General features: G+C 43.0%; 56 protein-coding genes, 21 tRNA genes, 3 rRNA genes and 2 riboswitches (1 of these 82 running past the window's edge). Of the genes, 22 read left to right on the top strand and 58 right to left on the bottom strand.

What is annotated here, in order from left to right; translation table 11 throughout:
- The 4 genes from NSS92_RS00400 to NSS92_RS00385 all read right to left on the bottom strand — a co-directional run.
- On the bottom strand, positions 1-790 hold the 5' portion of the coding sequence (locus tag NSS92_RS00400) for an ATP-binding cassette domain-containing protein (RefSeq protein WP_267588076.1). The gene continues 89 nt to the left of window position 1, outside the view; 790 of the gene's 879 nt are visible here — the first part of the coding sequence; its start codon is at positions 788-790; its stop codon lies off the left edge, out of view.
- Entirely contained in the window at positions 783-1,175 is a 393-nt protein-coding gene (locus tag NSS92_RS00395; protein WP_019743690.1) for a GntR family transcriptional regulator, read from the bottom strand. The genes NSS92_RS00400 and NSS92_RS00395 overlap by 8 nt, the downstream gene beginning before the upstream one ends.
- A gap of 17 nt (positions 1,176-1,192) precedes the next feature.
- Positions 1,193-1,372 (bottom strand): hypothetical protein, encoded by a 180-nt coding sequence (locus NSS92_RS00390; RefSeq protein WP_039180825.1) that lies wholly within the window; start codon positions 1,370-1,372, stop codon positions 1,193-1,195.
- 143 nt (positions 1,373-1,515) lie between these two features.
- Positions 1,516-1,791: a YtzC family protein gene (locus NSS92_RS00385; RefSeq protein WP_340866721.1), complete on the bottom strand. Its 276-nt coding sequence runs from the start codon at positions 1,789-1,791 to the stop codon at positions 1,516-1,518.
- A 152-nt stretch (positions 1,792-1,943) separates the two neighbouring features.
- On the opposite strand from NSS92_RS00385, the gene NSS92_RS00380 reads away from it, so the two are divergent.
- Together NSS92_RS00380 and NSS92_RS00375 are read left to right on the top strand one after the other, a co-directional pair.
- Positions 1,944-2,909: a TIGR01212 family radical SAM protein gene (locus tag NSS92_RS00380; protein ID WP_007501900.1), complete on the top strand. Its 966-nt coding sequence runs from the start codon at positions 1,944-1,946 to the stop codon at positions 2,907-2,909.
- Positions 2,906-3,478, top strand: a complete 573-nt coding sequence (locus tag NSS92_RS00375; protein ID WP_340866720.1) for a tRNA (mnm(5)s(2)U34)-methyltransferase — start codon at positions 2,906-2,908, stop codon at positions 3,476-3,478. The genes NSS92_RS00380 and NSS92_RS00375 overlap by 4 nt, the downstream gene beginning before the upstream one ends.
- Before the next feature lie 180 nt (positions 3,479-3,658).
- Here NSS92_RS00375 and NSS92_RS00370 read toward each other — a convergent pair whose 3' ends face one another.
- Both NSS92_RS00370 and NSS92_RS00365 read right to left on the bottom strand, forming a co-directional pair.
- The gene (locus NSS92_RS00370; RefSeq protein ID WP_340866719.1) at positions 3,659-4,738 is read right to left on the bottom strand and encodes a tetraprenyl-beta-curcumene synthase family protein; all 1,080 of its coding nucleotides are present in this window, start codon (positions 4,736-4,738) and stop codon (positions 3,659-3,661) included.
- A 30-nt stretch (positions 4,739-4,768) separates the two neighbouring features.
- On the bottom strand, positions 4,769-5,548 hold the full coding sequence (locus tag NSS92_RS00365; protein WP_024424906.1) for an alpha/beta hydrolase: 780 nt from the start codon (positions 5,546-5,548) through the stop codon (positions 4,769-4,771).
- 45 nt (positions 5,549-5,593) lie between these two features.
- Between NSS92_RS00365 and NSS92_RS00360 the strand changes: the two genes are divergently transcribed.
- Positions 5,594-6,109, top strand: a complete 516-nt coding sequence (locus tag NSS92_RS00360; RefSeq protein ID WP_024426216.1) for a gamma carbonic anhydrase — start codon at positions 5,594-5,596, stop codon at positions 6,107-6,109.
- Between the two features lie 141 nt (positions 6,110-6,250).
- Here NSS92_RS00360 and asnB read toward each other — a convergent pair whose 3' ends face one another.
- Positions 6,251-8,149, bottom strand: coding sequence for an asparagine synthase (glutamine-hydrolyzing) (gene asnB, locus NSS92_RS00355; RefSeq protein WP_267588072.1), 1,899 nt, complete (start codon positions 8,147-8,149; stop codon positions 6,251-6,253).
- Between the two features lie 148 nt (positions 8,150-8,297).
- Entirely contained in the window at positions 8,298-9,500 is a 1,203-nt protein-coding gene (gene metK, locus NSS92_RS00350) for a methionine adenosyltransferase (protein WP_340866718.1), read from the bottom strand.
- 195 nt (positions 9,501-9,695) lie between these two features.
- A riboswitch (SAM riboswitch) is annotated at positions 9,696-9,830 on the bottom strand.
- 226 nt (positions 9,831-10,056) lie between these two features.
- Between metK and pckA the strand changes: the two genes are divergently transcribed.
- The gene (gene pckA, locus NSS92_RS00345; RefSeq protein WP_024424910.1) at positions 10,057-11,643 is read left to right on the top strand and encodes a phosphoenolpyruvate carboxykinase (ATP); all 1,587 of its coding nucleotides are present in this window, start codon (positions 10,057-10,059) and stop codon (positions 11,641-11,643) included.
- A 41-nt stretch (positions 11,644-11,684) separates the two neighbouring features.
- On the opposite strand, the gene NSS92_RS00340 is transcribed toward pckA, so the two are convergent.
- Genes NSS92_RS00340 through NSS92_RS00315 form a run of 6 tightly spaced genes read right to left on the bottom strand, consistent with a single transcriptional unit; the run spans position 11,685 to position 16,821 of the window.
- Positions 11,685-11,927, bottom strand: a complete 243-nt coding sequence (locus NSS92_RS00340) for a DUF2584 domain-containing protein (protein WP_025092385.1) — start codon at positions 11,925-11,927, stop codon at positions 11,685-11,687.
- A 39-nt stretch (positions 11,928-11,966) separates the two neighbouring features.
- Positions 11,967-12,761 (bottom strand): alpha/beta hydrolase family protein, encoded by a 795-nt coding sequence (locus NSS92_RS00335; RefSeq protein WP_267588071.1) that lies wholly within the window; start codon positions 12,759-12,761, stop codon positions 11,967-11,969.
- Between the two features lie 26 nt (positions 12,762-12,787).
- Positions 12,788-14,269, bottom strand: a complete 1,482-nt coding sequence (locus tag NSS92_RS00330) for a phytoene desaturase family protein (protein ID WP_340866717.1) — start codon at positions 14,267-14,269, stop codon at positions 12,788-12,790.
- On the bottom strand, positions 14,266-15,393 hold the full coding sequence (locus NSS92_RS00325; protein WP_340866716.1) for a glycosyltransferase: 1,128 nt from the start codon (positions 15,391-15,393) through the stop codon (positions 14,266-14,268). The genes NSS92_RS00330 and NSS92_RS00325 overlap by 4 nt, the downstream gene beginning before the upstream one ends.
- Entirely contained in the window at positions 15,378-16,124 is a 747-nt protein-coding gene (locus NSS92_RS00320; protein ID WP_267588068.1) for a lysophospholipid acyltransferase family protein, read from the bottom strand. The genes NSS92_RS00325 and NSS92_RS00320 overlap by 16 nt, the downstream gene beginning before the upstream one ends.
- Positions 16,093-16,821 (bottom strand): carotenoid biosynthesis protein, encoded by a 729-nt coding sequence (locus NSS92_RS00315; protein ID WP_340866715.1) that lies wholly within the window; start codon positions 16,819-16,821, stop codon positions 16,093-16,095. Before NSS92_RS00315 ends, NSS92_RS00320 begins: the two co-directional genes overlap by 32 nt.
- Before the next feature lie 174 nt (positions 16,822-16,995).
- Here NSS92_RS00315 and NSS92_RS00310 point away from each other — a divergent pair, with 174 nt between their 5' ends.
- The 3 genes from NSS92_RS00310 to NSS92_RS00300 are packed head-to-tail and all read left to right on the top strand — an operon-like array spanning position 16,996 to position 19,564.
- The gene (locus tag NSS92_RS00310) at positions 16,996-17,997 is read left to right on the top strand and encodes an ABC transporter substrate-binding protein (protein WP_267588066.1); all 1,002 of its coding nucleotides are present in this window, start codon (positions 16,996-16,998) and stop codon (positions 17,995-17,997) included.
- Positions 17,998-18,012: 15 nt separating this feature from the next.
- Positions 18,013-18,783 carry an ABC transporter ATP-binding protein gene (locus NSS92_RS00305; protein WP_034279407.1) on the top strand — a complete coding sequence of 257 codons (771 nt, stop codon included), beginning with the start codon at positions 18,013-18,015 and terminating at the stop codon, positions 18,781-18,783.
- A gap of 34 nt (positions 18,784-18,817) precedes the next feature.
- Positions 18,818-19,564 (top strand): ABC transporter permease, encoded by a 747-nt coding sequence (locus tag NSS92_RS00300; RefSeq protein ID WP_369810477.1) that lies wholly within the window; start codon positions 18,818-18,820, stop codon positions 19,562-19,564.
- Positions 19,565-19,594: 30 nt separating this feature from the next.
- Here the strand turns inward: NSS92_RS00300 and ytkD are convergent, their stop codons facing one another.
- Complete coding sequence (ytkD, locus tag NSS92_RS00295) at positions 19,595-20,071, bottom strand: RNA deprotection pyrophosphohydrolase (RefSeq protein ID WP_034665337.1); 477 nt, start codon at positions 20,069-20,071, stop codon at positions 19,595-19,597.
- A 248-nt stretch (positions 20,072-20,319) separates the two neighbouring features.
- Here ytkD and NSS92_RS00290 point away from each other — a divergent pair, with 248 nt between their 5' ends.
- Together NSS92_RS00290 and NSS92_RS00285 are read left to right on the top strand one after the other, a co-directional pair.
- Positions 20,320-20,931: a TerD family protein gene (locus NSS92_RS00290; protein ID WP_340866714.1), complete on the top strand. Its 612-nt coding sequence runs from the start codon at positions 20,320-20,322 to the stop codon at positions 20,929-20,931.
- 22 nt (positions 20,932-20,953) lie between these two features.
- The gene (locus NSS92_RS00285; RefSeq protein ID WP_251221280.1) at positions 20,954-21,739 is read left to right on the top strand and encodes an AIM24 family protein; all 786 of its coding nucleotides are present in this window, start codon (positions 20,954-20,956) and stop codon (positions 21,737-21,739) included.
- Positions 21,740-21,768: 29 nt separating this feature from the next.
- Here NSS92_RS00285 and NSS92_RS00280 read toward each other — a convergent pair whose 3' ends face one another.
- The 4 genes from NSS92_RS00280 to NSS92_RS00265 all read right to left on the bottom strand — a co-directional run bounded on the left by NSS92_RS00280 (position 21,769) and on the right by NSS92_RS00265 (position 23,437).
- Entirely contained in the window at positions 21,769-22,077 is a 309-nt protein-coding gene (locus tag NSS92_RS00280; protein ID WP_024425787.1) for a hypothetical protein, read from the bottom strand.
- A 43-nt stretch (positions 22,078-22,120) separates the two neighbouring features.
- On the bottom strand, positions 22,121-22,525 hold the full coding sequence (locus tag NSS92_RS00275; protein WP_340866713.1) for a phage holin family protein: 405 nt from the start codon (positions 22,523-22,525) through the stop codon (positions 22,121-22,123).
- Positions 22,526-22,680: 155 nt separating this feature from the next.
- A complete protein-coding gene (locus NSS92_RS00270; RefSeq protein ID WP_024424925.1) occupies positions 22,681-22,872 on the bottom strand; it encodes a hypothetical protein in 192 nt (63 codons plus the stop codon).
- Positions 22,873-22,999: 127 nt separating this feature from the next.
- Positions 23,000-23,437: a Dps family protein gene (locus NSS92_RS00265; RefSeq protein ID WP_267588063.1), complete on the bottom strand. Its 438-nt coding sequence runs from the start codon at positions 23,435-23,437 to the stop codon at positions 23,000-23,002.
- 131 nt (positions 23,438-23,568) lie between these two features.
- On the opposite strand from NSS92_RS00265, the gene ytzI reads away from it, so the two are divergent.
- Positions 23,569-23,715 carry a YtzI protein gene (gene ytzI / locus NSS92_RS00260; protein WP_003217544.1) on the top strand — a complete coding sequence of 49 codons (147 nt, stop codon included), beginning with the start codon at positions 23,569-23,571 and terminating at the stop codon, positions 23,713-23,715.
- An 8-nt stretch (positions 23,716-23,723) separates the two neighbouring features.
- Here the strand turns inward: ytzI and NSS92_RS00255 are convergent, their stop codons facing one another.
- A complete protein-coding gene (locus NSS92_RS00255; protein ID WP_326136130.1) occupies positions 23,724-24,158 on the bottom strand; it encodes a FixH family protein in 435 nt (144 codons plus the stop codon).
- A 118-nt stretch (positions 24,159-24,276) separates the two neighbouring features.
- Entirely contained in the window at positions 24,277-24,750 is a 474-nt protein-coding gene (locus NSS92_RS00250; RefSeq protein ID WP_003217624.1) for an S-ribosylhomocysteine lyase, read from the bottom strand.
- A gap of 126 nt (positions 24,751-24,876) precedes the next feature.
- Here NSS92_RS00250 and yidD point away from each other — a divergent pair, with 126 nt between their 5' ends.
- The gene (gene yidD / locus NSS92_RS00245) at positions 24,877-25,101 is read left to right on the top strand and encodes a membrane protein insertion efficiency factor YidD (protein WP_039180891.1); all 225 of its coding nucleotides are present in this window, start codon (positions 24,877-24,879) and stop codon (positions 25,099-25,101) included.
- A gap of 1 nt (position 25,102) precedes the next feature.
- On the opposite strand, the gene NSS92_RS00240 is transcribed toward yidD, so the two are convergent.
- Entirely contained in the window at positions 25,103-25,669 is a 567-nt protein-coding gene (locus NSS92_RS00240; RefSeq protein WP_024424929.1) for a beta-class carbonic anhydrase, read from the bottom strand.
- A gap of 214 nt (positions 25,670-25,883) precedes the next feature.
- Here NSS92_RS00240 and NSS92_RS00235 point away from each other — a divergent pair, with 214 nt between their 5' ends.
- The gene (locus NSS92_RS00235) at positions 25,884-26,867 is read left to right on the top strand and encodes a metal ABC transporter solute-binding protein, Zn/Mn family (RefSeq protein ID WP_340866712.1); all 984 of its coding nucleotides are present in this window, start codon (positions 25,884-25,886) and stop codon (positions 26,865-26,867) included.
- Between the two features lie 76 nt (positions 26,868-26,943).
- Here the strand turns inward: NSS92_RS00235 and NSS92_RS00230 are convergent, their stop codons facing one another.
- Entirely contained in the window at positions 26,944-27,186 is a 243-nt protein-coding gene (locus NSS92_RS00230) for a type B 50S ribosomal protein L31 (RefSeq protein WP_041086807.1), read from the bottom strand.
- A 176-nt stretch (positions 27,187-27,362) separates the two neighbouring features.
- On the opposite strand from NSS92_RS00230, the gene NSS92_RS00225 reads away from it, so the two are divergent.
- The 4 genes from NSS92_RS00225 (at position 27,363) to NSS92_RS00210 (ending at position 30,207) form a co-directional block, all read left to right on the top strand.
- The gene (locus NSS92_RS00225) at positions 27,363-28,694 is read left to right on the top strand and encodes a cytochrome ubiquinol oxidase subunit I (protein WP_048239172.1); all 1,332 of its coding nucleotides are present in this window, start codon (positions 27,363-27,365) and stop codon (positions 28,692-28,694) included.
- A gap of 22 nt (positions 28,695-28,716) precedes the next feature.
- Positions 28,717-29,763, top strand: coding sequence for a cytochrome d ubiquinol oxidase subunit II (locus NSS92_RS00220; RefSeq protein ID WP_169510868.1), 1,047 nt, complete (start codon positions 28,717-28,719; stop codon positions 29,761-29,763).
- Positions 29,764-29,831: 68 nt separating this feature from the next.
- Positions 29,832-29,990 carry a DUF1540 domain-containing protein gene (locus tag NSS92_RS00215; protein WP_008360682.1) on the top strand — a complete coding sequence of 53 codons (159 nt, stop codon included), beginning with the start codon at positions 29,832-29,834 and terminating at the stop codon, positions 29,988-29,990.
- Between the two features lie 25 nt (positions 29,991-30,015).
- Positions 30,016-30,207: a hypothetical protein gene (locus NSS92_RS00210; protein ID WP_267588060.1), complete on the top strand. Its 192-nt coding sequence runs from the start codon at positions 30,016-30,018 to the stop codon at positions 30,205-30,207.
- A gap of 107 nt (positions 30,208-30,314) precedes the next feature.
- On the opposite strand, the gene menC is transcribed toward NSS92_RS00210, so the two are convergent.
- From menC to NSS92_RS00180, 6 genes are all read right to left on the bottom strand, one after another.
- Positions 30,315-31,439 (bottom strand): o-succinylbenzoate synthase, encoded by a 1,125-nt coding sequence (gene menC, locus NSS92_RS00205; protein ID WP_267588059.1) that lies wholly within the window; start codon positions 31,437-31,439, stop codon positions 30,315-30,317.
- On the bottom strand, positions 31,426-32,886 hold the full coding sequence (locus tag NSS92_RS00200) for an o-succinylbenzoate--CoA ligase (RefSeq protein WP_267588058.1): 1,461 nt from the start codon (positions 32,884-32,886) through the stop codon (positions 31,426-31,428). Before NSS92_RS00200 ends, menC begins: the two co-directional genes overlap by 14 nt.
- 70 nt (positions 32,887-32,956) lie before the next feature.
- Entirely contained in the window at positions 32,957-33,775 is an 819-nt protein-coding gene (menB, locus tag NSS92_RS00195; RefSeq protein WP_041107389.1) for a 1,4-dihydroxy-2-naphthoyl-CoA synthase, read from the bottom strand.
- Positions 33,776-33,789: 14 nt separating this feature from the next.
- A complete protein-coding gene (gene menH, locus NSS92_RS00190) occupies positions 33,790-34,617 on the bottom strand; it encodes a 2-succinyl-6-hydroxy-2,4-cyclohexadiene-1-carboxylate synthase (RefSeq protein WP_340866710.1) in 828 nt (275 codons plus the stop codon).
- On the bottom strand, positions 34,599-36,344 hold the full coding sequence (gene menD, locus NSS92_RS00185) for a 2-succinyl-5-enolpyruvyl-6-hydroxy-3-cyclohexene-1-carboxylic-acid synthase (RefSeq protein WP_340866709.1): 1,746 nt from the start codon (positions 36,342-36,344) through the stop codon (positions 34,599-34,601). The genes menH and menD overlap by 19 nt, the downstream gene beginning before the upstream one ends.
- Positions 36,337-37,755 carry an isochorismate synthase gene (locus tag NSS92_RS00180; protein WP_340866708.1) on the bottom strand — a complete coding sequence of 473 codons (1,419 nt, stop codon included), beginning with the start codon at positions 37,753-37,755 and terminating at the stop codon, positions 36,337-36,339. The genes menD and NSS92_RS00180 overlap by 8 nt, the downstream gene beginning before the upstream one ends.
- A gap of 380 nt (positions 37,756-38,135) precedes the next feature.
- Between NSS92_RS00180 and NSS92_RS00175 the strand changes: the two genes are divergently transcribed.
- The 3 genes from NSS92_RS00175 (at position 38,136) to NSS92_RS00165 (ending at position 40,489) form a co-directional block, all read left to right on the top strand.
- Complete coding sequence (locus NSS92_RS00175) at positions 38,136-39,074, top strand: 1,4-dihydroxy-2-naphthoate polyprenyltransferase (protein WP_267588054.1); 939 nt, start codon at positions 38,136-38,138, stop codon at positions 39,072-39,074.
- Between the two features lie 117 nt (positions 39,075-39,191).
- Entirely contained in the window at positions 39,192-39,926 is a 735-nt protein-coding gene (locus NSS92_RS00170; RefSeq protein ID WP_340866707.1) for a TraR/DksA C4-type zinc finger protein, read from the top strand.
- Between the two features lie 86 nt (positions 39,927-40,012).
- A complete protein-coding gene (locus NSS92_RS00165) occupies positions 40,013-40,489 on the top strand; it encodes a TspO/MBR family protein (protein WP_340866706.1) in 477 nt (158 codons plus the stop codon).
- A gap of 78 nt (positions 40,490-40,567) precedes the next feature.
- Here the strand turns inward: NSS92_RS00165 and NSS92_RS00160 are convergent.
- The 24 genes from NSS92_RS00160 to NSS92_RS00045 all read right to left on the bottom strand — a co-directional run bounded on the left by NSS92_RS00160 (position 40,568) and on the right by NSS92_RS00045 (position 47,941).
- A tRNA-Glu gene (locus NSS92_RS00160) sits at positions 40,568-40,639 on the bottom strand.
- 7 nt (positions 40,640-40,646) lie between these two features.
- A tRNA-Ser gene (locus NSS92_RS00155) sits at positions 40,647-40,737 on the bottom strand.
- A 3-nt stretch (positions 40,738-40,740) separates the two neighbouring features.
- A tRNA-Asn gene (locus NSS92_RS00150) sits at positions 40,741-40,815 on the bottom strand.
- A 6-nt stretch (positions 40,816-40,821) separates the two neighbouring features.
- Positions 40,822-40,898: transfer RNA gene (locus NSS92_RS00145), tRNA-Ile, on the bottom strand.
- A gap of 17 nt (positions 40,899-40,915) precedes the next feature.
- Positions 40,916-40,989 (bottom strand) — tRNA-Gly (locus tag NSS92_RS00140).
- Between the two features lie 11 nt (positions 40,990-41,000).
- A tRNA-His gene (locus NSS92_RS00135) sits at positions 41,001-41,076 on the bottom strand.
- A 27-nt stretch (positions 41,077-41,103) separates the two neighbouring features.
- A tRNA-Phe gene (locus tag NSS92_RS00130) sits at positions 41,104-41,176 on the bottom strand.
- An 18-nt stretch (positions 41,177-41,194) separates the two neighbouring features.
- Positions 41,195-41,271, bottom strand: a tRNA-Asp gene (locus NSS92_RS00125).
- Positions 41,272-41,275: 4 nt separating this feature from the next.
- Positions 41,276-41,352: transfer RNA gene (locus NSS92_RS00120), tRNA-Met, on the bottom strand.
- Positions 41,353-41,374: 22 nt separating this feature from the next.
- Positions 41,375-41,467, bottom strand: a tRNA-Ser gene (locus tag NSS92_RS00115).
- A 7-nt stretch (positions 41,468-41,474) separates the two neighbouring features.
- A tRNA-Ile gene (locus NSS92_RS00110) sits at positions 41,475-41,551 on the bottom strand.
- A gap of 4 nt (positions 41,552-41,555) precedes the next feature.
- Positions 41,556-41,629 (bottom strand) — tRNA-Met (locus NSS92_RS00105).
- Between the two features lie 25 nt (positions 41,630-41,654).
- Positions 41,655-41,727, bottom strand: a tRNA-Ala gene (locus NSS92_RS00100).
- 8 nt (positions 41,728-41,735) lie between these two features.
- A tRNA-Pro gene (locus NSS92_RS00095) sits at positions 41,736-41,812 on the bottom strand.
- A 7-nt stretch (positions 41,813-41,819) separates the two neighbouring features.
- A tRNA-Arg gene (locus NSS92_RS00090) sits at positions 41,820-41,896 on the bottom strand.
- A 10-nt stretch (positions 41,897-41,906) separates the two neighbouring features.
- A tRNA-Leu gene (locus NSS92_RS00085) sits at positions 41,907-41,992 on the bottom strand.
- Positions 41,993-42,004: 12 nt separating this feature from the next.
- Positions 42,005-42,076 (bottom strand) — tRNA-Gly (locus NSS92_RS00080).
- Between the two features lie 30 nt (positions 42,077-42,106).
- Positions 42,107-42,189, bottom strand: a tRNA-Leu gene (locus NSS92_RS00075).
- 8 nt (positions 42,190-42,197) lie between these two features.
- Positions 42,198-42,273, bottom strand: a tRNA-Lys gene (locus NSS92_RS00070).
- Between the two features lie 37 nt (positions 42,274-42,310).
- Positions 42,311-42,386, bottom strand: a tRNA-Thr gene (locus NSS92_RS00065).
- 33 nt (positions 42,387-42,419) lie between these two features.
- Positions 42,420-42,495 (bottom strand) — tRNA-Val (locus NSS92_RS00060).
- Positions 42,496-43,102: 607 nt separating this feature from the next.
- A 5S ribosomal RNA gene (gene rrf / locus NSS92_RS00055) occupies positions 43,103-43,218 on the bottom strand.
- A 61-nt stretch (positions 43,219-43,279) separates the two neighbouring features.
- Positions 43,280-46,210, bottom strand: a 23S ribosomal RNA gene (locus NSS92_RS00050).
- Positions 46,211-46,392: 182 nt separating this feature from the next.
- Positions 46,393-47,941, bottom strand: a 16S ribosomal RNA gene (locus NSS92_RS00045).
- Together the 16S, 23S and 5S rRNA genes form the textbook arrangement of a ribosomal RNA operon.
- Before the next feature lie 435 nt (positions 47,942-48,376).
- Positions 48,377-48,478: riboswitch (TPP riboswitch) on the top strand.
- A 97-nt stretch (positions 48,479-48,575) separates the two neighbouring features.
- Between NSS92_RS00045 and thiT the strand changes: the two genes are divergently transcribed.
- Positions 48,576-49,151: an energy-coupled thiamine transporter ThiT gene (gene thiT, locus NSS92_RS00040; protein WP_340866705.1), complete on the top strand. Its 576-nt coding sequence runs from the start codon at positions 48,576-48,578 to the stop codon at positions 49,149-49,151.
- A 240-nt stretch (positions 49,152-49,391) separates the two neighbouring features.
- Here thiT and NSS92_RS00035 read toward each other — a convergent pair whose 3' ends face one another.
- From NSS92_RS00035 to NSS92_RS00025, 3 genes are all read right to left on the bottom strand, one after another.
- The gene (locus NSS92_RS00035) at positions 49,392-49,946 is read right to left on the bottom strand and encodes a GNAT family N-acetyltransferase (protein ID WP_340866703.1); all 555 of its coding nucleotides are present in this window, start codon (positions 49,944-49,946) and stop codon (positions 49,392-49,394) included.
- Positions 49,947-50,093: 147 nt separating this feature from the next.
- Entirely contained in the window at positions 50,094-51,641 is a 1,548-nt protein-coding gene (locus NSS92_RS00030) for a flotillin family protein (protein WP_041085252.1), read from the bottom strand.
- Positions 51,642-51,652: 11 nt separating this feature from the next.
- Positions 51,653-52,183: a hypothetical protein gene (locus NSS92_RS00025; RefSeq protein ID WP_267586489.1), complete on the bottom strand. Its 531-nt coding sequence runs from the start codon at positions 52,181-52,183 to the stop codon at positions 51,653-51,655.
- Positions 52,184-52,390: 207 nt separating this feature from the next.
- Between NSS92_RS00025 and NSS92_RS00020 the strand changes: the two genes are divergently transcribed.
- Positions 52,391-52,870: a DinB family protein gene (locus NSS92_RS00020; RefSeq protein WP_186318693.1), complete on the top strand. Its 480-nt coding sequence runs from the start codon at positions 52,391-52,393 to the stop codon at positions 52,868-52,870.
- A 39-nt stretch (positions 52,871-52,909) separates the two neighbouring features.
- On the opposite strand, the gene NSS92_RS00015 is transcribed toward NSS92_RS00020, so the two are convergent.
- Together NSS92_RS00015 and betB are read right to left on the bottom strand one after the other, a co-directional pair.
- On the bottom strand, positions 52,910-54,118 hold the full coding sequence (locus NSS92_RS00015; protein ID WP_340866701.1) for an iron-containing alcohol dehydrogenase: 1,209 nt from the start codon (positions 54,116-54,118) through the stop codon (positions 52,910-52,912).
- 26 nt (positions 54,119-54,144) lie between these two features.
- A complete protein-coding gene (gene betB, locus NSS92_RS00010) occupies positions 54,145-55,614 on the bottom strand; it encodes a betaine-aldehyde dehydrogenase (RefSeq protein WP_340866700.1) in 1,470 nt (489 codons plus the stop codon).
- 206 nt (positions 55,615-55,820) lie between these two features.
- On the opposite strand from betB, the gene cudC reads away from it, so the two are divergent.
- Positions 55,821-56,378, top strand: coding sequence for a choline uptake/conversion transcriptional regulator CudC (cudC, locus tag NSS92_RS00005; protein WP_048237231.1), 558 nt, complete (start codon positions 55,821-55,823; stop codon positions 56,376-56,378).
- Positions 56,379-56,450 lie beyond the last annotated feature (72 nt).

The raw sequence follows: 56,450 nt of genomic DNA, 5'->3' as shown, positions 1-56,450 counted from the left end.
TCAAGTACTCTTTAGCTTCTTCGTCGGTTTTTAGAACAAGCGCTGTATAGAAAACGCCCGCTTGATCCAAAATCGCAACGCCATTTTTTCGAATACTTAAGTTCATATCTTCTTCAAAAGCCATTTGGATTTTGACATAGTCATTCTTTAATTCATCTAAATCCATGACACTTGTGAGCTGATTTCCTTCTAAAAACCCGATTCGATTACACATGCGCTCAATATCCTCTAAGCGGTGAGATGTAATTAAAATCGTTGTTTGTCGTTCTGCCACCTCGTCAATCATCAGCTGAAGAACGTCATTTCTTGTGACGGCATCAATTCCATCAGTCGGCTCATCTAATAAAATGACCGCTGGTTTGATGGCAAAGCTTAAAATTAATGACAGCTGTTTCTTTAACCCTGTCGACAATTCACGATACTTTACTTTTTCCGGAATTTCATAGCGGTTCACAAGCTCATTTGCATAGGTCACGTCAAACTTTGGATAAATATGCTTTAACAGCTGGACAAGCTGTCCGTAATTGTATCTGTCAAAGTAAGGATTCACGACCGGCATGAATACAATATTTTGCTTTACTAAAGGGTGGTCTCTCACCAGTACATCTTTAAAATAAATCTCTCCTTCATCTGGAAGAAGAATTTGTTGAATCAATCTGAGAAGTGTTGTTTTCCCAGAGCCATTCCGGCCAAGCAGACCGAAGATCTCACCTTCGCCTATTTTGAAGGAAACGTCGCTGAGTACTTCGCGTCCATTTAATTTCTTCGATACATTTCTGACCTCAATCAACTTGTTTTCCTCCTTTTAGACTTGAGCCGATCTCTTCTAGCCATTCCTTGAGCTGATGAATATCAATACCAGCATAATGAGCTTCTATGATGAGTTGTCTTAACTGTTCTTTCATCTCGAGCACCTTCCCTTCATTCAGCTTTAACTGAGCACCTTCTGTTACATACGTACCGCGGCCTCTTAGCGTTTCAATAATCCCTTCCCGCTCTAGCTCTTTATACGCTTTACTGACGGTGTTTGGGTTGGCAATGATAATGGTGGCGAGCTCTCTGACAGAGGGCAGTTTGTCACCAGGCTTCATCACACCTTTTAAACATAAAATTTTGAGCTGCTCAATGATTTGTTCATATATTGGCGCAGCGCTTCTTGGATCTATTTGAATCATGATGACTCCCTCTTTCCTCATTCATGCTTTTGCAGTCCTATCGCTTGTTCATGTCCTTGCATTAAAGGAACTGAATTGGGTATCAAATCTTTTTGAACTTCAAAACCAATGAAAACAAGAACGAAAAAAAATGTACATGCTAACGCAACAGCCAGCACCATCCACTTCAAATTGATTGGTTTTTTTTCTTTTTTCATGGTTGAACACCTTTCTTCACTTTTTAAGTGTCTTTAGTGTATTAGTTGATATAGTACACTTAATACAATATAGACACTCAGCATAAAAGTCAATAACTTATTAAAAAAATAAAAAACAGACCCTTAAAAGAAGGATCTGTTCATTATTCATTATCGTAAGAAATCCCTAAAATCATTTGATTTTGCAAGCTTTGAATTTGAACACGTGCCCTGTCTAATCGTTCTCTTTGCTGGTCATTCGCGACATCTTTTAATTTTTCTAATTCGTTGACCGTATCCTCAAGCATGAGCTGTGCTTTAGAAAACTCTTCCTCATTATAATGTTCCTGACGTGAGCTCAAATCAAATTGTTCATTTGCAAACTCAAGGGTTTCAGTACTTTTTTGGATAAAATCATCGATCGACTGCCTTGTTGCCATCTTACATTCCCTCCATTTCATCATCGCTCCCGCCTATTTTGCCCATGTAAAGCTTTTTCACTAAAGAAAATGTTGGACAGATTCAATTGTCCTCCTTCGTGATTTTTGTTAAACTTTAAGGATGCCTATTATTATGCAAGGAGGTTACTGACTTGGATCAGCATAACCCTTTTTTATATTCAAACAGCGAAAAACGTTATCACACATGGAATTATCATTTGCGTGAACACTTTGGTCATAAAGTATTTAAAGTAGCCTTAGACGGCGGCTTTGACTGTCCAAACCGTGATGGTACTGTAGCCCACGGCGGCTGTACATTTTGCAGTGCCGCTGGATCTGGTGATTTTGCAGGAAACCGGGCTGATGATCTTATCACTCAATTTAACGAAATCAAAGACCGGATGCATACAAAATGGAAAGACGGAAAATACATGGCGTATTTTCAGGCGTATACAAACACACACGCGCCGCTTCCTGTCCTAAAAGAAAAATATGAAACCGTCATGAATCTGGATGGTGTGGTTGGTCTATCCATTGCAACAAGACCTGACTGTCTGCCGGATGACGTAGTGGAGTATTTAGCCGAATTAAACGAACGCACTTACCTATGGGTAGAGCTTGGTCTACAAACAGTACACGAACGGACAGCTATGCTCATTAACCGTGCTCATGATTATGAATGCTACGTTGAAGGTGTAGAAAAACTGCGAAAACACGGAATTCGTGTCTGCTCGCATATCATCAACGGATTGCCTCTTGAAAACCGGGATATGATGATGGAAACAGCCAAAGCTGTTGCGGATTTAGATGTGCAAGGAATTAAAATTCATTTACTTCACCTTTTAAAAGGGACTCCAATGGTCAAACAATATGAAAAAGGAAAGCTTGAGTTTTTAAGCCAGGAGGAATATGTTCAGCTTGTTTGTGATCAGCTGGAGATTCTGCCGCCAGAAATGATTATTCACCGTATTACAGGCGACGGCCCAATTGAATTAATGGTTGGTCCAATGTGGAGTGTTAACAAGTGGGAAGTGCTAAATGCCATTAATGCTGAGCTCGAAAGACGTAACAGCTACCAAGGGAAACGTTTCATCAGATTGGAAGAAGCAGCCAAATGATTTTGAAACGCATGCTTCCTTTTAGTAAAGAGCTGTTAGAACGCGCTTGTCAAAAAGGCGACATCGTCATAGATGCAACAATGGGAAACGGCCACGATACACTCTATTTAGCTGATCTTGTAGGAATTAATGGACAAGTCTTTGCATTCGACGTGCAAGAGGAAGCCTTGCAGCAGACAAGCAAAAGGCTTGGCGATCAATATCCTTACGTTCACCTGATCCGTGATGGACATGAAAAACTGGCGGATCATCTTCCGAAGGATGTTTACGGACATATATCTGGTGCAGTGTTTAACCTTGGGTATCTGCCCGGAGGCAATAAAGCCGTCACCACTCAGGCTCATACAACCATTGAAGCGATCAAACAACTCCTCGAATGGCTCAAACCAGGGGGTCTGATCGTTCTTGTGATATACCATGGACATCCCGAAGGTAAAAGAGAAAAAGAAGTGCTTCTCGACTATTGCAGATCACTGCCTCATGAAGAGGTACAAGTTTTATCATATCAATACATGAATATTCAAAACGACCCGCCTTTTGTGGTCGCTATTGAAAAAAAGCTAAAATGATGTGCATTTTAGCTTTTTTTCTTCTTTTCAGCGTAATAGAAAACCTTTGCAGTCGAAGGAACGGGCGAGCACCGGAGCGGAGCGAATTTGACATTCGTGAGTACCTGCGCGCATACCTGACACCAAATGCGATGGTTTGTCTACACGCTGAAGCTCAAATCCTAATGGATTTGAGCTTTTTTATGAAGATTTCATCCAAGGCATTTTCTGATAGGTCCGATAGGCTCTTCCGTTAATATAGAAAAAGAACGATGTTTTCCCGCTTGATTTGATCAGCCGTTTTGCCAGCTTGTTCATTTCTTTTTGGGCTGTCACTTTTTCATCGGACAAATAGACCGCCAGTAATCCTCTGTTAATCAATTTGTGAAAGTTTTCATGCGGAATACCTTTCAGCTGCTCATCCGCTTTTTCGATAAAATGCTGAAGTCTATCCATCATCTCATGATGAGAATCATAGTATGAGCAAAAGTTCAGATCTCCCCCAAGCCGGTCCTCTTCTTGGTCAATTAAATAATCGAGTAAGATGTGCAGACCTTGAATATAAGGGAAATAGCTTTCGTAAATTTGCTTCGCCTGCTTTTCTGTAAAATCAGGCTGCAGCGCATACGCCACAAGACAGAAGATCCCTAACGTCGATCCTGCACAAGCTGAAAACTCATACCATTCCATCTTCGGCAAATCCTTTTCATATTGGCGGAACCAAGACTCTAACCGCGGTACACGCTCATGAGGAACAACGTGCTTATGTACTTGCAGATCACTATAGTAATCACACAGCGTATGTAAATATGGCTGAATGATTGGATAATGCTCAAGGCGCGTAAGCACGTCTTGACATGTGCGGACAAGCGCATGTAAATATCCATGATCCTCTTGATCTTCGCGGAATTGATAGTATGGCTTGAGCTCAGCATGAATATCAAGCGCATCTCTCATCGCTTGATGCAGCATATGAAAATCCTTTGGATCCAGCGACGTGCTGCGGTCACATAGGTTATCTAAGTAATCACTGATGGTTTGATACGCCACAATGAATTCAATGCACGTTTCTTTCTCTTCACCTGCTAGAAGAGATAAAATGCCTCCGCCTTCACAGTGAAAGGTTTTACTGGCTATGCTCGCTAGTGCCTGCGTTCTCAGTTCTTCATTTTCAATCATTTCTGCATGAGCCCGCCACTTTTTCAGCTCCTGATGAACAAGCGGAAAAATATCTTTATACACCTTTGTCATCAGTGCAAAAGGACGCTCTGGTACTGACAAATCACTCCACCCCCAACTTAAAGCTCACAATCAAATATATTGATCTGTAAAGGCTCTTGCCGCCTTAAACACATCTTCTCTTTCCGGTTCATTAAAAATTTCGTGATACAGCTCTTCCCATTCACGGTATGATTTATTTGTTGATTCTATGCCATTGAACCATTTGATCACCCTCGTTTTATCCACGATCTTATCATCGCCCGCCTGCATTAAAAGGAGCGGGATCGATTTAAAAACATTCGTCGGCTGCATCGCCGCATCGATATTTTTGATCAGCTCTCGATACCAGCGAACCGACACCTTTGTCACGTAAAGAGAATCATTTGAGTCTGCCTCAATCACCGCCTGATTTCGTGTGGCTAGTTCAATCGACAGCCCTGACTCCACTTTAAAAGACGGTGCCAGCACATTTAGACCTTTTGACGCAAAATCCATCAGCTTCTTCGGTTTAAATTGCAGACCTAAACAAGGTGATGATAAAATAAGGCCATTCAACTTCGTATGGGTATACTGCTTCATCCACTCAATTGAAATGAGTCCACCCATACTGTGTCCAAGTAAAAAAGTAGGAAGCCTGAATGATTTCGCATGTTCGATCCATTCATCGACTGTATCAATGTATTCTTGAAACGAACGAATGTGGCCTCGCGCACGTGTCGATGTTCCTTGCCCAGGCAAGTCACCCATGACGACGTGATAGCCTGCATTCCGCCACATTTCAATCAGCCATTTATATCGGCCGTGATATTCACTCGCACCATGTACAATTACAATTGTACCAACTGGTCTTTCAGCATGCCAAGTCCACAAAGTAAACACCTCACAAATGTTGTATTAAGAAAGGAAGTCGAAAAAGTGATTTATCCATATCATCAGTTTACACCTGAGATTCATGAATCGGTCTTTGTCGCAGATAACGCCACCATTACCGGTGATGTCACAATTGGAGAATATTCGAGCGTGTGGTTCCAAACCGTCATCAGAGGCGATGTTGCACCTGTGAGAATTGGAAAGAACGTCAACATTCAAGATTTATCGTGCCTGCATCAAAGTCCTGGAAAAACACTTCTTATTGAAGATGGTGCTACCATTGGACACCAAGTCACATTACATAGCTCAATCATTCGAAAAAATGCCCTCATTGGCATGGGGTCTATCATTCTCGATGGTGCGGAGATTGGCGAAGGTGCCTTTATCGGTGCAGGAAGTCTTGTCCCTCAAGGAAAGGTCATCCCAAAAGGATCACTCGCTTTTGGCCGTCCAGCCAAAGTCGTTCGGCTGTTAACAGATGAAGATATCCAAGACATGGACCGAATCCGCAGAGAATATGTAGAAAAAGGACAATACTATCGTTCCCTTTTATCTCGTTAACATCATACGTGTATCTTCACTTTATCATGTTTTTTTCAGGATATTAAGCAATAACTATGAACCGCTTGTTATTTTACCCTTTTCCGCCACTTTCTATCATGACAAAAAAGGTTTTCAGCACAAAGCTGAAAACCTTTTTCATTAACTAAAGATGACTTCTTTCGGTTGATGGTTCAATTGCTCTGGATCAATACTGCGCTCTACATAAATGCTGTGCCAAATCATAAAGATCAGAACGGTCCAAATCTTACGGCTATGATCTGCTTTACCAGCACAATGTTCATTTAACAAATCAAGCACATACTCTTTGTTAATATATTCGTCTGTTTGACTGTTTTTAATGATGTCTTTCGCCCAAGCGTTCATCTCATTTTTCAGCCAATGACGAATTGGAACAGGGAAGCCCAGCTTCTTGCGGTTTAACACATGGTCAGGCACAATGCCTTCTGCTGCTTTACGCAATAAATATTTCGTTGTGCCATCTTTTGTTTTCAGCTCTTCTGGAATTTTAGAAGCCGCTTCAAATACGACCTTATCAAGGAATGGAACACGAAGCTCTAGAGAATTCGCCATTGTCATCTTATCTGCTTTCAGTAAGATGTCCCCGCGCATCCACGTATGAATATCAACATATTGCATTTTGTTAATATCACTGTAGCCTGCACTTTCCTCGAAGTATGTCTTCGTCACATCACGATACGTAATGTTCGGATCATACTGCTTTAAGAGGTTTTTCTTTACTGGCTCTTCAAAGATTTTCGCATTACCGATATAACGTTCCTCTAATGGTGTACAGCCGCGGACGATAAAGCTTTTTCCTTTCATTCCTTCTGGCATTAAACGCGCCAGACGAAGAAGAAGCTTTTTCAGCATAGATGGAACAGATTCAAATGGTTTAAGAGAAAGCGGCTCACGGTAAATATTATAACCACCGAACAGCTCGTCTGCTCCCTCACCAGAAAGAACAACCGTCACTTGTTTCTTCGCTTCCTTTGCCACGAAATACAAAGGAATCGCCGCCGGATCAGCTAAAGGATCATCTAAATGCCAGACAATCTTCGGAAGCTCATTCATATATTCCTCAGGAGAAATCACAGCGCTGAAGTTTTGTAAGCCCAGCTTATCAGCCGTTTCCTTCGCCACATCGACTTCACTAAAACCGTCCTGCTGGAAGCCAACAGAGAATGTCTTCAGCTCAGGATGAAATTCCTTTGCAACAGATACGATGAAAGAAGAATCGATACCACCTGATAGGAATGAACCAACAGGAACATCACTTCTCATGTGAACTTTCACAGAATCATAGATTGCATCGCGTACTTCTTCAATCAGCTTCTGTTCTTGTGTTTGCTCAGGCTTAAATTGAACTTTCCAGTAAGTCTTAAATTCAATCTCCTGTCCTGGGCGTAAAGTAAACTGATGACCAGGCTCTACTTTGTGCACCTTTTGATCAAGTGTATTTGGCTCAGGTACGAACTGGAATGACATGTATTGCTGTAAGGATGTCTCATCAAATAAAATGTTCTCGTTCACTGCCATCAAGCTTTTGCGTTCAGACGCAAAGTACACTTGCTCATCCATTTGTGTAAAATAAAGCGGTTTGATGCCGAAAGGATCTCTTGCGCCATATAATAATTGCGCTTCTTTATCCCAAATTAAAAATGCAAACATGCCGCGAAGCTTAGAAGCCGCTTCTTCTTTATAATGACGGTATGTAGCAAGAAGTACTTCCGTATCAGAGTCTGTGCTGAACGTATAGCCCTTTTTCACAAGCTCTTCCTTCAGCTCCACATAGTTATAAATTTCACCGTTGAAAATAATCCAATACTTTTCATCTTCATAAGAAAGCGGCTGCTTTCCGTGCTCAACATCTATAATACTTAAACGTCTAAATCCAAATCCTACATGCTCATCATGAAAGTAACCCTCATCATCCGGACCACGATGAACGATGAGACGATTCATTTGTTTAATTAGCTCTTCCTGTTCAGTAGTTTCGGACAATGGACGGTGATTAAATACACCAACAAACCCACACATATTATTGCCTCCACGTTATGTTATTTCTTAAAAGTAGACCTATAATTAGACAGTATTTTGTCCGATTTTGTTTCACATTTTTTCGCTTTTTGCAGATTTTTTTTTAATCAAAAGGAAAACCGCTTAAAATAAGCGGTTTTCTATGTTGTTATTGTCCCAATGCTTCTTTGCGAAGTGTATCGGCTTTATCCGTTTTTTCCCACGGAAGATCTAAGTCGTGACGGCCAAAATGTCCGTATGCAGCTGTTTGTTTGTAGATCGGACGACGCAGGTCAAGCATTTTAATAATGCCAGCTGGACGAAGATCAAAGTTTGCACGAACCACTTCAATTAATTTTTCTTCAGAAGCTTTTCCGGTTCCGAATGTATCAATTGAAATCGATACAGGCTGTGCTACACCAATTGCATAAGCAAGCTGTACTTCACAAGAATCTGCAAGGCCGGCAGCTACGATGTTTTTCGCTACGTAACGAGCAGCGTATGCCGCAGAACGGTCAACCTTCGTTGCGTCCTTACCTGAGAAAGCACCACCGCCATGACGAGCATATCCGCCATACGTATCAACGATGATTTTACGTCCAGTTAAACCAGCATCCCCTTGAGGTCCACCGATGACGAAACGGCCAGTTGGGTTAATAAAGTATTTTGTCTGTTCATCAATCAGTTCACTTGGAACGACAGGGCTGATGACATGCTCTTTTAAGTCACTTTGAATTTGTTCAAGCGTCACTTCTGGTGCATGCTGCGTAGAAATAACCACTGTGTCAATACGAACTGGTTTGTTTTGCTCATCATATTCAACTGTGACTTGTGTTTTTCCGTCTGGACGAAGGTATGCAAGTATTTCATCCTTGCGTACTTCTGTTAAACGGCGAGATAATTTATGCGCTAGTGAAATCGGCAGCGGCATGAGCTCTTCGGTTTCGTTGTTGGCAAAACCAAACATCAATCCTTGGTCACCTGCACCAATCGCATCAATTTCTTCTTCAGTCATTGTTCCTTCACGTGCTTCAAGCGCTTTGTCTACACCTTGCGCAATATCAGCAGACTGTTCATCAATTGATGTAAGTACCGCACATGTTTCCGCATCAAAACCATATTTCGCACGTGTGTAGCCAATTTCCTTAATTGTGTCACGCACCGTCTTTGGAATATCGACATAAGTAGACGTTGTAATTTCACCGCTTACTAATACGAGACCGGTTGTAACAGAAGTTTCACAGGCAACACGCGCATTCGGATCTTTCTTTAAAATTTCATCCAAAATGCTGTCTGAAATTTGATCACAGATTTTATCCGGATGTCCTTCTGTCACTGATTCTGAAGTAAATAAACGACGATTTTGACTCATAATGGCTATTTCCTCCTGTACAAGACCACATCATCCCAAGATGAGGCCTCCAATATGATACGGAACTCGTTCCCTCTTATATTTAAAAACGTTTATATTAGAGATGTTATTGGCAATTTGTTCATATGATATCCCAAAAATAAAAAAACCATTTCCTTCATTGCGAGGAAAGGGTCTGAGATCGCATGCCTTTCACTCTTATCGCTCAAGGTGTTCTTGTACCTTGCATCAGGTTAGCACCTTGGTTTCTCAGCATTTTCATGCCTTTTTCATAAGAAACCGGTTGCTGGGCTTCATCGGGCCTGTCCCTCCACCAACTCGGGATAAGAGTATCCGTTCAATAAGATATCTTATCTTAAACCCTTGCGTCATGTCAATGCTTCATAAGAATTATCTCCCTCTTTTTTCACATCACCATTAGCATCACCAAAAAGCATATTTTCATAGCAGAAATGAAAAAACACACACAAAAATCTTTAAATAGTATAGACTATTATTATTAATGTGTTATACTAATCGAAACAAACAAATTCAACGGTAAAGGAAGGGTTTTTTTATGAACTCAGTGGATTTAAAAGAAGATTTGCAGTCATTGCTCTCATTAGAAAATACGCACCAAAATTTATCTGTTCCGAAACTTGTTGAAAAGATTTTGGCACGTAATGAAGGCGTTTTAACATCAACGGGAGCTGTCCGCGCCACAACTGGAGCCTACACAGGACGTTCGCCTAAAGATAAATTTATCGTCAAAGAAGAAAGCTCTGAACATAAAATCGATTGGGGTCAAGTAAACCAGCCGATCTCCAAAGAAGCATTTGACCGTTTATATACAAAGGTTGTGTCATACTTAAAAGAACGTGATGAACTATTCGTCTTTGAAGGATTTGCCGGAGCTGATGAAAGATACCGTATGCCGATTACAGTTGTAAACGAATTCGCATGGCACAATCTTTTTGCAAAGCAGCTATTCATCAGACCTGACGGATCAACACCTTCTTCAAACGAAAAACCTTTCACCATCTTATCTGCACCGCACTTTAAAGCAGATCCTGCAACAGATGGCACAAACTCTGAAACGTTTATCATCGTTTCTTTTGAAAAACGCACGATTCTTATCGGTGGAACAGAATATGCAGGAGAAATGAAAAAGTCCATTTTCTCTGTGATGAACTACCTGCTTCCTGAGCAAGATATTTTATCCATGCACTGCTCAGCAAACGTAGGTCAAGAAGGCGATGTAGCCTTATTCTTCGGACTTTCAGGTACTGGGAAAACGACGCTTTCTGCAAGCGCAAGCCGCAAGCTGATCGGAGACGACGAACACGGCTGGTCTGGCACAGGGGTCTTCAATATCGAGGGCGGATGCTATGCGAAATGTGTGAACTTAAGTGAAGAAAAAGAACCACAGATCTACAAAGCGATCAGCTTCGGATCAGTTCTTGAGAACGTTGTGCTTGATGAAGAAACACGTGAAGCGGATTACGATGATACATTCTTTACTGAAAATACACGCGCTGCTTACCCAATCGAAATGATTGATAACATCGTGAAACCAAGTATCGCAGGACATCCATCTGCCATTGTCTTCTTAACAGCTGATGCGTTTGGCGTTTTACCTCCAATCAGCCGTTTAACAAAAGAACAGGCCATGTACCATTTCTTGAGCGGGTACACAAGTAAATTAGCTGGAACTGAGCGCGGTGTCACATCACCAGAAACGACATTCTCAACTTGCTTCGGTTCACCATTCCTCCCGCTTCCAGCTCACGTCTATGCTGAAATGCTCGGCAAAAAGATTGATGAGCACGGTGCTAAAGTATTCCTTGTGAATACAGGCTGGACTGGCGGAGGCTATGGTACAGGTAAACGAATGAATCTCGCTCATACAAGAGCAATGGTGCAGGCAGCAATCGAAGGTGACCTTGACAATGCCGAGATGATTACTGATGACATCTTTGGCTTACACATCCCGCTTCATATTCCTGGTGTACCAGATGAAGTGCTTCAACCTGCTAAAACATGGGATGACCAAGAGGCTTATCAAGAAAAAGCACACTTCCTTGCCAATGAATTTAAAAAGAACTTCCAAAAATTCAGCCACGCGGCAAGTGACATTGAAGCCAAAGGCGGACCACTCGTATAACCAAATGAAAAAAGCTGAGGAGATTCAATCACTCAGCTTTTTTAGTTTGTTGAATGCAATGACACAAGACGGTACGTCACCTTCGTGACATTGTCTGTCAGCTCCAGCTTTTCAACATGTGCTGTCCCTGTTTTTTCTCCGTCTTTCGTTTTGCGCACCTCAAGTGGAATATTTAATGGATAAATGCGGTATCCATCCTTCATGAGTTCAAATACATTTTCTTCAATTCTTGTCTCTTTTCCCTTTGTGACAATCATTGTATTAAATTCAACAGGCATTCCCATAATGAAAATCCCCCTACTTTCTATATTTCGTTATACTGCCTATTTTACCACATTTCCGTTTTTTCGGCTGTGCATCCATGTGGTCAGCCTTCTCACAATTTCTCGATTATGCTGCGGCGGGAAATAGTGGTTGTATCCGTGGAAATACCATGTCTCCACAGATTTCCCGTGCTGGCGCAGCGCATCTTCTAACAAATACGCATGCTCAATCGATACATTTTGGTCCTCTTCTCCGTGGATGATAAGGACAGGTGCTTCAATTTTGTCCACATCATTTAAAGGGGTTCTGTTCTCATATGCCTCTGGCACCTTATGCGGCGGACCGCCAATCACACGCTTCATCATCCGTCTCATATCCACACGCTCTTCATAAGTCAGTTTCATGTCACTGACGCCTCCCCATGTGACAAAGGAAGCCGCCTCCTGTTTCATTTCAACAGCGGTCCAAATGCCCATAATACCGCCTCGCGAAAAACCAAAGATATGAACGCGGTCCTTCTTCACTTTTTTGTGCTGTTTTAACAGCTGAAAGGCAGCGAACGCATCTTTTCGATCTTCTCCGGCAAAATCTTCGTTCCCTTCGCCTCCTTGGTTTCCTCGGTAAAAGGGAGCAAAGACGACAAAGCCCTGCGCGGCAAATTGCACAATCCGGCCTGGTCTGACCATCCCCACATTTTTAATGCCGCCTCGTAAATACAAAAAGCCATCGTAGAAACCTTCCCCGGCCGGTTCAGCGAGCAGGCCTTTCATCCGAAGTCCATCTGCCTCATAGGTCACTGTATATAAGTGAATATGCGGATGGGGCGACGGAAACCTTCTTTTTTCCACAATCACTCGATTTCTCTCCTTTTCATCTTTGATTACGTCCATTGCTTCAGCATCGCTTCTGCGACAAGCTGGCCTGATTTTGTCACCATTGGCGTGCCGCCGCCTGGATGACTTGTTCCTCCAACAAACCACAGTCCTTCAATATCCTTTGACTGATTATTGATGCGAAAGAATGCCTGTTTGAACGAGTTTGAAGACATGCCATAAATGGCTCCACGATATGCCCCCGTTTTCTGCTGCAGATCGAGCGGAGTTTGAACCGATTCATATTCGATAAGATCATCCAAATCAAAAAGACCTTTTTCCATTAATTTGTTTTTTACATGCTGACGATATGTCTCCTTTAGCATGTCCCAATCTTGCTCTTTTGTCACATAAGGTGCATTGGCCAGTACAAACAGGTTGCTTCTTCCCGGTCCTCCGCTTAAAGCAGGTTCTGAATGACCTGAATAGCATATGTAAAGCGCCGGGTCTTGAGGCAGTTGTTTTTTCTGAAAAATATCCTTGAATTCTTGCTCATAATCCTCAGGGAAAAACACATTGTGATGGGCCAGCTGTTCATAGACTTTAGGTACACCTAATAAAAGAACAAAGCCCGATAATGATGGTTCAATGCCAGCCAGTTTTTGATTTAAAAAACGAGGACGGTCTTTTTCATCTATGAGATGACGGTATACAGTCAGCGCATCTGCTCCTGCAATGACTTGATCTGCCTCATACATCTGCTGATCCGTCTCCACTCCTTTGATCCGCCGATCCTTCACATGAATCTTGTTGACTTGCTCATTGAGGTGAATCTGAACGCCTAATTCTTTTGCCAGTGTCTCAAAAGCCTCAACTAAACGATATGTACCACCCTTTATTCCATAAATCCCTTTCTCCCCTTCTAAATACGCCATCATATTAAAAATAGCCGGCGCCTCGTAGGGAGAAGAACCGATATAAGTGGCATATCGTCCAAACATCGCCAATGTATGGGGGTGACGGAAATATTGACGCAGCAGGCGCTGAACGGATGTGAACGGTTTGACAGCGAGAAGTGCTTTCATCAGCTTTAAATCGGCCTTATCCTTCCAGCTCAATAACAGACGATTTAAAAACTGCTCCTCTGCCTTTTGAAAAAGCGTTTTTGATTCCTGCAAAAATGCACGGTATTGCTTCGCATCTTCAGGACTGAATGCAGCAATTTGTGATTCCATTTGCTCCATATTCGGCGTAAACTCGACCGTATGTCCATCTGAAAAAATATTTTTGGTAAGCGGAGAAATCGGATAAAAGGTCACATAATCCTCCATCCGTCTATGACAGGCTGTAAACACTTCTTCAAAATATGCCTTCATTGTAATGGTACTCGGTCCTAAATCAAAAGAGTAGCCTGCCCCATGATGGCGCTGCAATTTCCCGCCTAAAGCCGCTTCTTTTTCTAAAATGGTGACCTGAACCCCGCGTGACTGTAGACGGATCGCTGCTGATAATCCGCCAAGTCCGCCGCCGATGATGATCACTTTTTTCATTCGTACCTTCTCCCTTTCCATTCATACCCTTCTTTTTTCAGACCGATTTTCATAGAAGCAAAGCCAATGGCGATCAGACTTAAAATACTGACCGGCAATAAAAAAGCCATCGCAGATGTCCGCCCATTTTCAGTATCTATTGCCGCTTTAATCGACACACCCAGCCCATAACAAAGAATGGCTAAGCATATGCTCAAAACATCCAGCTGAAACAATGCGATCATGAAACAAATGACAGGAACCAAATAAAGGAGGGTGTATAAACAAAAGACACTGCTTAACAAAGCAATGCTTCGATTCACGCCCGGGAACAAATTTTTCCGGTAACCTTCCCAAACCTCTTGTCCACTCTCATACATTCTCATATACACAAATGGATGAATGCTTGCAAGTGTGAACGGAAAGCCTTTTTCTTTCACCCGTCTAGCCAAAGCCATATCATCAACGAGTGAATCCTTGATCGATTCATGCCCGCCAATGTCGTGATAACAATTCTTTTCAATGGCAATAAAACCGCCATGTGCTGCGGCAAAAGCGGGATTCTTAGATTTTCTTACCCATTTCACTGGCAGGTGACAGCCAATGGTAAACATCATCATGGGAACCACAAGATGCTCAAACAATGTGCCTGTTTTTTGTTCTGGAAAACCTGACAGCATACCCGTTTTTTGCATGCATAACTGCTTGTATACTGATTCAACTGCCCCTTTTTTTAACCGGACATCCGCATCTAAAAATAGCAGCCAGTCAGAAGCTGCTGCCTCCGCGAGCTGAGAACAGGCATATGATTTACCAAGCCAGCCCCGCTTTAATGGCTGACCTGACTGGACACGGATCCACGGATATGTTTCAGCGAAGCGCTCCACCATCGCTCTTGTCTGATCTGTCGATTGGTCATCAAGTACGATAAGCTCTTTCGGGTAAAGACGTTGATCAACAATCGACTGTAGACAGGCTTCTATCCTTTTTTCCTCATTTCTCGCTGGAATTAAAATCGATAACGAAATAGGTTCATCAGGCGAAATGGATGCTGGCTTTAAAACAGGAAGCTGCTTCATATTCCATATGGTGAAAATAAACTGACAGAGCAAGAGTACACTGATCACGGTTAAGAAGACCTCCATGTTTTCACCCACTTTTTAAAGGAATCAAACGCATCACTTGTTGACTGACTTGTCCTTGTCATCTGTCTAAATTCTTGATTAGTTGAAAAATCAGGGTCAGCGATGACCTGTGCTTGATGTGCGTTTAACTGCGTTTCAAGCAGATCCCTAAGCAGATTCGTCACGTCCTTGCTTCGAAGTTCTCCGCCAGATACTAAGGTATCTTCACCAAACAAAGCAGATACTGTCGGCTTTTGAAATTGATTAAATGTATAATGCAAGGTCACAGGCTTCACCACGACTTGCTCAAATTGTCTCACTAAAAAAGAAGCCCCTCCCTCCAATTCAAGCGGCCGCATATCCTGATGCATGATTTTCCCCTGCGGAAAAAGCCATACAGCCCCGCCAGCCTGCATGTTCTCTTTTGCCGTCATTAATGCTTGCTTCACACTTTTCAGATTCTCTTTATGAACCGGGAACGCACCAAGCTTTCGGAAAAAGGCATATTGCTTCAGCTGCTTCTCTTCCATCATCATATAGTGATCGAGCTCAGACGCTTTTTCTGTTAAAAGAAAGAGGATCAGTCCATCCCACCATGAGCTATGATTGGCGAGATAAAGAACAGGCAGCTTCTCGTTTGGGTCCACAGCGCCTTTCATCATCACGCAGCGGAAATGTTTATGAAGTAAATACCGCTCAAGATAAAGAGAAAATATACGTCTAAACGATCGTTTTTTGTCGCTTTCTTTCAAATTGAACCCTTCCTTCACACAAAATAACAATGATCAGTGCTAAATAAAAAATGACATCGAGCCCGCCCTTTAATGCCAGCACACCAAAAAAGAACACCATTGCCTGATAAATACGGCTCGTCCAGCTCAGGGCCTTTTGATCAACCTGAACAAGCGGGAAGAGAAAAGAAAGTCCTGCTCCAATCATACCCCAGCTCACAAAATTCTCAAAAGGAATACCATAAAAACCACCGCCGTCATACCACACCCAAAATTTCCGTTCAGCCGCTACTGGGTCTAATATGAGGTCAAGCAAGACAATCCATATCCCCGTTTCGACAGCTCGTTTCCATTTAGACTGCTGAGTGGATAAAAAAAGGCTGTTTAAAAACACGCCAACCCATGCAAAAGCAATGGTTAAAGGCACGCCTGCCACTAGAAAACCTAACGTCGGATAATAATCATAAGCCCCGAAAGGAAACCCGGTTGTGATCCCAACCCATTCAACCGTAAATGTCAGCACCCCGACAATGGCTGCCCTTTTGATCACAAACCCCCATGACCCATAAATATTTCGACCAATCTCTATCACACAGCAGGCATACAGCACAAGGAAAATGCCATTTGCAAACTGAAGCCATGCTGGCACTTCAAAAGAGACCATTAATATGAGTCCTACTAAATACCACCCAAGAAATACCCAACTCACTCTATACACGAAACCGCTCCTTTATTTCTTCCAAATTCAAGAAAGTATTCATGCTTCTAGTATAGAAAAAAAGACACGTTCTATAAATAAACAATGCGCTTCTTATTTTCATCTAGGCACTCACCAAAAATCCCTTTTGACATACTTTAATTAGTGATCTAGAACAAAGGAGGCGAATTACTCTTGAATCGTTCCATCAAAGTCAGACTGGCATTCATCGCCGTTGTCCTGCTCTTTATTCCATTTGTCGCCTGTAAAAAAGAACAAGAGCAGACCGTACAAGTAGCCGAGGTGACCCATTCGGTTTTTTATGCTCCGCTATATGTTGCCTTATCTGAGGATTTCTTCAAAGAAGAAGGGCTAGAGGTTGAATTAAAAACGACTTGGGGCGGCGATAAAACGATGACAGCTCTCTTATCCGGCGGTGCAGATATCGCCCTGACCGGATCTGAATCCTCTATCTATGTAGAGGCTCAAGAAACAAAAGACTCTGTCATCAATTTTGCACAGCTGACACAAACAGACGGTACATTTCTTGTTTCAAGGGAGAAAGTGAGCGAATTCTCTTGGGATCAATTAAAAGGAAAAGACTTTCTTGGACAGCGGAAAGGCGGCATGCCGCAAATGGTCGGTGATTATGTCCTGAAAAAGGAAGGCATTGATGTAAAAAAGGATCTCCGCATGATTCAAAATATTGATTTTGCCAACATTTCAGGTGCTTTCTCCTCTGGAACTGGCGATTTTGTGCAGTTATTCGAACCGACAGCATCCTTAATTGAAAAAGAAGGCAAAGGGTACATTACCGCCTCCTTTGGAGAGGCTTCCGGAAAGGTGCCATATACCACCTTCATGGCAAAGAAGAGTTACTTAGAGGAAAACAAAGAGACAGCAGAAGCCTTCACTCGTGCCATTTACAAGGCGCAGAAATGGGTAGAAGCCAAGCAGCCGGAGGAGATCGCCAAAACCATTCAATCTCATTTTCCTGACACAGAACTTGATGTCTTATCAACTGCCATCAAACGCTACAAACAGCAAAACTCCTATGCAACAGATCCCCTTCTGAATGAAGAGGAATGGAACAAATTGCAGGAAATTATGAAGGAGAGCGATGAATTGCCGAAATTTATCCCGTACAAACAACTTGTCGATTCATCCATTGCAAAGAAGGTCACAGATCACAAATAGAATAGGAGGTAGCACATGTCTTTCCTTCAAATTGACCATGTGACCCACACGTACTTCTCTTTAAAAGAAAAAACAACGGCCATACAGCACATCAATATGGAGATAGACCAAGGTGAATTTATCTCATTTATTGGTCCCAGCGGCTGCGGAAAAACCACCCTGCTGTCAATCATTGCAGGAATAACGCCGCCCTCTGAAGGCCGCATTTTAATCGAAGGAAAAGAACCGAATCAAAAGGAGCATCAAATCGGCTACATGCTCCAGCAAGATTATTTGTTCCCTTGGAAAACCATCAAGGAAAATATCATTCTCGGGTTAAAAATTACCAAACAAGATTCGCATGAAGCCACCTCCGCTGCTCTTGGCTTACTGCCTAAGCTTGGCCTTCATGATGTAGAGGAAAAATACCCGAAGGAGCTGTCAGGCGGCATGAGGCAGCGTGCGGCTCTCGCCCGAACGCTTGCAGTGAATCCCGGTCTGCTTTTACTAGATGAACCCTTTTCAGCTCTAGACTACCAAACCAAACTCACTTTAGAGGATCTCGTCTTTCATACACTCAAAAACTATCAAAAAACAGCGGTCCTTGTGACACATGACATCGGCGAAGCCATTGCGATGAGTGACCGCATTTTCTTATTCTCAAAGCATCCTGGCTCGATCCAGCGAATCTTTACCGTTCCAGATGATCTGAGGACTCTTTCTCCTTTCAAAGCAAGACAGACCCAGAGTTTCCAAGAGCTCTTTCAAACGATTTGGAAGGAGCTGAAAACAGTTGAAACACAGTGACCTTTTACATGAAGCCTATCGCAAAAAATACCGAATGGAAAAACGTATGACCCGAATCTATCAGTTCATTATTTTCGCCAGCTTCTTTTCGCTTTGGGAGCTTGCCAGTCATTTTCGTCTCATCGATCCACTGATATTTAGTTCACCATCTGCGGTCTGCCAATTGTTTGTACAAAAAATATCCGATGGGTCTTTAGTGAATCATATGAGTATTACATTATTTGAAACGGTGCTCGGATTTCTACTTGGTACCTTTTGCGGCATTTTGCTCGCTGCCGCCTTATGGTGGTCCACCCGCCTGGCAAACGTTCTTGATCCTTATTTAGTCATTTTAAATGCCATGCCAAAAGTTGCCCTCGCCCCGATTTTAATTGTTGCTCTTGGGCCTGGTATGATCAGCATCGTTGCCATGGGCGCGATCATTAGTGTGATCATTACGACAATCGTCATTTACACAGCCTTTCAAGAGGTCGATGAGAATTATTTAAAGGTGATGAAAACCTTTGGTGCGAAAAAAAGCGTCGTCTTTCGCGAGGTCATTTTGCCAGCTAGTATTCCAACGATGATTTCTGCCATCAAGGTCAATGTCGGCCTTTCTTGGGTTGGGGTCATTGTAGGGGAATTTCTTGTTTCCTCAAAAGGGCTCGGCTACATGATCATTTACGGCTTTCAAGTCTTCAACTTTACACTCGTGTTCTTAAGTCTTTTCATTATTGCCGTGTTTGCGACCATCATGTACCAGCTTGTGGAATGGCTCGAACGCCGTTTTCTTCAAAAATAAAAAGCACAGGGATTGTCTCCCTGCGCTTTTTTAACGAATCAAACCGTTCTTTTCTAAATAAGCAAGACTTTGTCTTAACACATCATCTTTCATAATAAAACTGAAATTCTTATTTTTTGCGATGGATCTTGGCAAGTCTGCGAAAAGAACGGGTCCTTTCGTTTCAAAATACGTGTCTTGCTTCACTAGCCTTTCAATATCAGCGAAATAAATATTCTTGACAATGACCTTTTCTCTGCCCAGCACCTGATATTGACCAATATACGTTAATTCACGAACAACAGCACCCGTCTCTTCTTGAATCTCCCGTATAGCGGCTTGGTCAGCTTCTTCATTCGGCTCAACTTTCCCTCCTGGAAACTCATAGCCCCGATCCTCATGTTCAGTGAGCAGCCATTTTCCTTGGTAGCGGCAGATGGCCCAAACATGCTTAGGATGACTTGAAAAAGGCTTCTCCTCAAAAGAGAGCTTGACCGTATTGTGATAATAGTCTTTAAATACATGCATGTGAAATCCCTCATATCCTGTCCTTGCTTCTTGTAAAACATCATACCACAGATCACATTTCTCTGAAGAATTTTTATCAAAAGTGAAACAAACGAGTGGTTCTAACTCGTCTGTATCTAAAATGAGGTATTGTTGCTAAAACCTTTTTATCATCTCCAACTTCACCCAAATTTAATCATGAAACCTTTTATCCCTATATGACGTAAATGAATCAGTGTTGGTCCTATGACAACGAGGAGGAAATCAGCATGAGTATAAAAAATGGGTCAAAACAAGACGCACCCCATGAGGTGAACAAGAAACACCTCGTGAAAGGGCAAAAGTTAGATTTAACAAAAGACAATCCAGCGATCGACCAAATTCATATCGGGCTTGGCTGGGACCTGGCTGGTCAGCCAATTGATTTAGATACGCAAGTGTTTCTTTTAAATGAAGAGGACAAGCTGTTGTCTCCTAAGCATCTGATCTATTATCACCAGCAGCAAAGCTTAGACGGAGCTGTTCGTCATCTTGGTGATCATCAATTTGGCGGAGGGTATCGAGACAATGAAATGATCATTATGCAATTAAGCAGAGTCTCACCTGACATTCATAAAATTGTCGTCACAGCCACGATACATGATGCACACGAACGCCAGCATCATTTTGGACAAGTCACCAATGCCTATGTGCGCCTTACTGATCAAATCTCGCAGCAAGAGATTTGTACCTTTCAGTTAACAGAGGATTATTCGTACTGTACATCCATTATATGCGCTGAACTTACGAGAGATCAGGAGGAATGGAAAATCACTGCGACCGGACAAGGGACTACTCTAGATTTAAACGATTTATGCCGCATCTATGGATTCACATCTTGACGCAGGAAAGGAGCCGGCACCCATGGGATTTCATTTCATCACAATAGAAGAACTTACCTTACAAGCAGAAGGCAGCGGAATCTTTTTTGCCAAAAAAGGCGCCATGATTGCCGATCAAGGAAGTTTCCAATACCGCAAGCGATTACTCGGAACGAATAAAGGAAATATGGTCAGTCAAGTATTTAACCATATCAGCAGGAAATTCACAGGTGAAAACCTTGAGATGATGGAAGTGAGTGGACAAGGTACTTGTTACTTGGCGGATTCAAGCGAACATGTAACAGTGATTAATCTTGAGCCAAGCGGTCCTTGGCAGCATGTCAGTGTAGAAAGTGAAGATTTACTTGCCTTTACTGAGGAATGCCATTACGGCGTCACACCAGTAGGCGTTGGTATTTTATCACAGAAAGGACTGTTTACATCAAAACTTTCCTATCAAGGTCACGGAGCGCAGGTCGCCATCAAAACAAATGGAAATCCGCTCATTTTAAAAGCCCCCTGCCGTGTAGACCCTGACGCGATTGTCGCTTGGACAGGCAAAGCCCCGAAGGTCAAACTAGATGTAAACTGGAAAACTTTCATTGGACAAACATCTGGCGAATCCTATTTATTTGAGTTTCAAGAACAAGACCAAATTGTCATTATTCAGCCGTCTGAGCGCACATCTGGCTTACGGGTTGGCTTAGATGATAATCGCTATAAGCCTCAGAGCCAGAGTTCCTCTCATGAATTCACCAATTCACAGCAAGAAAATAGAGGCGGCGGGATAAGTGATCTGATCGGAGGTATTTTACAACCACGAAAATAAAAGCATGTAGAGATTCTCTACATGCTTTTTCAATTCATCAAACCATTTGTCTCAATAAAGCTCCTTGTCTCTTCATTGCCGAGCTCATAAATCATTGTGTAAATCTCTTTTCTTTTTCTATCCATTTCATCATTTGGACTATCATAATGATATTCAAGAAACGGAACATGCGCCCGAAAGAAACCTTTCCAATCTGTCATATACTGTTCATCGAAATAGTCTCTCAGCTGCAAGATTTGATCATCATCTGCTTCTATTTGAAATTGCCAAGCCGCCGCATCTCTATGCTGCGATATCGATCCATCTTGTACGGATACATAGTATGTGTGTCTCGCCATCTGAATCATCCTTTTTCCTTTAGTATGACCAGATATGAGGAAATTACGGCTTTTTGCGCAATTTATTTTTCAACATGTCCAACACATCAATAAACAACTGCGGAATGGGAATCCCAAGGGCTCTGGCTGTCGAGACGATTTGGTAAGATTCATAAATAATATAAAAGATGATCGCTAAATCCTTAATCGTCCCATTTGTCTTCAGCATGACATCGAAGAAATGTGCCATAGATATTAAGGAGACTGTCACAACCTTTCGAACAAGCCGCGTAAAAAACCGCTTCATTGTGAGCTGTCCAGTCAAAGATTCTCTTAGGCTTGAACAAATTAATTCAATAGCCATCAACGTCACTAAAATCATCAGTAAATATCCTGCTCCACCAAACAGAAAGCCCATCGCCGACAAACTCACTGTAACAAACGAAAAGATGCCTAAATCCTTGCTCACTTGGCATCAACATCCTTTCAAAGTGGAACTCCTTACCTCAATAGTATATGCCGGATGCTCGCAATAGCTTGGACGACAAAAAATAAAGGCGCTGTTATGTACTCAGCAATACGAATGAGACCAAAAAAGCCGCCCCATGAGGCGGCTTCTCTTTTTTAGACTCTGACATCAATAAATGAAGCATCTGAATCCTTTGGCTGAACAGCTTGAGGCTGCTGCTGCACTTGATCCAGCATCACCATGGCTTGTGCTGTATTTGTAGCAAGCTGTGAATTCAACAAACTGATATTGAGTGTCTTTTGAATGCTCGCTACTTGCTGACTCATCATTCCTGCAATAGAAGACATCTTCTTCCCTCCCTTCTCTTTTCTCTTCGGCTGAAAGCCCTATGATTTCAATGGGCTGTCTGTCCCGATTCCAATAAAAAAAGAATGTCGATCTATTTATGACCGACATTCTTTTCACATACGTGTATTATCCTAAATATGCTTTAAGCATCCAGTTGTGTTTTTCAATGGATTGATGAATCGCAAGCAGCATATCACCTGTTGTTTCATCGCCAACCTCTGCAGCCAGCTCCATTCCTTGCTTTAATTCCTCTGCGATATTGGAGAAATCATCAAATAAATTTTTCACCATTTGCTCTGCTGATTCATTGCCTTCTGCTTCTTGAATGCTGGAAATTTCTAAGCACTCTTTCATTGTCGCAACAGGCTTTCCATTTAAAGCAAGCATACGCTCAGCCAAATCATCAATATATGTAGCTGTTTCTGTATATAGTTCCTCAAATTTCTCATGGAGTGTAAAGAAATCTTTCCCCTTTACATACCAATGATAGTTATGTAATTTCACGTAAAGCACAGTCCAATCAGCTACTTGTTTATTGACGACGTTTAATAAATTTTCAGACATGTTTATTCCTCCTTATGTAATTGCGTTTAGTATGAGAATACCCTTTTCTTATTATACTGAAACCTGCCGTCAATTTCTTCTATTTTGACTGCATGAAATATATGTTAATATGGAAATAAGGAGGGAGTTAGATGCTTTTACTTGGGATTATCAGCTTTATCATTATATCAATCGTTGTCTTTTTATCATTGTGGACGACATCGAAGGCTTATGAATATAAGCATAAAGTCGATTCACCACAGGATGCTGAACCAAACCAACGTCCTAATCCAAAATAAAACTGCTTTTAATGATGTGAGGTTTCTTCTTCAGTAGATGAACTCTCTTTTTTCACCTCACCTACGTGGATGTTCGTTTTCGGCATATTATGCTGCTGTTTAGCTGTCACATGGACTTGTATGATATAAAGGCCATCTTTTTTGAAAGCTGTGTGCAATTCGTATACACCTTTGTTTTCTTTCTTTGGCTGAATCATCTTGCTGTTATCCTTGTCGCCATCTTTCCACACTTCAAATTGAACATCATCTGCATCATCAACAGGCGTATCACCGTATGTGACAGCTGCTTTTACTATAACGCTTTCATTTTTCTCCACTTGCTCAGGTCCTGTGAGCTTTACTTCTAATAGCTCAGGCACTTCCCCTTTGCCGCTATTTGCTGCCGAGTTTCCACATGCACTTAATAACGTGAGCATCAGAATCATTCCCAACATTTTTCGCATCCTGCGTTTCCCCCTTCTTTTACTGACATGTCCATTTTAACAAATATCCCCTATTTTGACATCTCTGATTGAATTCAAATAAAAAACCGGACATCTAAATGTCCGGTTCGTCATTCTATTAACCAAATACTTTTAGAAGCTCTTCTTGATCCTGAGAAAGCCAGAAACGCATTAAACGTTTTGCCCCTTCAAGATCATGAAGTTTCGCTTGGCCGCATTGCTCTTCGTTTGCAGCAGGAATTTCTGTTACTTCAACCGCATCCTTGAATGTTGCATCAAGAAGTTCAACGATCTCTTTTGGAGTTGGTGCACCACTGACAACTAAATAATAGCCTGTCTGGCAGCCCATTGGAGAAATATCAATGATATCAAAATGATCATATTTCTCTGAGTGTGTTCTAATATTAAACGCAAGCAAATGCTCTAATGTATGAATCGTATCAGGTTTCATTGCCTGCTTGTTGGGCTGACAAAAACGAATATCAAATTTATTTACTTCCCCATCTGATCCCACTTTATGAACGCCGCAATGACGAACATATGGCGCTTTTACAGCATTATGATCAAGTTCAAAGCTTTCGACTGAAGGCATAATCACCACTCCTATAATTGCAATTTCCTATATTATAACATATTTCTCCGACCAGTTTAGTTTATAAAACTTTCCTTCCTTGTCCTTTTTTCTTATACTGTGGAAGACAGACAAGGAGGAACCCCTATGAAACAAATTTTTATCGGCATTATACGCTTTTATCAAAAATGTATTTCCCCTCTTACACCGCCAAGCTGCCGGTTTTATCCAACATGCTCAAACTATGGACTAGAGGCGATCAAAACGCATGGCGCGATCAAGGGCGGCTGGCTCACTATTAAACGGATTTTAAAATGTCATCCGCTTCACCCTGGCGGCATCGATCCTGTCCCGCCTAAAAAGGAAAAATAACTTACTTTTCTTCATATCCGTTGACAACTAGGTCAAGCTTCCCTGTTCCAGGATCAATGACAAGCCCATGTACAGGTACATCTGATGGAAGAAGCGGGTGATTTTTCACTACGGACACACTGTCCTTCACGCTCTCTTCAACTGAACTAAAGCTTTTGAGCCACTGTTTAAAATCAATTCCTGAGTATTCCAGTACTTCAATACGTTTTTCTGGAATACCGCGCTCAACGGCTTTATTTAAAAGTGTCTGGCTGTCTATTTTGCTCATCCCGCAATCATGATGCCCAATGACATATACCTCGTCAGCATTTAATTCATAAACAGCAACTAAAATGCTTCGCATAATACTTCCAAATGGATGAGAAACAAGCGCTCCAGCACTTTTAACAATCTTAATATCGCCATTTTTCATGTTCATGGCACGCGGAAGCAGTTCAACAAGTCTTGTATCCATACACGATAGAATGACAGCTTTTTTCTGTGGAAACTTTGTTGTTGTAAATTCTTCGTATTTCTTTTCTTCAATAAATTGTTGATTATATTCGATGATTTCATCTAAAAGTTTCATACGTTTGTCCATTCCTTTATCTTTTTTTAAAAATAAATATAGCACAATGTAAGAAATTTCGTCACGTTTTGCAGCTTATTTTTTTAGAGGAAACATCTGCTGACGAAAATTTTTTATTTTCCTCTTTTCAAATCGTAATTATTACGATACAATAACTCAGGACATTAAATCGTAATCATTTCTATCTATTAGATTGAGAGGAGACATTTTCTATATGAAAAAAATCTTTTTTATTTTAACAGCTGCTTTATTCGCGATCGGTCTTGCCGCTTGCTCAAGCAATGCGGGCACTAATGCTTCAAAAGGAAAGGCAGACGGGAAACTAATCATTTACACCACGATCTTCCCAATTCAAGATTTCACTGAAAAAATTGGCGGCTCTCACGTTCATGCTCAAAGCGTGTATCCTGCCAATGCAGATGCACACAGCTTTGAACCAAGTTCAAAAACGATGGTTGAAATGGCTGAAGGTGATGCCTTTATCTACAGCGGTACAGGGGCTGAAGCATTCGCAGATAAAACTGCTGCCACATTAAAAAACCAAGGTGTGAAAACAGTCAAAGCAGCCGAAGGCATCAAATTGTTATCGACAAAAGAAGAACATGCACATGAAGAAGGCGAAGATCATGACCATGAAGGAGAAGATCACGACCATGACGGGCACGATCACGGAGATAAAGACCCTCATGCATGGTTAGATCCCGTTTATGCGCAGCAAATGGCGAAAAACATTAAAGACACACTCGTCTCATTAGATCCAGATCATAAAGACGAATACACAAAAAACTATGAAAATCTAAAAAAAGATTTGCAATCATTAAATCAAGAATTCAAAACAACGATATCTAAAGCTAAACATAAAGAAATCCTTGTTTCTCACGCAGCTTATGGTTATTGGGAAAAGCGCTATGGCATTGAGCAAATCAGTGTTTTAGGATTATCCGCTTCTGAAGAGCCTTCACAAAAACAGCTCGAAAACATTGTACAAAAAGCGGAAAAGCATCACATTCAATACGTTATTTTTGAAAACAACGTCAGCAGCAAAGTATCAGATACAATCCGCAGTGAAATTGGGGCAAAAAGCTTGACTCTTAAAAATCTAGAATCCATTACTGAAGATGATGCCAAAAATGGCGAAAGCTACGTCAGCTTAATGAAACAAAATTTAAAGACCTTAAACACCGCTTTAAATGATTAATGCTTTAAACCCCGGGTTATCAGCCGGGGTTTTTTGCTGTAAAAAAGCACACCTTATCAGGTGTGCTGCTTTTTGATTACATTTGATATTTTTTCTTAAACAGCTCGGCTCTTCCGCCTTTTTCTCCGAATTTTTGGCGTCCTGTATAAAAAGGATGCGTATCAGAGCTTGTTTCTACTTTAATGACAGGATACGTTTTCCCATCTTCCCACTCTACTGTCTCATTTGATGTCTTTGTCGATCTACTCAAGAAGCGGTAACCGCTGTTTACGTCCATAAATACAACTTCGTGTGAGGTTGGATGAATATCTCTTTTCAATGTCAAAACTCCTTTCATTATCAAAACGTAACGATTACGTTTTATACTTATATTCTACTCCCTCTTATACAACTTGTCAAAAAACAAGCTTTCTTAGTCAGGAAGAATAATCTAAAAATGGTGGAGAATAATAAGCATCATGAGAAAGAGAAGCGATAAGAAAGGCGGAGAAAAAATTGACTGATCTCGTTTTAGCTAGAAGCCTGTTCGGCACAACCATGGGCTTTCATATTATTTATGCCTCGCTTGGCGTTGGCATCCCGCTAATGATTTTGTTAGCTGAACTCATCTTTCAAAAAACGAAGGACCCGCATTATGCCATCATGGCCAAGCGGTGGACAAAAGCGCAAGCTGTTCTGTTAGGGGTCGCCATTCCAACAGGCACTATTGCTGGTACGCAGCTTGCCCTTTTGTGGCCAGGTTTTATGGAGGTCATTGGAAAGGTCATGTCACTGCCATTCCAGATTGAAATCTATGCGTTCTTTATAGAAGCATTATTTATGTCTATTTATGTGTACGCAGCGGATCGCCTATCAAATGCAATGCGCATCATTACGGTTATTTTTATCGTCATTGGTGCAGCTGCATCAGCGATTCTGATTACAAACGTACATGCTTTTGAAGGGACACCTGCTGGCTTTCAGATGGTTAATGGAGAAATCACAAATATCGAACCTTGGAAGGCCTTTTTCAATCCAAGCTTTGCTGTGACTGCCACACATGTCGTGCTGTCTGCTTTTACAACAGGTGCTTTTGTGATTGCTTCAGTAGCAGCTTTTAAAATGCTCAAAACTAGAAAGAATGAAAAGCTCTATACATTTCATCGAAAAGCCCTTTTTCTAGGACTCATTGTAGGAGGACTTTTCTCCTTTCTAACAGCCTTAAATGGCCACGAATCCGCTCAGCTTCTGTATGAATATCAGCCTGAAAAGCTGGCTGGAGCTGAAGGTTTGTTTGAAACGCAATCACATGCACCTCTTGCAATAGGTGGTTTTACGGATGCTGATTCGCAGGAAATTAAAGGTGCGATCGAAATTCCTTGGGCGCTTAGTTTTCTGGCAGGCAATAGCTTCGATACGGTGGTCAAAGGCTTAAATGATTTTCCCCGTGACGAGTGGCCGCCTTTATTTATACACACATTATTTAACGGCATGGTCATTATTGGATCGGTGCTCATTCTATTTGCAGTATTAGCACTGCTTTACCGTAAAATTTTAAAACGTGAAAAATTTCCGAAGTGGCTTCTTTTTCTTTACTTATTCGGCGGGCCTCTAAGTCTTTTGGCTATTGAATTTGGCTGGATCTTTGCTTGTACAGGCCGTCAGCCATGGGTCATTTATCGAATGCTCAAAACCTCCGAGGTTGTCACATCATCTGGCTCGATCGGGACACTTTTTATCCTTTTTGCCATTGTCTATCTCATCTTAGGCATAGCAACCGTTATTGTGCTGACGTACTACTTTAGGAAACATACGATTGAAGAAGACCTACGGTTAACAGAATCTTAAAAAGGGAGCGATCTTGATGCAAATGGATGTTACAACTGATGCGCTCATTGCAATCACCATCTTATGGGGATTCGTTTTTATCTATGCAGTGATGGCATCAATGGATTTCGGCGCAGGATTTTGGTCGATGATTTATATGAATAGAGAACAAACTAAAGCCGCTAATATCGCAAATAAGTACCTTTCTCCAACATGGGAAGTGACAAACGTCTTTATTGTGGCCATCGTTGTCGCATTGTTCAGCCTGTTTCCAGGTGCGACCTTTGTACTTGGTACTGTTTTATTAATACCCGGTAGCATCATATTATTGCTTCTTGCCCTGCGAAGCGGGTTTCTCGTGTTTTCTCATTCACTGCCTAAGAAATACCGAAAAGCAGTGACTTACATTTCAGGGATCAGCGGCTTTATCATTCCGTCCATTCTGATCATGGTTCTCCCAATTACCCATGGTGGATTTATCTTTCAGGAGAACAACGTCTACTCATTAGATCTTGGACTGGTCTTTACAAGTGCAAATGTTTATTCTTTTGTCGGCTTTGCCATCTTCAGCACCCTTTTTCTTTCGTCCTTGCTTTTAGCTGATTTCTCTAATGTAGCTAATGAAGATGAAGCTTACAGCATTTATAGAAGAGGGGCGCTCATTACGGGTCCACTTTCACTCATGATGGCCTTTTTTATCATGCTGACTTTACGAAGCGAGGCCAATTGGCTGTTCACAAAAATGATGCAGAACATCCCTATTCTTCTTGTATCTCTCCTAATGTTTCTGCTCGCAGGACTGGCTCTATTTTTACCAAACAGCCGGTTTAAGCACCGGAAAGGAAGACCACGCCTTGCCGTCATTGCGATTACCATTCAATATTTCTTAGCAAGCTATGTGTACGGGCGTGCCCATTTGCCTTATATGGCCTATCCAGATATTACAATCATGTCTGGATTTACAGACCCTGTTACATTTAGGGCATTATTTATCACCTATATTGTAGGTTTTATCATCTTATTTCCTGGGTTCTATTTCTTCTGGAAATTATTTATGAAGGATAAGCGTTATATTCGCCAGGAAGATTAACATGAATGGGCAAGCTTCATTTCGGTTACATTATAGATGAAAGACATACTCAAAAGGAGGTCATCTGTATGAGTCAAAAAATCCTTTGTGAAGTCAATAACTGTTCCTATTGGAATGCTGGAAACCGCTGTGGTGCAGATGCAATCTATGTCGTCAGCCATACAGGAAATACGGCTGAGAAAAGCGAAGAAACGGATTGTAAAACGTTTAAACCACAAGATCTTTAAGTCTCATTAAAGGAGGCGCTTCAATTTGAAACACGATCGGCTGCTTCAAACGTTTTTTGACGAAATTCATGACGCGGATGAAGCCGCATTCCATCAAGCCGCTCACTCCTTTTTAAACCTTTGGGATTATGAATATGGACATGCATCAAACATGCCCAATGAAATGCATCAGTATATCGGACAGCTTGCTTATGACAGCGAGCTGGTAGAAGAGTAAGAAAGAGCGGACCACCGCTCTTTCTTTTTTTGTTCAGACAGGAAGGAAAAACTTTCTCTCACTATACCTAGATTCTATTGGGTATGCAAAAGGTGATTCCTTCGTTTTTATCTCACAAAATCATGTTTTGTAAACACGTCGATTTTATCTGAAAACGAACGGAGCGCTTGGTAATCAACTTCCACGCCCATTCCTGGGGAGCGAGGCACCTCAATAAACCCATTTTCAACCTTAATTTCAGGAAAAATGATATCCTGCTCCCAAAATTTTGACGAAGCTGAAATATCACCGGGAATTGTAAATTGAGGAAGCGAAGCAAGAGCCACGTTCTGCGCTCGGGAAATGCCAGTTTCAATCATTCCCCCGCACCATAACGGAATTTGATGCTCCTTACTGAACGTATGAATTTTAAGAGCCTCTGTCAGTCCGCCAACTCGTGAAGGCTTCACATTAATGATTTGACAGCTGCCAAGCTCTACAGCTTTTCTAGCATCATCTAAAGAACAAATACTTTCATCTAAACATATCGGCGTTTTTAAATGCTTTTGCAAATGGCGGTGGTCCACAATATCATCTGCAGCTAGAGGCTGTTCAATCATTAATAAACGAATATCATCAAGCTGCTTGAGCTTGCTAATATCTTTTAATTCATAAGCAGAGTTTGCATCTGCCATTAATGGCAGCTCAGGAAAAGACTCTCTTATCTTTTGCAGAAGTCCAATATCTTGTCCCGGTTTAATTTTCACCTTCACCCGCTGATAGCCTTGATCAACAAATTGCTGAATTTGCTCAAGCATATCGTCAATAGGGCCTAACCCCGCCACAACACCAGATGGTATTCTATCTTTTGTGCCGCCTAATACATCGCGTAAAGACTTATTCTCACGCTTCGCATAAATATCCCAAACAGCCGCTTCAATGCCTGCTTTCGCCATCCTATTGCCTTTAAAATGATACAGACTGTTAGGTATTTCTGAAGGATGTGTAAAGGTGCGCGTCAGCACGTTCGGGATAAAGAAAGCCCTCAGCATATGATAGCAAGTCTCAATTGTTTCTTCTGTATACCACGGGGAAGAAAAAGCAGATACCTCTCCCCATCCAGTCAATCCTGTTTGATCTTTTACTTCAACAATAATAAACTCACGCTCTGAAATGGTTCCAAGACTTGTAGTAAATGGCTGTTTAAGCTTCATCGTGACATGATATAAAATTACTCGTTCAATTTGAATCATTTGAAAACCCCTTTGATCTGAGTCTGTGCCTTTGCAATTTATTCGACGCATTTCTTGGCAGCTCATCCACAAAGTGAAAAGCGGCGGGCCATTTATATTTGGCTAAATGCGACTCACATAAAGCATAGAGCTCATTCTCCGGTATCTTATCATCTGTTACAAGGAAAGCAGCAGGTACCTCTCCCCATCTATCATTATACATACCCGTTACTCCGGCTTCCTTTACATGCGGATGTGTTAGCAGAACCGCTTCAATTTCCGCAGGATAAATATTTTCTCCGCCAGAAATAATTAAATCTGAACGGCGGTCAAGCACAAATAAGAACCCTTCCTCATCCACATAGCCAATATCACCCGTTCTCAGCCAGCCCTCATCAAAGGCAGCCGCGGTCGCCTCTTCACGGTAAAGGTATCCTTTCATCACATTTGCACCTTTCACCATAATTTCGCCATGCTCAAAAGGACGACAAATACGATCACCATCTTGAATTTTCAGCTCACACCCAAAAAGAGGTTTTCCTGCTGAACCAAGTTTCTCTACACTAAATTCGGGCGCAAGGGTCACAATTTGTGAACAGGTTTCCGTCATCCCGTACGATTGAAAGACAGGAAAGCCCTTCTCTTTGCTTTCTTGGAGCATCGCATAAGGCGCAGGTCCTCCGCCTAATAAAAGACAGCGCAAAGAAGATGGACATTCTTCCAATCTGCTTAATAAACGAGATAACATTGTCTGCACAACAGAAATCATCGTCACACGATGCCGTTCAATAGAATCCTTTACTTCATCAACGTCAAACTTTTGATGAAGCACGACTGTCATTCCATATATCACAGACTTAAATAAAGCGGATAAGCCGCTAATATGAAAAAGAGGCAGGGCAATGAGCCAGCGGTCATCCTCTCTGAGACCCAAATTCAGTGCAGAGGAAACTGCACTATGAAAATGATTCCCAAACGTTTGCTCTACCCCTTTTGGACGTCCTGTTGTCCCAGATGTATACATGATGGTCGCTGTTTCATTCAAATCAAATTCGCTCTCGATCTTCTTGTCATGGCCTTGCCCTGGTTCAGGTAAAGTTTCCATTGTATAAACGGGTAAATCACCCTCATGGTCGCTTGCATAAATAGGTTCCGTTAATAAAGCCGCTGCTTTTGCATCTTCTAGCTGATAGCGTCTTTCAGCTTTTGTCAGCTTGTTGTTCAATAGCACGATTTTTAACCCTAATAAAAAACAGGCATGAACAAGCATCACCATGTGAGGATGATTGTTCATCAAAAGCGCAACCGTTTCCCCTTTTTTTAATGATGCCTGTGCAAGTCTATTTGAAAGCTCGTCCACTTCATGAGCCAATTCGTGAAATGTCCACTCTTTCTCTTGATAAATGAGTGCGACTCGATCTGGCGTTAAATAGGCACGGTGCAGCAGCCAATTAGGTTGCTTCATCATGACACCTCCTTTTCGTAAAAGAAAACAGCTTAGTCTGATGCACTAAGCTGTTTTCATTGATATCATTGAATCAAGGGAAACGCGGGAACTGGCCGAAGTCCGGCTTGCGTTTTTCCTTAAAGGAATCGCGTCCTTCTTTTGCTTCATCTGTTGTGTAATAAAGAAGTGTCGCATCTCCTGCAAATTGCTGAATTCCAGCTAATCCATCCGTATCTGCGTTAAATGCAGCCTTCAAGAATCGTAAAGCAGTCGGGCTCTTTTCTAGCATCTCCTCACACCACTTCACCGTTTCCTCTTCAAGCTGATCTAATGGTACAACTGTGTTAACAAGTCCCATATCAAGCGCTTCTTGTGCATTGTATTGACGGCATAAGTACCAGATTTCTCTTGCTTTCTTATGACCAACAATACGTGCAAGATAGCCTGAACCATAACCAGCATCAAAGCTGCCTACTTTTGGACCTGTTTGTCCAAAAATCGCATTATCTGCTGCAATTGTCAGGTCACACACAACGTGAAGAACGTGTCCTCCGCCAATCGCATAACCTGCCACCATTGCGATAACTGGTTTTGGAATGACACGAATCAAACGCTGTAAGTCTAATACATTTAGACGTGGAATTTGATCGTCTCCTACATAACCGCCATGGCCGCGAACTTTTTGATCTCCACCAGAACAGAATGCTTTTCCGCCAGCACCTGCAAGTACGATCACACCAACTTCTGAATGATCACGAGCTCGTGAAAATGCATCAATTAATTCACTAACAGTCTTTGGGGTAAACGCGTTATGTACGTGTGGACGATTAATCGTAATCTTTGCGATCCCATTGTACGTTTCATATAAAATTTCGTCATACTGACGCTCAGTTTGCCATTCAATAGCCATCAATATTTCCTCCTCTAATCTTGCGCTAAAATAAACTCACTTACTATTTTACCAAAAAAATGTGGTTGTTCCACATGAACTGTATGCCCAGCATGCTCCGCCAAAATGAATTGACTTCCTTTCAGCTCCTGCTGCATACGTTTGCCGATATGGCAGAACTTTTCATCAAGCGTTCCGCAAATGAACAAAACAGGCAAATGAATATGCTTTAATGCCTTCCAAACAGACGGCTGTGAACCTGTTCCAATTCCTTCTAAGCTGCGAGCCAGCCCATGAGGATTGGCTTTCAGTCTTCCCTCTCTCAGCTCAGTCTGCCTTTCGGCTGATAAAGTTTTCTGCGAAGCAAACAAAGGAATGCTTTCCCAAAAATCTACAAAATTCACTAAGCCTTCATGTCTAATTTTTTGAGCGAGCTGATGATCATGCTTCAGTCTTACCATCCGCTCTTTAAAAGTGCGTAGCCCTGGAGACGTACTCTCAAGGATCAATTTATTGACACGATCTGGATAACGAGCGGCAAATGATAAAGCAATACGTCCTCCCATAGAATATCCGAGAATATTCACTTTGTGAAGCTTTAATTGGTTTAAAATCTCTGCAAGATCTGCCAGCTGCTGAGACATTGCATATCTTCTCACACTTTCTGGCGAGTCCGTACGCCCATGTCCAAGCAAGCTGACCTGAATCAGTCTTGTATTCTCCAAATAAGCATTTAAGAACGTCCAAGACGCTGCACTTCCAGTGAAGCCGTGTAAGCATAGTGTGGCATTTGCTACCGAAGGGTTCTGGTCCACCACTTCGTACGCTACCCCATCACGCATTCTTATGATGAGAGAAGGCATTCTTTTTTCACTTCTTCCAATATGTCATCCATCATTTGACGATGCTTGTCTACACGGGAATGACGATCTGTTTCAATTTCAATTAAATGAAGCCCAGGTTCATCGATGTGTGCCATATACACATCATGTAACTCTTGTTTCGTTGCCGGTTTCGAATAGGTTCCCCCATATAACTTCGATGCATACTCAAAATTCAGTCCTGTCGGCGTACCGAAGAGCTTTTCATAATACGGTTCATCAGACGCCTGCGGAAGGAAAGAAAAGATACCTCCCCCATCATTGTTTATCAAAACAACTGTCAGCGGAATGTCCATCAGTTTAGTTGCAAGCAGACCGTTCATATCATGGTAAAATGATAAATCTCCAATGACTAAAGTAACTGGCTGCTTTAAAGCTGCATACGTGCCAAGTGCTGTGGATACAACGCCGTCAATGCCATTTGCTCCGCGATTCGCCATCATTCGAAAAGGCTTTGACTGAGTTTCAAAAAATGTATCTACATCACGAATTGGCATACTATTTCCGATAAAAAGGACACTCTCCTTTGGCAAGAGGTGCTGAAGCTGACGGTACACATTCCCCTCGAAAGACAAATCCTCATCTGAATAGCGGGCTGCATGCGTTCTAAATGAAGAATTAGCATTCTGCCAGCGGTTTAAGAAACTTGTCTCCTCACGTTTTTCTGCTTGATTTAATGCTGCTTCTACAAAAGCAGAGACAGTACTTTCAATGACGTATGAAGCACTTAATCCAGGATCACGGAAGCCTCCGGCAGCATCTACAACAATCTGCTTCACTTCCGCATGTTTTTCCAGCCACTTGAATAAGGGCTTAGACACAGGCATCGGGCCAAAACGAATAACCATATCCGGCAATAGATGCTGCTGCAATGCTTCATCTTTCAATAAAGAATCATAAGCATCGATAATTAGCTCTTCATTCTCATGCCCGTTGCGCAAAAGAGAAAGCGGGTCAGCTAAAACAGGAAAATGCAGGGCTTTCGAAAGGCGTAAAACTGCCTCTTTTTCTTCCTGTGTATGAAGTTCACCAGCCACAATCATTCCCTTTTTGGTTTGGTTCAAGACGGTCACGATTTCAGACATCACTCGATCATTTGGGAAAGCCTGACCTGATGCTAATACCTTTTTCGTGTCTGCTTCTTCTCGCGCGAAAGGATCAATAGTCAGATCAGGAAGCAATGGTTCTCTCAGAGGGACATTGACCTGAACAGGCCCCTTTGGCTCCTGCATCGACATGTGATTTGCTCTCGCGGCTGCCGTCTGAACATAACGAAGCATCGTTTGACTTTCCTCTGGCAACGCTAAGTCTGTGAACCATTTAACAAACTTACCGAATAAGAATTGCTGATCAATCGCTTGAGGTGCCCCAACTTCCCTCAATTCGTGCGGCCGATCAGCAGTTAAAACAATAAGAGGTACACGAGAATAATGCGCCTCTACAATGGCTGGATAAAAGTTAGCAGCTGCTGTACCTGATGTACAAATAAGCAGCACTGGTGATTGACTTGCTTTTGCAAGACCAAGGGCATAAAAAGCAGCAGACCGTTCGTCCACTAAAACATGGACATGGATGTCTTGATGAGCAAGGGCCAGCATCGCAAGCGGAGTTGAACGAGAACCTGGACAGACAACTGCCTCTTTCACACCACCTTGGACGAATTCATCCATCAATCTGCCTATATATCTTGTCATGATGTGATTATTCAATAGGATGACCTCCAAGAGCAGACAGCATTGGTCTTAACTTCACTTGTGTTTCCTCATACTCCTGCTTTGCAAGGGAATCCTCTACAATTCCGCAGCCAGCGAACAAACGAACACGATCTTCCTCAATAAGACCTGACCGAATGGCTACAGCAAATTCTCCATTATCCTGAGAATCAATCCAGCCTACCGGCGCTGCATACCAGCCGCGCTTGAGCGGTTCGATTTCACGAATCACTTCAACCGCCTTTTCCTTAGGATATCCGCCTAATGCCGGCGTCGGATGAAGCTGCTCAATTAATGAAAAGAGGGAACAGCTGCTTTTGATTTCTCCCACAATCGGTGTAAACAAATGCTGAATGTTTTTTGTTTTATAAAGACTTGGTTGATTTGGTTTATGCACGTGAAGGCAATTCGCTTCAAATGCTTGCTCAATCATATTGACGACAATTTGATGTTCAATCAAATTCTTCTCATCATGCAGCAATTCCTCGCCTAATGCGTGATCCTCCGCTTCATCTTTTCCGCGAACAATGGAACCTGCTAAACAGGATGAAAAGACCTCTCCGCCGCTTTTTTTCACTAAGCGCTCCGGCGTGGCTCCGACAAATGCTTGTCTTCCTTGTTCAACCGCAAATACATAACTCGTTGTTTGATGCTTTAATAATTCTGCTAATAGTGGAGCGAGTTCAATTTGATTTTTATAGTGAAGCAAGACTTCTCTTGCTAAAACAACCTTTTCATATTCGTTTGCACGAATGTGGTCTGTCGCTTCTTGGATCGCCTTCATCCATTCCTTCACATCCAGCTCTTCCATATGAACAAGTTCAGCTTGTCCACCAGTCCGTACTGGCAATGTCTCGAAATTAGAGGCTTTTTGTTCTAATTCCTGAATAAGCTGATGAACATTCCCGTCCACCTGCTTCCACTCATTAATCGTAAGAAAACTGCCTTCTTTTGAGACAGTCAGCATGATCGATGGCACAAAAAAATGAGCCTCTCCAAATGCTTCCCAATGACACGCCTTCTCTTCATACGGATCAAACGAGAATCCTCCAAATAAAAGCGGACCAACAGCCGCTTGCTTTAACTCCTTCTCATCATGAAAATGGAACATGTGCTGCTTGAGCTGTTCCCATTCTTGATGGACTATATCGAATCGTTCCTTGCCTTGCTCAGATGATTTAATGACGGCCGCTCTGCCAAGTCCAGAAAATATCATTTGGCTTTCTGGATCAGACCAAAAAAACCGCTCGCCTAAAAAATCCGCTTCGCCGCTTTGGAAAAAGGCAAGAGGATCCAGATCGTCAACTCTTCTGGAGTAGCTTATCAAAACAGCATGGTTGACGTTATTCGCTTCTTCTAATGTCGCAAGCGCTTCCTGCCGGAAAGTACTTTGCACTGTTGTCACCATGATACATTCCTCCAAAATCCATGAAATAACATAAAAAAATAAAACCATCATGAAAAAATACATGAACATTCGAATATGTCGAATGACCTGCTTTTCTATTATAAACCTTAACAGATGAACTTAGTAAAGAAAACAGCTTTTAAAACCTCGAATCCTTATTATATCACGCTTTCAAGATTTTTTCGCTCCTGCTTATTGAAACGAGAGCATCTAAGGTAAAATGGCAGGACCTGTTCTAAAACAAGCTTTCCTTCGATATGGCAACGATTAGCAAACATCTTTTTCCCGTTTCATCGCATCAATATATTGACACCTTTTTGAACTTTGCTAAACTGGAATTTGGACGTGTACGTATTTTTTTATTTAAAGGAGTATATTTTATGCAGCATCAATCGATATCAGATCAGCTTTCACCAATTAAGCCTGATAAAAACTGGCGAATTTGGTGGAATTTACTACGACCGCATACACTAACAGCGGCATTTATTCCCGTTACTTTAGGAACTGTTTTAGCACTTCCAAGTGGTCAAATACATGTTGGGCTATTTTTAGCCATGCTGTTTGCATCTATGTTTATCCAAATCGCAACAAACATGTTTAATGAGTACTTTGATTATGTTCGCGGGCTCGACAACGAGAAATCTGTCGGCATTGGCGGAGCCATTGTAAGAAACGGTGTGAAGCCAAAGACAGTCCTCAGCCTCGCTTATGCACTATTTGCGCTTTCTTTATTACTTGGGGTGTATATTTGCATGATGTCTAGCTGGTGGATTGCACTAATAGGACTTATTTGTATGGCAGCAGGCTATTTCTATACTGGCGGCCCTGTACCAATTGCATATACACCGTTTGGAGAACTTGTTTCAGGTGCTTTTATGGGATTAGGAATCATCCTGATTAGTTTCTATATCCAAACAGGCACACTGACGTCTAAAGCTGTTCTCGTCTCACTACCAATTTCTATTTTAGTTGGTGCCATCTTACTGTCGAACAATATCCGTGATTTAGACGGGGATAAGGAAAATGGACGAAGAACACTTGCCATTCTTGCTGGACGTAAAGCTGCAGTGAACATTTTACTTTCCATGTTTTTGGTATCATATGTACTCATTTTTGTTTATATCTTCACAGATATCGTCGGTGCTTGGAGTCTTCTTGTTTTACTCAGTGTGCCAAAAGCCTATACAGCCATTAAAGAGTTTAAGCAAAAAGAAAAACCGATTGAATTAATGAATGCCATGAAATCTACAGCTCAAACCAATACATTTTTTGGTTTTCTGCTGACGATTGCTTTGATCTTACAATACTATATCGCGTAACAAAGAACGCCTGCAGCCGCAGGCGTTTTTTTATAAGGAATTGCTTCAAATTGGAACTAGTCTTACATATAAAATTGCTCATACTAACAATATGTTTGATATGAAAGGATGATCGCTTTGTTGTCTAAAGACGAATTACATCATTTGAAGCAGCGCCTTCTCGATGAAAAGAAAGAACTAGAAGCCAAAAGCCATGACGATGAACAGAAAGTATCCTTTCCTTACGATTCGGTCGGTGAATTGTCTGCCTATGATAACCACCCGGGTGATCAAGGGACAGAGCTGTTCGAGCGTGGGAAAGATATTGCTTTAAACAGCTTGGAACATGAACATATGTTAGACATCAATGAAGCACTTCAAGCCATTGCAGACGGCTCTTATGGTCTGTGCAAGATCTGTAAAGCGCCTATTCCAAAGGAACGCTTAGAAGCCTTGCCTACTGCCGTCACATGCACAGAGCACTCAAAAGAACAGACCGTTTCACAAAACCGTCCGATTGAAGAGGATTTATTAAGTCCGCCAGCGGGACAATTTGAAAATGAAGAAAGTGCTGCGTACGATGGAGAGGATGCCTACCAAGACGTAGAACGCTACGGAAACTCTGAGACCCCGTCTGATATGGAATTCCCTCCTCTGACATACGATGATGTGTATACACAATCAGAAGATGAAGATTATGTGGAGGACTATGAAGGGTTCGCAGCTGCTGATATTGAAGGAAAAGCCAGCAAGGTGTATCCGAACAAAGCACACGAGGCCTATGAAAAAGCATTAGACGAAGAAGGTGTCATGACGGTATTTGGTGACTTGAAACCGTACGAGGAAGAACCTTATACAGAAGAAAATCATTAGTCCCCTCATATTGGGGGCTTTATGTTTATATCATGTAATTATTGGGAAATCACTTTAAGAGTGAATTTGATTGGAGGAGATTCTTGATGGCTAGAAAAAGTATCATTTGGGCGATTGTCGTCTTCTTTATTACATACGCACTATTCTCTATTGCCGGATTCTTGTTCCCCATCGACAGAGAATGGTATGACGCATTGAATAAACCAGAATGGACGCCTGGTGGCGGTGTGATTGGTGCTGTATGGGCTGTCTTATTTGCGCTCATCTCATTGTCCGCAGCGATCATTTATGGAAAGTATGGATTTCAAAAAATCACTTTACCATTTTGGATTCTTTTCCTTTTAAATTATGTATTCAATCAAGCCTTTAGCTTTTTTCAATTTACACAAAAGGATTTATTTACCGCTACGATCGACTGCCTGCTCGTTGCACTGACAGCACTCGCACTTGTTATCGTCTCACGTAAACTAAGCAAAGTCGTTCCAATTTTGCTGATCCCTTATGTCTTATGGGGCTTCTTTGCGACATACTTGTCTTATACGATCTATTCCATGAATTTGTAAAAAAAGACCGCTATCATGGCGGTCTTTTGTTTTGAAAAAAATAAAAAAAGAGATCTTTGACAAGATCTCTTTTAAAAATGACCCGTACGGGATTCGAACCCGTGTTACCGCCGTGAAAGGGCGGTGTCTTAACCGCTTGACCAACGGGCCAGAACAATGGCGGAGAAGGAGGGATTTGAACCCTCGCGCCGCTTGCGCGACCTACACCCTTAGCAGGGGCGCCTCTTCAGCCACTTGAGTACTTCTCCATTTGGCTCCGCAGGTAGGACTCGAACCTACGACCGATCGGTTAACAGCCGATAGCTCTACCACTGAGCTACTGCGGAAGATCATGGTGGGCCTGAGTGGACTCGAACCACCGACCTCACGCTTATCAGGCGTGCGCTCTAACCAGCTGAGCTACAGGCCCATGAACAGATATACAAATGGAGCGGGTGATGGGAATCGAACCCACGACATCAGCTTGGAAGGCTGAGGTTTTACCACTAAACTACACCCGCAAAAATATGTATGGGGCGATTGATGGGAATCGAACCCACGAGTGCCAGAGCCACAATCTGGTGCGTTAACCACTTCGCCACAACCGCCATACTATGAATATTTTTTTATAAAAGTGGCTCGGGACGGAATCGAACCGCCGACACACGGATTTTCAGTCCGTTGCTCTACCAACTGAGCTACCGAGCCAAGTATTCTTTTGAAAAATGGCGGTCCGGACGGGACTCGAACCCGCGACCTCCTGCGTGACAGGCAGGCATTCTAACCAACTGAACTACCGGACCATTTTGGTTGCGGGGGCAGGATTTGAACCTGCGACCTTCGGGTTATGAGCCCGACGAGCTACCGAACTGCTCCACCCCGCGATGATATGGGTTTTAAAAAATATGGCGGAGGAAGAGGGATTCGAACCCCCGCGGGCTTTGACACCCCTGTCGGTTTTCAAGACCGATCCCTTCAGCCGGACTTGGGTATTCCTCCGTATAGATGGTGGACCTTGTAGGACTCGAACCTACGACCGGACGGTTATGAGCCGTCTGCTCTAACCAACTGAGCTAAAGGTCCTTTATAGCGGCGGAGGGGATCGAACCCCCGACCTCACGGGTATGAACCGTACGCTCTAGCCAGCTGAGCTACACCGCCATGATCAAAATAAACTTTTATAAAGTGGAGCCTAGCGGGATCGAACCGCTGACCTCCTGCGTGCAAGGCAGGCGCTCTCCCAGCTGAGCTAAGGCCCCATAAAAGATGGTCGGGAAGACAGGATTCGAACCTGCGACCCCTTGGTCCCAAACCAAGTGCTCTACCAAGCTGAGCTACTTCCCGATCTTAATGGCGCGCCCGAGAGGAGTCGAACCCCTAACCTTTTGATCCGTAGTCAAACGCTCTATCCAATTGAGCTACGGGCGCTTATTTATAATGCCGAGGGCCGGACTTGAACCGGCACGGTAGTCACCTACCGCAGGATTTTAAGTCCTGTGTGTCTGCCAATTCCACCACCCCGGCGTGGATGGTATAAGCGGAAGACGGGATTCGAACCCGCGACCCCCACCTTGGCAAGGTGGTGTTCTACCACTGAACTACTTCCGCATTACAGGATTTCTTTATTTTATTTGGCAATGCGGGTGAAGGGACTTGAACCCCCACGTCATAAAGACACTAGATCCTAAGTCTAGCGCGTCTGCCAATTCCGCCACACCCGCATGAAACATGGTGAGCCATGAAGGACTCGAACCTTCGACCCTCTGATTAAAAGTCAGATGCTCTACCAACTGAGCTAATGGCTCGCTTTAAAAGCGACTTGTCTATCTTACCATATGAAAGTGGTGCCGGCAAGAGGACTTGAACCCCCAACCTACTGATTACAAGTCAGTTGCTCTACCAGTTGAGCTACACCGGCTTTATCTATCCTAACATTATGTAAGAATAAATATGGTGGAGGATGACGGGCTCGAACCGCCGACCCTCTGCTTGTAAGGCAGATGCTCTCCCAGCTGAGCTAATCCTCCACTATGTAGGAATCTCTCGATCCGACAAAGATTATTATATACAGGTTTTAATCATTTGTAAAGGCTATATTAAAAAAATTTTATTTCAATTTTCATTGCGTATTTCTTTTAACAAATGATCGTCATATCACCTATTCATACAGCTGCTGTTCAACGTTCAGCAGCTGAACTTCTCTCCTCTATATTCTCTTTAAAAACGTTCAATTCCTTCAGAAATATTAGCAGTCTCTCATTTTTATACTTGAATGATATAGGTATCTCTTTAGGCGTAAAGCATTTATAGAAATCGAATAGGCTTACACATCTTCAATTTAATGAAAGATATATGGAGTGCCCCTATATAAGCTCATACTCTGTCTCTCTATTGTTTTTTATAGATAAGTTTTTATGCGATAGGCGCTTTTTCTCTTTATGTCCAAGTGTTTCACACGCTGTTTTTAGACATAAGATGATGGAACGAGCTGCTGTCTCAATACATTAGCGATGATTACGTCATGATTGAACGCTACATGGAGATTGCAGAAGAGAAGTTCCCAGCATACATCATGATGCTGTTAGAAGAAAAAACAAAAAAGACCAGTTCCGTATGGAACTGATCCTTATAGAAGCTTGGCGGCGTCCTACTCTCACAGGGGGAAACCCCCAACTACCATCGGCGCTGAAGAGCTTAACTTCCGTGTTCGGTATGGGAACGGGTGTGACCTCTTCGCTATCGCCACCAAACCTGATGGAGAGAATGTTCTCTCAAAACTAGATAACAATGTTCAAACTTCACATTAGAATATAGGTTAAGTCCTCGATCTATTAGTATCTGTCAGCTCCACGTGTCACCACGCTTCCACCTCAGACCTATCAACCTGATCATCTTTCAGGGATCTTACTTCCTTGCGGAATGGGAAATCTCATCTTGAGGGGGGCTTCATGCTTAGATGCTTTCAGCACTTATCCCGTCCGCACATAGCTACCCAGCGATGCCCTTGGCAGAACAACTGGTACACCAGCGGTGCGTCCATCCCGGTCCTCTCGTACTAAGGACAGCTCCTCTCAAATTTCCTGCGCCCGCGACGGATAGGGACCGAACTGTCTCACGACGTTCTGAACCCAGCTCGCGTACCGCTTTAATGGGCGAACAGCCCAACCCTTGGGACCGACTACAGCCCCAGGATGCGATGAGCCGACATCGAGGTGCCAAACCTCCCCGTCGATGTGGACTCTTGGGGGAGATAAGCCTGTTATCCCCGGGGTAGCTTTTATCCGTTGAGCGATGGCCCTTCCATGCGGAACCACCGGATCACTAAGCCCGACTTTCGTCCCTGCTCGACTTGTAGGTCTCGCAGTCAAGCTCCCTTGTGCCTTTACACTCTGCGAATGATTTCCAACCATTCTGAGGGAACCTTTGGGCGCCTCCGTTACATTTTAGGAGGCGACCGCCCCAGTCAAACTGCCCACCTGACACTGTCTCCCTGCCCGATAAGGGCAGCGGGTTAGAAGGTCAATACAGCCAGGGTAGTATCCCACCGATGCCTCCACCGAAGCTAGCGCTCCGGTTTCCAAGGCTCCTACCTATCCTGTACAAGCTGTACCAACATTCAATATCAGGCTGCAGTAAAGCTCCACGGGGTCTTTCCGTCCTGTCGCGGGTAACCTGCATCTTCACAGGTACTATAATTTCACCGAGTCTCTCGTTGAGACAGTGCCCAGATCGTTGCGCCTTTCGTGCGGGTCGGAACTTACCCGACAAGGAATTTCGCTACCTTAGGACCGTTATAGTTACGGCCGCCGTTTACTGGGGCTTCAATTCGCACCTTCGCTTACGCTAAGCGCTCCTCTTAACCTTCCAGCACCGGGCAGGCGTCAGCCCCTATACTTCGCCTTACGGCTTCGCAGAGACCTGTGTTTTTGCTAAACAGTCGCCTGGGCCTATTCACTGCGGCTTCTCGGGGCTTTAACACCCTAAGAAGCACCCCTTCTCCCGAAGTTACGGGGTCATTTTGCCGAGTTCCTTAACGAGAGTTCTCTCGATCACCTTAGGATTCTCTCCTCGCCTACCTGTGTCGGTTTGCGGTACGGGCACCTCTCACCTCGCTAGAGGCTTTTCTTGGCAGTGTGGAATCAGGAACTTCGCTACTAAATTTCGCTCGCCATCACAGCTCAGCCTTTACGGGAAACGGATTTGCCTATTTCCCAGCCTAACTGCTTGGACGCGGATATCCAATACCGCGCTTACCCTATCCTCCTGCGTCCCCCCATTGCTCAAATGGTGAGGAGGTGGTACAGGAATATCAACCTGTTGTCCATCGCCTACGCCTTTCGGCCTCGGCTTAGGTCCCGACTAACCCTGAGCGGACGAGCCTTCCTCAGGAAACCTTAGGCATTCGGTGGACGGGATTCTCACCCGTCTTTCGCTACTCATACCGGCATTCTCACTTCTAAGCGCTCCACCAGTCCTTCCGGTCTGGCTTCACAGCCCTTAGAACGCTCTCCTACCACTGTTCGTAAGAACAGTCCGCAGCTTCGGTGATACGTTTAGCCCCGGTACATTTTCGGCGCAGAGTCACTCGACCAGTGAGCTATTACGCACTCTTTAAATGGTGGCTGCTTCTAAGCCAACATCCTGGTTGTCTAAGCAACTCCACATCCTTTTCCACTTAACGTATACTTTGGGACCTTAGCTGGCGGTCTGGGCTGTTTCCCTTTCGACTACGGATCTTATCACTCGCAGTCTGACTCCCAAGGATAAGTCATCGGCATTCGGAGTTTGACTGAATTCGGTAACCCGGTAGGGGCCCCTAGTCCAATCAGTGCTCTACCTCCGAGACTCTTACCTTGAGGCTAGCCCTAAAGCTATTTCGGAGAGAACCAGCTATCTCCAGGTTCGATTGGCATTTCACCCCTACCCACACCTCATCCCCGCACTTTTCAACGTGCGTGGGTTCGGGCCTCCATTCAGTGTTACCTGAACTTCACCCTGGACATGGGTAGATCACCTGGTTTCGGGTCTACGACCACGTACTCATGCGCCCTATTCAGACTCGCTTTCGCTGCGGCTCCGCATCTTCTGCTTAACCTTGCACGGGATCGTAACTCGCCGGTTCATTCTACAAAAGGCACGCCATCACCCGTTAACGGGCTCTGACTACTTGTAGGCACACGGTTTCAGGATCTATTTCACTCCCCTTCCGGGGTGCTTTTCACCTTTCCCTCACGGTACTGGTTCACTATCGGTCACTAGGGAGTATTTAGCCTTGGGAGATGGTCCTCCCGGATTCCGACGGAATTTCACGTGTTCCGCCGTACTCAGGATCCACTCTGGAGAGAATGACATTTCAGTTACAGGGCTGTTACCTTCTTTGGCGGGCCTTTCCAGACCTCTTCGCTTATATCATTCCTTTGTAACTCCGTATAGAGTGTCCTACAACCCCAAGAGGCAAGCCTCTTGGTTTGGGCTGTTCCCGTTTCGCTCGCCGCTACTCAGGGAATCGCATTTGCTTTCTCTTCCTCCGGGTACTTAGATGTTTCAGTTCCCCGGGTATGCCTTCTCATACTCTATGTATTCAAGTATGGATACTACTCCATTACGAGCAGTGGGTTTCCCCATTCGGAAATCTCCGGATCAAAGCTTGCTTACAGCTCCCCGAAGCATATCGGTGTTCGTCCCGTCCTTCATCGGCTCCTAGTGCCAAGGCATCCACCGTGCGCCCTTTCTAACTTAACCATTTCTTACTTTAGAAAGAATCACTATGTGTGATGAACTTTGCATTGCATTCAATGTGAATGTATTACTTATTGTTATCTAGTTTTCAAAGAACAATCCTGTCTCGCTAGAGACATGTTTTGAAGGAATGATCCTTCAAAACTAAACAAGACGAAAACGTACGCTGCTCCATATATCCTTAGAAAGGAGGTGATCCAGCCGCACCTTCCGATACGGCTACCTTGTTACGACTTCACCCCAATCATCTGCCCCACCTTCGGCGGCTGGCTCCATAAAGGTTACCTCACCGACTTCGGGTGTTGCAAACTCTCGTGGTGTGACGGGCGGTGTGTACAAGGCCCGGGAACGTATTCACCGCGGCATGCTGATCCGCGATTACTAGCGATTCCAGCTTCACGCAGTCGAGTTGCAGACTGCGATCCGAACTGAGAACAGATTTATGGGATTGGCTAAACCTTGCGGTCTTGCAGCCCTTTGTTCTGTCCATTGTAGCACGTGTGTAGCCCAGGTCATAAGGGGCATGATGATTTGACGTCATCCCCACCTTCCTCCGGTTTGTCACCGGCAGTCACCTTAGAGTGCCCAACTAAATGCTGGCAACTAAGATCAAGGGTTGCGCTCGTTGCGGGACTTAACCCAACATCTCACGACACGAGCTGACGACAACCATGCACCACCTGTCACTCTGTCCCCGAAGGGAAAGCCCTATCTCTAGGGTTGTCAGAGGATGTCAAGACCTGGTAAGGTTCTTCGCGTTGCTTCGAATTAAACCACATGCTCCACCGCTTGTGCGGGCCCCCGTCAATTCCTTTGAGTTTCAGTCTTGCGACCGTACTCCCCAGGCGGAGTGCTTAATGCGTTAGCTGCAGCACTAAGGGGCGGAAACCCCCTAACACTTAGCACTCATCGTTTACGGCGTGGACTACCAGGGTATCTAATCCTGTTCGCTCCCCACGCTTTCGCTCCTCAGCGTCAGTTACAGACCAGAGAGTCGCCTTCGCCACTGGTGTTCCTCCACATCTCTACGCATTTCACCGCTACACGTGGAATTCCACTCTCCTCTTCTGCACTCAAGTTTCCCAGTTTCCAATGACCCTCCCCGGTTGAGCCGGGGGCTTTCACATCAGACTTAAGAAACCGCCTGCGAGCCCTTTACGCCCAATAATTCCGGACAACGCTTGCCACCTACGTATTACCGCGGCTGCTGGCACGTAGTTAGCCGTGGCTTTCTGGTTAGGTACCGTCAAGGTGCGAGCAGTTACTCTCGCACTTGTTCTTCCCTAACAACAGAGCTTTACGATCCGAAAACCTTCATCACTCACGCGGCGTTGCTCCGTCAGACTTTCGTCCATTGCGGAAGATTCCCTACTGCTGCCTCCCGTAGGAGTCTGGGCCGTGTCTCAGTCCCAGTGTGGCCGATCACCCTCTCAGGTCGGCTACGCATCGTCGCCTTGGTGAGCCATTACCCCACCAACTAGCTAATGCGCCGCGGGTCCATCTGTAAGTGACAGCCGAAACCGTCTTTCATCCTTGAACCATGCGGTTCAAGGAACTATCCGGTATTAGCTCCGGTTTCCCGGAGTTATCCCAGTCTTACAGGCAGGTTACCCACGTGTTACTCACCCGTCCGCCGCTAACATCCGGGAGCAAGCTCCCTTCTGTCCGCTCGACTTGCATGTATTAGGCACGCCGCCAGCGTTCGTCCTGAGCCAGGATCAAACTCTCCGAGGTATGCAGGATGCATATCACACATGCGTTGCTACACGATGTAGCGAACTTAGCATGTGATCACTTCCTGCCTCGCCAGTTTGACTGACTACCTATGAAGTATCATAGGATTTTTTTATAAAAACTTGAATTAACAGGTACGTTTTGTCTTGTTTAGTTTTCAAAGATCATCTTCATCGTCTCTCAGAGGCGACTTTATTAATATAACATTCTATCAAGATAAAGTCAACAACTTTTTTCTTAATGTTATTTATCAACCGCGCTGTTTCAGCGGCGAATACAAATATAACACCTTTTAAAAGAAGAAACAAGTATTTTTTCTAAATAATTTATTTTTCCTTATCTCTTCCTATATATTGATACAAATGCTGCTCATCTCGTGAATTGTCTATTGTTGATCCTGCAGGTCTTTAGTATATTTATAATAGATTGAAACTAAATAACCGCAGGGGGAGCTTTGTGCTGAGAGTGAACATTCGTTGTTCTGACCCTTTGAACCTGTCAGTTAATACTGAAGTAGGAATGTGGAATCACTTGAATACATACGGTGTATTCAAATCGATATGTTTTTCTATGAATAACATACTCATCCTTACACGGTCTCTCCTTGCTCAATTCATGAAAAAGGAGATTTTTTATGCAGCAATCAAATCAATTGGTACGACTGATGGAAATCGCGATTATGACTTCACTTGCACTTGTATTAGATTACTTATCAGGTCTCTTTTTAAGAATGCCCAATGGCGGTTCTCTTGCGCTGATTATGATTCCCGTCATTCTCATGTCTATTAGGTGGGGGATATCTACTGGTTTTATAATTGGTGTGTTAATCGCAGGTCTTCAGCTGATGAATAGCCCGATCATCGCTACACCTGTTCAAGGATTCCTCGATTATTTCGTTGCATCTGTTGTCATTTCTTTAAGCGGCCTGTTTTCTGGATTGATCAAAAAAGCCATTCAGGATCAAAAGCGAAAGCAGCAATTCATCTATATTACCTTAGCTGTTTTTGTTGCTAGTTTCTTCAGGCTGCTGACGTTTTTTATTTCCGGCGTCGTTTTCTTTTCTCAATATGCACCGAAAGGAACGCCAGGATGGGTCTACTCTTTAATTTATAACAGCACATATATGGTTCCTTCATTTATTATTTGCAGTATCGTCCTTTGTATACTCATCCCAAGTGCATCCCGTTTGGTTTTTCCTCATCAAAAATAACCGGCTGATTACAGCTGGTTATTTTTTTATGCATAATTTACCGCTCTATGGAATCTATTAATAATAGAAGATTTCATGCTGGAGGTACGACAATGAGCCCTTACTCCATTATGCTTTGCTGTTATATTCTCAGTCTTGCTTATTTCTTGGCAGGTTTCTATGAAGCTTTAAAAATAGCAGGCGTGAAAGGAAAAGTAGAAGCTTCACCGTTTATTTCTTACATGTTGCTTGCTGTGCTTTTCACTTTTTTCTCTCATTATTACTGGAAGCTAACGATTTAATTCGTTGTACATGGTTATTCAATTTAGACAGCTCCCACCCATATCCTATTTCATTATGGTTTTCGCCAGCCAGCTCGAACTGGCTGGTAACGACATTATGAGGTTGAAGCTTTTGATAAAATTGTTTTGCCGAATTTTGTTCAAACACCCATAGCATCAACCTCTGATACCCTTTTTCTATTAAATAATCCACCCCTTTTGCAATTAAAGCAATACCCGCACCTGATTTCTGTTTCTCTTGTAATAAATAGATGGCATAAAGCTCTCCATCATATGTAGAATAACGTTCGTCACGTTGTTTTCCGAAAGAAGCAAAACCAAATACACCATCCGCATCTTCTGCGACAAACGTGCCTTCAAGCGATCTTTTTCTCCAGCTCTCTTCCTTCTCTTCAATGTTTAAACCATCTAAATACTCCTGCGAAATAATCCCTTGATAAGTCGTCTGCCAGCTTTTCACATGTATTTCGGCGATTTTTGGAATATCTTGATGTACAGCATGTCTCACCTTCATCCGCGCCACTCCTTTTAGTTTTTTTCACCCTATCTTCATTATGATAAATTCCTATTATGTAAAATTCAATGACCGACGTTTTGTCAGCATACCTTTTAATGATTACAGAAAAAAGTGACACCTTCTGATAGAAGGTGCCTTTTGATTTTATTCTTCTATTTGATGATCGGCTTTTTCGATTTTTCTTGGTTGTTTGATTTCGTTTGTCAGCTCTTGAATGCTTTGCTTCACATTGCCTTTGCCAGAAAAGTTCTCAATAATTTCTTTCACATCAATTCCAGAGGATGCTTTCAGGCTTTCTTGCAGACTGGACATGAGGTTTGTAGCATAGCCAGTGACTTTATTGGCACCGCTGCCTTCCCCGTTACCGCCCGTATCCACAACAGTAATTTTATCAATGTTAGAAAGTGGTGCAGATACTTGCTTCGCATATTCAGGTAGCATTTTCACAATCATATCAAGAATCGCTGCCTGACCATACTGTTCGAATGCTTCCGCAATTTTCTCTTTCGCTTCAGCTTCTGCAAGTCCTTTTAGTCTAATGACTTCTGCTTCTGTTTCCCCTTTCGCACGATCCGCTTCCGCTTTGGCAAGCCCGTCAATACGGACTTTCTCAGCTTCTGCCTTGGCCATTGCTTCAATGCTGTATTTCTTTGCGTCTGCTTCAGCAAGACGTTTCGCTTTTTCCGCCGCAGCCGACTGCTCAACAGCATAACGGTCCGCATCTGCTTTCTTTTTCACTTCAGAATCGTATTGACGTTCACGACGCTGAATCTCTTTTTCTTCTAATTCAATTTGCTTCTGACGCTCAATGATTTTGACTTGCATTTCTTGTTCAGTTACGTGCTGACGGTTTCGAGCTGTTTCTAGATCGTACGCTTGGTCAGCACTTGCTTTCGCTGTATCCTGTTCACGTCTGAATTCTGCTCTTTTCAGCTCATTGATCTTTTCTGCTTCAGCGATTTCAGTAGCACGCTCAAGCTCAGATTTCTTCGCATCTTTATCTGCTTCGGCACGTTTGATACGTGTTTCTTTATCTGCTTCAGCTGTTGCAATATCTGCATCACGTTTTACTTGGGCAATTCTTGGTTTACCTAGTGATTCTAAATAGCCATTTTTATCACGAACATCTTTAATCGTAAACGAGACAATGACGAGACCCATTTTCGCTAAATCTTGAGAAGCGACACGTTGTACTTCTTGTGAGAATTTCTCTCTGTTTTTATAAATCTCTTCAACTGTCATTGATCCTAAGATTGAACGAAGGTGGCCTTCTAGTACTTCTCTCGCTTCGTTTTCGCGGTCTTCTTTTGTTTTCCCTAAAAATTGCTCTGCAGCAGTCGCGATTTCTTCAATCGATCCGCCAATTTTAATGATGGCCGTTCCGTCCGCCATGACAGGCACACCTTGTTCGGTATAGACTTCAGGCGTTGAAACATCTAGCTTGCTAGATAGTAAGCTGAGCGGCTCTGCTTGTTGAAAGACTGGAAGCACAAAGGTACCGCCGCCTCTTACAATCTTAATCTTGTTTCCACCTTCATCCACGTGGACATTTTTACTTCCTAGATAACTTCCTGTGACGATTAACGCTTCATCTGGACCTGCTGTCCGGTATTTAGAAACAAATACACCAATAAGTGCAATAAGAATCACTAGCACAATTCCAATGATAACTAAAATAGTTGTTCCTGGCATAGCATTCCCTCCTAGATTTCTTCATTTGGTATAACAGATAAGACGCCTTTGTTCACTTCGACAACTAGCACACGGGTTCCATATGGAATCTCCTCTTGGTCGAAACTGACAGCTGGCTTTGAGATTTTCCCGCTATTACTGATTAACAGCACTTCTCCAAACCCGTCTTTTGGAACAGATACAATGATCTCCCCAGTTCTTCCTTTTAAATCGGCCTCCGTATAAGAGAGAGATTCTTCAGCAGAGGAAAGCGGGACTAGTACAAATACATTCAAACAGGTCACAAGGATCACTGCGAGGATGGCAGATAATACTGCGCCAAGTCCACTTCCGACAATTGCTGTTTTTTCAGAGATAAACCCTCCAGCCGAGAAAAAGGTAAGAAATGCGAGGATCAATGTTGGTTGAAGGAATGGAACAGGAATCGCTTCAAACATTCCATCAAATACATCACCGAAAAAGACGAAAACAAGTGTCAGGATTCCTGATATCATTAATATGTATAAATACAGCGTCTGAAGAGGCAGCCCGAACACATCCATCTTCCTCACCCTTTCTTCATGAAATGAACATCTTTTGTTTCATTTAGACCACACTCACCTCCAATGTATTCCTTCTAACAGGTAATACGAACCACTTTTGTAAAGGTTTCATATTTCATCACAATTCTTCAAAGGGATTTTCGGATAGCTCAAGAATGATTGTCATGTACCATTATGTTAAAATTTGATCTTGAGGTGATGAAGAAAATGAGTTTATTACATGATGCAAGACAAGAATTGTGGCACGAGCTGCAAGGTTTGAGCGAAGAACAATTGAACCAAAAATTATCTGATGATACTTGGAGTATTCAAGAGGTAACAGATCATTTAAAGAAAATGGACCTAGTTGCAGCAAAACATCTAGCTGCTGAGGGGAAAAAAGCACCGATCAAAGAATATGAACCAAAGCCAGTGGAAATGGCAGAGGATCGTTCAAAAAAAGCCACTGCACCTAGTATTGTTGCGCCTGAGCGCAAGCATGTGACACCTACACATTTAAAAGATGAGCTCGATACAGCACGTGAGAAGCTCAATCAAATTTTATCAACATTTACTGAGGAAGATTTCAAACGCGTCATTGCACACCCTGTGTTTGAAGAGCTATCCCTCAAGCAATATCTTGATTTTATCGGCGCACACGAAAAACGCCATATTCATCAAATCAAAGAAATTAAAGAACAACTATAGACATAAAAAAGACTCCCTTATGGGAGCCTTTTTTCATTATTATACCGTTTTAGGCGTTAACTCAAAGCAGCGAGCATAAATCCAGTTGTACGCTTTTTCGTTTAAATCTCTTGAGTTTCCAACGGTTTGCGGATCTTTCATCGCTTCTTTAGATAAACGATCAATCATATCTTTTGATACACCTTGTTCTTCTAATGAAGGAACTTCTAAATCTTCTACTAAATCATACATCCAGTTCACAGCTGCTTTGGCTGCTTCCTCTGTTGACATTCTGCTTGTATCAATACCAAACGCTTTCGCAATTCGAGCGAATTTTTCCGGATACCCTTTCCAGTTATACTCCATCACTGGTCCCATCATCGCTGCAACACACTGACCGTGCGCTACAGGAATAATGCCTCCGAGTGTTTGACTCATCGCATGTGCAGCTCCTGCTGATTCACTTCCATAAGAAAGCCCGGCAAGCATCGCAGCTTGTGCCATTCCATATCTGGCTTCTAAGTCCTCGCCATCGGCAAAGGCACGGCGAATATAATGAGCAGCATATTCAATCGCCATGAGCGCTACCGCATCTGTAATGGGCTGAGCAAATTTCATCGTATAGCATTCAATAGCGTGCGCAAGCGCGTCAATTCCAGTCATTGCAGTCACATGAGGCGGCATGGATACATGAAGCTCTGGGTCAATCACTGTAAGATGAGCTGCAATGAGAGGACCACCTGTATTGAATTTGAATTCTCTTTCTTCATCAGTAATGACCGCCCACTGCGTTACCTCTGAACCTGTACCAGCTGTTGTCGGAATAGTAGTTAAAGGCGGGATTCTATATTCAAGCGTTTTTTTCCCCTCTGCTGCTTCGTAATCAAGGACTGAGCCTTCATGAGTCGCCTCTACTCCGATTGCTTTTGCTGTATCCATTGAACTGCCGCCGCCTACTGCGACTAATCCATTACAGCCTTCTTTTTCATATAAAGCAGATCCTTCGTTCACTAGACGGACTGGCGGATTTGGCTCTACTTTATCAAATAGAACGACATCGATTTGCGCTTCTTTTAATGAAGCAATTACTGGGTCCACCACGCCGGCTTGATAAATACCAGGGTCTGTTACAAGCAATACCTTTGAAACGCCGTACGCTTTCACTTCTTCCCCAACATGTTTCACTGCACCAATGCCGTGTTTGATGACAGTTGGAATTTCAAATGTATGGAATTTCTGCATGCTTTCAATTTTCATATTTAGTGTCATAATGTTCTCCTCCAAATGCGTAATTTTTATTTAAACCAATGAACCGCTTCAGGTTTTGTATTTCGATATACATGCTTCAGCTCGGTATATTCCTCAAGTCCCGTGCGTCCTAATTCGCGCCCAATGCCTGATTGCTTGTAGCCACCCCAAGGTGCTTGAGCGAAATAAGGATGGAAGTCATTGATCCAAACCGTGCCCAATCTTAATTGACGAGCCACTCTTTCGGCCTTGCTGATATCAGAAGACCACACAGCTCCTGCTAATCCATAAATCGTATCATTTGCCAGCTTGATGACTTCTTCCTCTGTACGGAAGGATTCGACTGTCAGGACGGGTCCAAAGACTTCTTCCTGAACAATCCGCATATCTGACGTGCAGCCTGAGAAAATGGTCGGCAAGTAGAAGAACCCATTTTGCAGCTCCTCTGCGTCAGGTCTTTTTCCGCCTGTCTCTAACTTAGCGCCTTCTTCTAAACCGATGCTGACGTATTTTTCTACTTTTTCTCGATGCTCAGCTGAGATGAGCGGCCCGCTCTGGGTGTCTTCATCAAAGCCGTTGCCTAGCTTGATTTTTTTCGTACGCTTCACCAGTTCTTCTAAAAATTCATCATGAATAGATTCTTCCACCAGCAAACGTGAACCTGCTGAACACACTTGCCCTGCGTGGAAAAACACAGCATTCATTGCCTGGTCAACCGCTACGTCTAAATCAGCATCTTGAAACACAATATTCGGATTCTTTCCGCCAAGCTCAAGGGCTATTTTTTTCACATTCCCGCTGGCTCCCTGCATAATTTTCTTACCTGTTTCAATACCGCCTGTAAATGAAATCAGATCTACTTGATCATTCACAGCAAGCTCATCTCCAACCGTTGCCCCAGGTCCAAGCACTAGGTTTGCAACGCCTGCTGGAACGCCCGCTTCTTCCATGAGTTTAAATACTTTTATTGTGGTAAGTGGTGTGATTTCACTTGGCTTTAGAACGATTGTATTTCCCGCCGCAAGAGCAGGAGCGATTTTCCAGCTTGCTTGAAGCAATGGATAGTTCCAAGGAGTGATTTGTCCGCATACACCGACAGGCTCTCTGACTAATTCACTTTTCGAGTTTGGAATTGGTGATGCAATGATTTCCCCGCCATCTTTATCAGCCAGACCTGCGTAATATTGGAACACGTTCGCAATATCGTCCATATCTGCTTTGCTTTCCTCTAATGTTTTGCCTGTATCAAGCGATTCCAATTTGGCTAGTTCATCAAGATCACGTCTAATCAATTCAGCTATCTTAAACACAATATTTCCTCTTTCAAGTCCAGGCAGGTTTGCCCAGTCCCCTTGATCGAAGGCTTTTCTCGCTGCTTTAATGGCTAGCTGCGCGTCATTTCTAGATCCTTCGCTGACTGTCGCGATCACTTCTTGATTGAACGGATTGATGATATCCCGTGTGTCGGTACTTTTAGCGCCAACCCATTGTCCGTCTATAAATAGTGTTTGACTCATAGAAGGAACCTCCTCTGATTCTTTTCGGTAAGTTTGTTAAATAAAAATTTAACGTTTTTAACATAATTAACTTAACATGTTCAAATTTTTCTGTCAAAGGGAGATATGCTTCATTTATTTTGACATTTTGTATTCTTCCGTTAACATATAGTCCATAAAGATTTTTTTGAACGGATTGAATTCTCTTAATAGAAAGCAGGGACAAGATGAAAAAGCAGGAACAGCCCCAAGCAGAAGATCGTATTTTAGCTGCTAAAGATCTAGTCATTGATTCCATAGCTGAAACGATGGATCTCTATGGCATTACACGAAGTGCAGGTATTCTATACGGAACGATGTATTTAAATGAGGAAATGACGCTGGATGAAATGCGTGAAGAGCTGCAAATGAGTAAGCCGAGTATGAGCACGGGTGTGAAAAAGCTGCAAGACATGAATATTGTCAAAAAGACGTTTCACCGTGGCCGAAGAAAACACAGCTTTGTTGCGGAAAAAGACTTTTTTAAGTTTTTCACGAACTTCTTTCCACAAAAATGGGAACGTGAGGTCGAGGTCAATTTAGCGGCAATTGAAGAAGCGCAAGAGCGGCTTCAAGAGGTGGCGCATGATGATCAGCTGGAGGAACATGTAAGAGAAGAAGCGCAGCAGCTCATTGAGCAGCTTGAAAGCTCAAAGGCCTATTATGACTGGCTGAGACGACTAGCCCATTCTGTTCATTCTGGTGAAATCTTTGACTATATTCCGATTGAGCAGAAAGAAAAATAGACGATGTGTTTACGTTTTACAGCTTGAATTTCACAGGAGGATTGATTATAATAAATTATGTCGTCATACCTC

It is taken from the genome of Bacillus sp. FSL M8-0166, from assembly GCF_038008825.1.
Classification (GTDB): domain Bacteria; phylum Bacillota; class Bacilli; order Bacillales; family Bacillaceae; genus Bacillus; species Bacillus safensis.
Note: the sequence above shows the minus strand (reverse complement) of the source record. Positions and strands in the feature narration are given on the sequence as shown.

Coding starts and splice junctions, on each gene's coding strand:
- NSS92_RS00395 (WP_019743690.1), bottom strand. CDS start 1,175: ATGATTCAAATAGATCCAAGAAGCGCTGCGCCAATATATGAACAAATC.
- NSS92_RS00390 (WP_039180825.1), bottom strand. CDS start 1,372: ATGAAAAAAGAAAAAAAACCAATCAATTTGAAGTGGATGGTGCTGGCT.
- NSS92_RS00385 (WP_340866721.1), bottom strand. CDS start 1,791: ATGGCAACAAGGCAGTCGATCGATGATTTTATCCAAAAAAGTACTGAA.
- NSS92_RS00375 (WP_340866720.1), top strand. CDS start 2,906: ATGATTTTGAAACGCATGCTTCCTTTTAGTAAAGAGCTGTTAGAACGC.
- asnB (WP_267588072.1), bottom strand. CDS start 8,149: ATGTGTGGGTTTGTTGGTGTATTTAATCACCGTCCATTGTCCGAAACT.
- metK (WP_340866718.1), bottom strand. CDS start 9,500: ATGAGTCAAAATCGTCGTTTATTTACTTCAGAATCAGTGACAGAAGGA.
- pckA (WP_024424910.1), top strand. CDS start 10,057: ATGAACTCAGTGGATTTAAAAGAAGATTTGCAGTCATTGCTCTCATTA.
- NSS92_RS00340 (WP_025092385.1), bottom strand. CDS start 11,927: ATGGGAATGCCTGTTGAATTTAATACAATGATTGTCACAAAGGGAAAA.
- NSS92_RS00330 (WP_340866717.1), bottom strand. CDS start 14,269: ATGAAAAAAGTGATCATCATCGGCGGCGGACTTGGCGGATTATCAGCA.
- NSS92_RS00325 (WP_340866716.1), bottom strand. CDS start 15,393: ATGGAGGTCTTCTTAACCGTGATCAGTGTACTCTTGCTCTGTCAGTTT.
- NSS92_RS00305 (WP_034279407.1), top strand. CDS start 18,013: ATGTCTTTCCTTCAAATTGACCATGTGACCCACACGTACTTCTCTTTA.
- NSS92_RS00300 (WP_369810477.1), top strand. CDS start 18,818: ATGGAAAAACGTATGACCCGAATCTATCAGTTCATTATTTTCGCCAGC.
- ytkD (WP_034665337.1), bottom strand. CDS start 20,071: ATGCATGTATTTAAAGACTATTATCACAATACGGTCAAGCTCTCTTTT.
- NSS92_RS00290 (WP_340866714.1), top strand. CDS start 20,320: ATGAGTATAAAAAATGGGTCAAAACAAGACGCACCCCATGAGGTGAAC.
- NSS92_RS00285 (WP_251221280.1), top strand. CDS start 20,954: ATGGGATTTCATTTCATCACAATAGAAGAACTTACCTTACAAGCAGAA.
- NSS92_RS00280 (WP_024425787.1), bottom strand. CDS start 22,077: ATGGCGAGACACACATACTATGTATCCGTACAAGATGGATCGATATCG.
- NSS92_RS00270 (WP_024424925.1), bottom strand. CDS start 22,872: ATGTCTTCTATTGCAGGAATGATGAGTCAGCAAGTAGCGAGCATTCAA.
- NSS92_RS00265 (WP_267588063.1), bottom strand. CDS start 23,437: ATGTCTGAAAATTTATTAAACGTCGTCAATAAACAAGTAGCTGATTGG.
- ytzI (WP_003217544.1), top strand. CDS start 23,569: ATGCTTTTACTTGGGATTATCAGCTTTATCATTATATCAATCGTTGTC.
- NSS92_RS00255 (WP_326136130.1), bottom strand. CDS start 24,158: ATGCGAAAAATGTTGGGAATGATTCTGATGCTCACGTTATTAAGTGCA.
- NSS92_RS00250 (WP_003217624.1), bottom strand. CDS start 24,750: ATGCCTTCAGTCGAAAGCTTTGAACTTGATCATAATGCTGTAAAAGCG.
- yidD (WP_039180891.1), top strand. CDS start 24,877: ATGAAACAAATTTTTATCGGCATTATACGCTTTTATCAAAAATGTATT.
- NSS92_RS00240 (WP_024424929.1), bottom strand. CDS start 25,669: ATGAAACTTTTAGATGAAATCATCGAATATAATCAACAATTTATTGAA.
- NSS92_RS00235 (WP_340866712.1), top strand. CDS start 25,884: ATGAAAAAAATCTTTTTTATTTTAACAGCTGCTTTATTCGCGATCGGT.
- NSS92_RS00220 (WP_169510868.1), top strand. CDS start 28,717: ATGGATGTTACAACTGATGCGCTCATTGCAATCACCATCTTATGGGGA.
- NSS92_RS00215 (WP_008360682.1), top strand. CDS start 29,832: ATGAGTCAAAAAATCCTTTGTGAAGTCAATAACTGTTCCTATTGGAAT.
- menC (WP_267588059.1), bottom strand. CDS start 31,439: ATGATTCAAATTGAACGAGTAATTTTATATCATGTCACGATGAAGCTT.
- NSS92_RS00200 (WP_267588058.1), bottom strand. CDS start 32,886: ATGATGAAGCAACCTAATTGGCTGCTGCACCGTGCCTATTTAACGCCA.
- menB (WP_041107389.1), bottom strand. CDS start 33,775: ATGGCTATTGAATGGCAAACTGAGCGTCAGTATGACGAAATTTTATAT.
- menH (WP_340866710.1), bottom strand. CDS start 34,617: ATGCCTTCTCTCATCATAAGAATGCGTGATGGGGTAGCGTACGAAGTG.
- NSS92_RS00180 (WP_340866708.1), bottom strand. CDS start 37,755: ATGGTGACAACAGTGCAAAGTACTTTCCGGCAGGAAGCGCTTGCGACA.
- NSS92_RS00175 (WP_267588054.1), top strand. CDS start 38,136: ATGCAGCATCAATCGATATCAGATCAGCTTTCACCAATTAAGCCTGAT.
- NSS92_RS00165 (WP_340866706.1), top strand. CDS start 40,013: ATGGCTAGAAAAAGTATCATTTGGGCGATTGTCGTCTTCTTTATTACA.
- thiT (WP_340866705.1), top strand. CDS start 48,576: ATGCAGCAATCAAATCAATTGGTACGACTGATGGAAATCGCGATTATG.
- NSS92_RS00035 (WP_340866703.1), bottom strand. CDS start 49,946: ATGAAGGTGAGACATGCTGTACATCAAGATATTCCAAAAATCGCCGAA.
- NSS92_RS00030 (WP_041085252.1), bottom strand. CDS start 51,641: ATGCCAGGAACAACTATTTTAGTTATCATTGGAATTGTGCTAGTGATT.
- NSS92_RS00025 (WP_267586489.1), bottom strand. CDS start 52,183: ATGGATGTGTTCGGGCTGCCTCTTCAGACGCTGTATTTATACATATTA.
- NSS92_RS00020 (WP_186318693.1), top strand. CDS start 52,391: ATGAGTTTATTACATGATGCAAGACAAGAATTGTGGCACGAGCTGCAA.
- NSS92_RS00015 (WP_340866701.1), bottom strand. CDS start 54,118: ATGACACTAAATATGAAAATTGAAAGCATGCAGAAATTCCATACATTT.
- betB (WP_340866700.1), bottom strand. CDS start 55,614: ATGAGTCAAACACTATTTATAGACGGACAATGGGTTGGCGCTAAAAGT.
- cudC (WP_048237231.1), top strand. CDS start 55,821: ATGAAAAAGCAGGAACAGCCCCAAGCAGAAGATCGTATTTTAGCTGCT.